Raw genomic sequence first — 47,328 nt, 5'->3', positions numbered from 1 at the left:
TCTCCCTGGCGGTTGCCGCCGCCGGTTGGGTGGGTGTCAGTTCACCCGGAGATTACGCCGCCCTCGAATTTCCACCACCTCCGCGACACGACCGCGAGATCGTCGCCGACATCTTCGAGAACGTCGGCGGTGGTCTCGTCCTCGACCTCCGAGGCGGCCACGCTCGGTGCGGCGGAAATGATGGAGATCAGGGCCGCCGACCCGAAGCGTTCGCCGAACCGCGTGTCGACTAAGCCGGTGACGCCGGACCGACCGAGCTCGTCGCCGCCGAACGAGCTGATCCGGACGGTCTGATCCGCCGGCAGGACGATCCGGTCCCAGGCGATGGTGACGCGGCGCTGCGCGACCTCGACGCCGGAGCGGTATCGCCCGATCAGGCGGGATCCGCGTGGGATCAGCAGCCTCGTCCCATCATAGCTGTAGACGTCCTCGGAGACGATGGCACGGGTCTGGCCGGGCAGGGAACTGTCCAGCGCGGTCTCCATGATCGCCTGGATCATCGTGCCCTGAACGACGGTGTTCGAGGGGTTTGCGATGACCTCGGCCTGGGTGACCGCACTTGGCAATGCACCGTTCAGCACGAAATCCGTGACCTCCCCGAAGGCGCGGTCCGTGAGTTCGGTCTCGCCGGCATTGGCGCCCCCCGTACCGCCGAAGGCGATGAGTGGCGAGGCGATCCTGCGCTCCTGAAAGGCTCTTTCCTCTTCCGCCCGTCGCTGGAGCTCCGCCAGTCGCCGGGCTTCTTCCTCCTGGGCGCGTAGTTCGTCTTCCGATGGACCGAGCGGGGCCGGTGCCGGGGCGTTGGCGTCCAGCTGCGCCAGTTCCAGATCCATGCGCAGCTGTCGAAGTTCGCGGTCGCGGGCGGCCAACTCCTCCTGGAACCGCTGTTGCGCAGTCTCGGAGGCCGCCTGCAGTGCCGCGATCTGCGCGGCCAGACCGTCGATCGCTTCGGCGGCGGCCGTGTCTTCCTCGACAACGGAGTCCGGGGCGTTCCGCAACTCGTCGATCTGCGCCTGCAGGGCCTCCATCTGCGCCAGGAAGTCGGCGTTCGGTTCGGCCGGTTCGGGCTCAACGAGGACGATTTCAGGTTCCGGGGCCGGAGGAGGTACGAAGGGCTCAATCTCCCCGAAGCCGTCGCCCTCGGTCTGGAATTCGTCGGGAGTCGCCGTCGGCAGCGTGACTTCTTCTTCGTCCCCGGAAAACAGATAGAGGACCAAACCGCCAGCCAGGATGAGAGCCATCATCAGAAGCGCGAGGAGCGGGGAGCGGCGCTTCGCGGTCGCGCCCTGGCGCCGGTTGCCTTGCTCGAGAGCGGCCAAGCGTCGTTCGAGATCGGGGTTCGGATCGTCGCTCATGAGGTGCCTCCCTGAGGCGGGGCCGCCGAGACGCAGACGACCTCTTCGCCCAGCCGCAGCACCCACTGTCCGTTCACGCCGGAGACGCGGATGACACCGTCCTCGACGGCGCCTGTGTTCACCGTGCGCTCGCGACCCCCCGCGTAGCGGAAGATGGCCGGTATGGGAGCGTTCCTGGGGAAGGCGAAATAGGTGAAGGTCCCATCGTCCCAGACGCGCGTGGGTGTGAACTCGGTCCGCGCGCTGGCTCCGTAGTTGGTGTTCGGCGCGGCCTGCGCGATGGCATTTGCCGGGCGGCGGTTGTCGCCCGGGTATCGGAACTGCACGACGTAGAAGGTCGGGCTCGAGACCTCCTGAACGTTGAAATAGTAGCTTCGCCTGTTGGTGTAGACCGTCACGTTGGTGTGGACGCCACGGGCGAGGGGTTTGATGGCGAAGGCCCGGCCGCCGGGGACGCCATCGATCTCGAAGCCCACGGTGTCGCCGGCGATGATCGACCGGATGCTCTCGCCTTCGCCAAATTCCACCGTCGTGACATGGGTAAGCGAAACGTTGAGACGGAAGACCTGGCCGTCCTGATACGTGGCGATGCGAACGCGCTGATCGTTCGGTCCGCTGCGCGGGATCGACTCCGCTGGCGCTGCGCCAGGCGTTAGGCAAAAGCAGACGAGAACGAGGCAAACGAAGCGCAACATCAGTTCTCCAATCTGTCCGAACGGATAGAATATTCGACGACGGTAAAGCCGAAGGGGTTGGTCCAGACCTCGTCGATGGTGCGCCGCGTCTCGGGGCGGAACTCGAAGAGGAGGGTCGCGGTGAAGAGACCCGCCTGAACGCCGTTGATCGAGGTCAGGCGTTTCCGAAGGCGGACAGTGGCCCGGTTGTTGCCGATCCGGTTGATGCTGAGGATCTCGACCTCGAGCCGGGCGTTCGGCCCGTAGACGGTGGGCGGGTAGTCGGCGTTCGCGGAGTTCCAGATCTGGCGCAGCGAGGCTTGGGCCGCACCGTCCGAGCGGCGAAGGACGCTTCGGATCCGCACGTCATTGTCGAGCTGGTTATAGACCTCGCGGTCGGTCACATAGCGGAAGACCTCCGCCTCGATGATCGCCTGGTTCTCCGTGACAGTCGTGGCGCCGACCGAGGCTTCGGGCAGGGCAAAGCCTGTTTCGGGATCGTAGGGCACCACCACCGGAGGGGGATCTACATCGAGAATGGCAACGGCCGCGGCGCTGAGACAGCCCAGAACGCCGAAGATCAGGCCAAGGAGCCCGAGGCGCTGCCAGAGCCGTTCCCGTCGCAGCGCGCCGTAGACGAGTTCCTCCTCGATGATGGCCGTCTCTTCGTCCAAATCCGCACGTCCCTATTCCGGCCGGAGTTCAGGGAGCGTGAAGTCCATGAACCGTTGTTCCTCGGCGATGGTGGCCGCGTCGATGACGCCGCCGGTGCCGTCGCCCACGGTCTGCACCGCCTCGAGCTGCCACATGGCGACAAGCGCGATGGCCAGCTCCGCCGTCACGCGCGTGTTGAGATCGACGCTCTCCTTCAGCTCGTCCATGTCGTCGATGAGACCGACGAGCCTTTCGACGCGTTCGAGCGACTGACCCGCGTCGTCGTAGCTGTTCTGGGCCGCGGCCGAGACGAGTGCTCCCGTCGTGGCCTGCGTCGCCACGCGCTCCGCGCCCGGATTGCCGCTTCGGGCCATTTCCGAGAGCGTATCCTCGTCGAAGCCGAGATCGGCGAGCACCCGGTCCATCTGGGTCTCGATCTCGCTGGCGCCGGAGCCTGTGAGCCCGGAGAAATCCCCCCTCTTGATCGCGTCGATGGTCGCGAGGATGTCGCCAAATTCCTGGTCGAGAAGCCCGTTCAGTTCCTCTTCCATCCGGGTCTGGATGATCTCCGGCAGTTCGGCCAGGCGCGTCAGTGCTTCATAGGTCCGCTGCAACTCCGCGAGCTGGTCCGTGAGTGTGGTTAGTTGCTCGCGGAGTTGCACCAGTTGCTCGTTCTGCAGAATCTCGTCTTCGATCATCTGCCGGAGCTGCTCGATGTTCTGGGCAATGTTCTGGGTATCGACGACGGGCACGCCCTGGGCCCGTGCGGAGGTTCCGGACAGAATTGGAGCTACCAGCGCAAGCGCGCCGACAAGGGCGGCAGATCGCATCCATCGCGCGGAGACATATGTGCGGGGCATCAGTGCAAATCCTCCATCGTGAAGTCCATGAACTCGTTCTCGGCCATGCGGGCGGCGGCCTGGGCGAGCTGGGCGGCGGTCAGGGGTCGAGTGCGGGCTGCCTGCAGGCGGATGCGTGCGGCCATGAGGCGGACAAGCTCGGCGCGGGCATAGGTATTGAGCGCGATGCTCTCCTGGATGTCCTCGGTCTCACCGATCCGGTGGACGATATCCTGGATGCGCAGGGCCGCCTGGCGGATCGCGGCCGGGGAAGAACTGCCGTAGAAGGCGGCCCCGAACCCCGCGAACGACAGGTTGGAATTGGCCAGAAGCGCCGGATCGATCGTGCCGAGCGCGTCGATCCCGCCGATCCGCGCGAGGTAGAGATTGTAGCGTTCGGGGATGGCCTGGACGTAGATCTGCGTCTCAGTGAAGGGTGGCACGCCGCCATATTCGAAGACGCGGCCCGGGCCGGCGTTGTAGGCGGCGAGCGCGTTGATGATATTGCCGTCAAATGTGTCGAGCTGGGCCGCGAGATAGCGTGCGCCGCCTTCGACCTGGAGATAGGGGCTGTCGTAATATTCCGGGTTGATGCCGAGATCGCTGGCCGTGTCCGGCATGATCTGGGTGAGCCCGAAAGCGCCCACGGTAGAGCGCGCGCCGATGGAGAAGCGACTCTCCTGCCAGATCAGCGCCTGAAGGAGGGCACGCCATTGCACGACGGAGAGACCCGCACGCCCGACCCCGGGTCGCCCATGGGTTTCCTGGGCGACCCGGATGATCAGTTGCTCGATATTCTCTGCCGCATCCCCGAACATCCCCGCGCCACCCGGGTTGGGATCGACATCGCCCGATCCGTAAACGGCCGCCGCGGACCGGTTCGGATCGCCGCTGCCGGCTTCGAGCGCGGAGACCATGTCGGTCAGGCCCTGACCGCCGAAGCTCGTCTGCGCATCGAGGATGCTTTGGAGCGTGGCGAGTTGCTCGCGTTCGATCTCAGCCAGCAACTCGCGAACCGACAGTTTGTCACGCTGGACGGCAAGGTCATCCTCGCGGTCGTCTGTCTCGATGATGTCGCGGGTCGTCAGGCCGCTGTCATTGACCGGCACCCCCTGGGCGGCAACGGGCCCCGCCGCCATACCGAGGCAAAGGAGGAAACCGAGCCTACTCATGGACCTCATCCACGAAGTCAGGCGCACCACCGAGGGGTTCATAGGTGCAATCCTGTGAGGGCGGGCCGCGCGACACGAAATTGAAGCAATTGGCTCGCGGTTCGCGGTATTGCTCGCAGCCCGCCACGGACCCGGCAACGAGCAATAGGATGAACAAACGGGTCATGTCAGCCTCCAGAAATCCGGCCGGTCGCGGTAATCGGTACCGACGAGCGCCTCGCCCTTCTCCATCCCGCCAAGGATGGTGAGATAGGGTCCGAGAGCGGAGAGATCGGCGTCGACCACGACGGAGCCGGTATCGTCGCGGATGAGCGCCAGGCGGCTGTCGCTGCCGGTGTTGAGGAGGACGTCGAGCTCTTTCTCGGAGAGGTTCAGCATCGCGTAGTCGGAGGCGTGGGCCCGGATGTTCGGGAGCAGGATCTGCGTCGGCACCGCTTCGACGATGGTCTTGCCGGTCCGGGTGCGCTCGAGCTGGCTCGCGTATTGCGTCATCATCACCGCGACGGTGTTCTGCTTCCGGGCGGTCACCAGCCAGTTCGAGAGCCGTTCCGCGAAATACGCGTTGTCGAGCGCCTTCCAGGCCTCGTCGATCACGATGATCGTCTGGCGGCGATCCTCGATCTCCCGCTCGATCCGGCGGAAAAGATAGGACAGCACCGCCATGCGCTCCTTCTCGCTCTCGCTGTCGAGGATCCCGGTCAGGTCGAAGCCCACGACATCGCCCTCGAGCGAGAAGGTGTCCTCGAGGCTCTGCCCGAAGATCCAGCCGTAGCGGCCGTCCCCGGTCCATTCGAGCAGCCGCTGGTGCAGATCGCCATCGTCGTCGGTCGACACGAACAGCGAGGCGAAGTCGGTCCAGTTCCGAAGCTCCGGGCTGGCCGCACTCGCGTTCTGCCGTACCACCTCCTGGATACGGTTGGTCTGGGCCGGGGTGAGGGGTTTGTCGGGACGGTGGAGGAGCGAGCCCAGCCAGTCCGAGAGCCAGGCCGTGCCCCGGTTGTCGGTCTCGGTCCAGAGCGGGTTCAGGCCTGTCGCCTGTCCGGCCTTGATCGAGGCATAGCGTCCGCCATTGGCGCGCACCGCCATCTCCATCCCGAGCCGGTAATCGAACACGAAGATGCGCGCGCCCACGCGTCGCGCCTGGGTCATCAGGAAGGCCGAGAGCACCGACTTGCCGGATCCGGGGCGGCCGAGGATCAGGGTGTGCCCGCTCGTGGGCTCCTTCTCGGGCGATCCCTGCTCGTGGTAGGAGAACCGATAGGCGCTCTGCTCCGGGGTCGGGAAGAGCGTGATCTCCTGGCCCCAGGGCAGCCGATGTTTCTCCTTGCCGAGCTGGGTGCGGTGGAGCGCCGCGAAATCCGCGAAGTTGCGGTTGGTCACCGCGCTTGCGCGGACCCGCTTCGGCTGATTGCCAGGGTGCTGGCTGAAATAGTGGGTCTTCGCGGCGATCCGCTCGCCGATCATCTTCACGCCTTCGGCCGCGGCAGCGTTGACGATCTCCGCCCCGAGCGTCTCCAACTCATCGAGACTGTCGCAGAAGACGGTGACGACCATGTGGTGTTCGCCGAAACTTTGTCGTTTCGCCTCGAGATCGTCATGGGCGATATCGAGGGCTTCGAGGAGCGAGAGAGCAGCGTCCCGGGAGGCCTGCATCTGGCGTTTCTGGCGCTTGATCCGGCCCGCCATCAGGTTCGAATTGATCGGCGTGAAGGAATGGGTGACGAGCATATCGACCGGTAGGTTCAACATATCGAACATGGTGCAGGTGGTGGCCTCGGAATATTCCCCGATGGTGAAGCACTTGCCGAACCGGCGACCGGCGACGCCGTCCGACAGCTCGAAATGATCTTCGAGAAACGTCACCCGGGTGTTGGCGACGTTATAGGCGAGAAACCCGAAGCGGTTCGCCGGATAGAGCGGCAGTTCGCGGCCGGTGTTGAGCGCGCCGAGGAAGCCCACGAGTTCGCCGGAGGCCGCCGAAAGCAGGCGCGGCTTGAGCTCGGCGAGGCCCGACAGGAAGACGCCGACGGCCTCCTTCAGCCGCCGAAGCCGTTTCCGGGTCTGCTCCTGCAGGCGGTCCGGCGCGCTCCGGTTCAGGAACTCCGCGAAACTCCTGGGGGGTGGGCGATGGATGACGGTCAGGGTGAGTGTCTTGTCGCGCAGCCCGGCCGACCCCAGTTTTTCCCGCCACTCTTTATCCACGGCCGCGGCGAAGCCGTCGCCCCGGACCGGCAGCAGATCCGGCGTGATCGCCTTCGAGACCTTGTGCACGTAGTAGCTGTATTCGGGTCCGAGCTGCGCGATGATCCGGGCGAAGAGGGCCGTGACCTTGTCGAGGTGGGCGTCGTCCGTGGTATAGCTGTTGACGCCGCCGAGCCGGACGCATTGGAAGAGCTCGTTGACCCTCGTCCTGACCGTGTGATCATCGACCAGACTGACATAGGGCAGCATATGGGCGAAGTGCTTTTCGCGGGCATACCAGTCCGGCATGAGGGTGCGGGGATCGATGGCCTCGTCCAGGGCTTCATTATGGCGCATAGCTGTCGCCCCCGTGGATGCTCCGGTTTCGCGTCGGCGGGGTTTCCTGCAGCGCCGTCATCATCACGTCGATGAAGCGCGGGTCCCAATCCGCCGCCTTCCAGAGGATCGGGTAGAGGATCGCCGCCACGCCGAGCACCGCGAGGTGCTGCATCCAAACGAAGAGCAGCACCGAACCGAAGAGCCAGACCATGGCATACATGATCGGCAGGCCGAGGAGCTTCGGCGGGCGAACGAGGCCTAAGAATAGCGGCGATCTCTCTGCCAATGTGGTCTCCCTTCACGACCCACCGAAGACGGCGGCAACGATCGTCGGCGCGGCGGCCACCCCGGCGATGCCGACGAGCACCCAGAGCGCCTGGCGCAGGTCGATGATGTTGAAGAACCAGCTCAGGAAGACGCCGAGCACGGCGAGCGTGGCAATCACGACCCCGAGCGGACCGGTCAGAGCGTCCACGATCCCCTGCAGCAGGCTCTGGATCGGCGAGAGGTCGATGCTTTGCGCGAGAGCCGGTTCGGCCAAAAGGACGAACATGGAGATCAGCGCGATCAGGAGATGTGGTGTTAGCTTCATTGGGTCGCTCCTTCCAGCCGGTTGACGACGGCCAGCACCCGCTGGACGTGGGTTCTGGTTTCGGCAAATGGGGGGATGCCGGAATGCGCGCGAACCGCATCGGGCCCGGCGTTGTAGGCGGCCAGCGCGAGGCGAACGTCGCCGAACTCGGCCAGCATCATCGCGAGATATCGGGCAGAGCCGTCGAGATTTTGGCGCCAGTCGGCAGGGTCTACTCCCAGGATCCGGGCGGTGTCCGGCATGAGTTGCCCCAGTCCGATCGCCCCTTTGTGTGAGGTAGCTCTTGGATCGTAGCCGCTCTCGACCTCGATATTGGCCCGATAGAGTCTCAGCCAGTCGGTGACCGTGATATCGGCGGCACGAAGTCCGCGGTGGCTCGCGTAGCGGAGCCCCGTCTCTTCGATCGCTGCGAGGATATCGGGATGCGGTGCCCGGACGGTTGGTGCGATTGCGGCAACACGCAGCACATCGGTGTCTTCGGATTCCTCGCCGAAGATCTGAAGCTCGGCTGCCGCAGAGCCCTGACCGATGCCGTCATTGTAGTTGCGCGCGAATCGCTCCTGCGCACGGCTCGGCTTCAGCGAGCCGTCACTTTCCATCACCAGCACCATTTGGGCCGATGCGGGGAATGTCAGGAAGAACAGGAGAAGGGCACTAAGGCCGGCGCGCAGCGATCTCCTCGCTGGAGAGCTTGTGCACCGTCCGCTTGCCTTCCTCGAGCGGAATGTCCGCGTGGGAGAACCCGAGCCCCTGGAGCAAAGAGATGATTCCTGTGACGGTCTTGATCTCTCGGATCTTGATGTCGTTGCGCGAGGTTCGTGTCCGTGCCGTGACCAGGAGCTTTTCCACACCGTCGTCGCTGACGGCGCGCAGAATCCAGACGCCGTGCCAGTTGGGACCCTTCTTGAAGGCGTCCTCCTTGCAGACAACTTCGACGCGATAGCCGCTGGCGACCAGATCGCGGAATCTGGGTTCGGTGACCACATTCGGTGCTTCTTTTTCTAGGTCCATCACCCGGATCACGTTCTCCCATAAGGTGAATGACCGGGCCAAGGATGTTGAAGCCCAGACATACAATGATATAGCTTTGACGCACAAGGTATATTATTGGTGCGACAGGCGGATTCTCGCTCGCGCAATGGATAGACCGACCGCATGCTATTGATCAAGAAATATGGGGGTTTGGGTAACCTCCGGTTGTGGCGATCCTGCGCATCGCAGGCTATACTTATGCTCCTCCTATCCACCGGAAACGCCTCGTCCGAAACCTGTCTGGCCCCGATTCGTCCCTATGTGCCGGCCGACGCCCGGGCCGCGCGGGACTATGCCGATCTCATCCGGCGCGACTTCGAGCTCTACATCCGCGACATCCAGAGCTACTTCCGCTGCCTCGAGGCCGAGCGGGCGCGGGCTTTCGAGGAAGCGCGAGAGGTGAGCGAGGAATATGGGCGCTTTCTGATGGTCATCGATCGTTAATGCCTGACATCGCACAAGGGGCGGCCATACGTCGCCGGGGATGACGAAGCCATACGAAAGACCATGTTTGACCACAGAATCCATAATATGCCCGCAATATCCATTTTTTAGATAATCTACAAACTGGATTAGCCCGTTCACAAGAGGTTTGTGACGCGTGGCTAAGACGATCAGGAGTTCGGGACATGAGGCGCTGCGCGGCGCGCTGATCGCGGCGAGAAAGAATGCTGCGCTGACACAGGAGGAACTCGCCGGGAGGCTCAGATGTCATCAGTCCTTCGTCGCGCGGGTCGAGAGCGGGGAGCGCAGGATCGACGTCATCGAGCTAATCGTGCTGGCGCGAGCCCTGGAGGTGGATGCCAGCCAATTGTTTTCGGTTGCCGAGGGCGCGACGGAACCGGAACATCGAATCTGAAGGGTGAATATGGCGTCAGTCGACGGGACGCTGGCGCAGGGTTCGCGGCTCAAGTGTCCTTACGTTGCCATCATGGAAGACGAGGGTCATGCCGGGCCGGCGCTTTTCATCTTTTTACGCGACGTGTAGGCAATATGCGTCGCTCAATAGTTTACCTGTTCATAGCCGTAGTTGCCCTCGTAGTCGCGCCAATCGACGAACACCGACCGATGAAAAATGCCCGGGCAATGGTCGCCCCACCGTTCAAGGCCCACATGGGCGTCCGGCAGGGCCGCCAGCGACGTCGGGGTCCAGGCGAAATCGCCCTGAACCCCGTAGGTTCCGAGACGCACCGAGGCCGTTCGATTGCAATCCCCATCCCGGCCGGATTCATGCTGTCGGGCGTATCGAACGTCATAGACCCGGATCGAACGTACGAAATTGAATTCGGGGCCGCTGATATCGATGTCTGCACGGCCCTGTGCCAGGCGCAGCGCGAACCCGTTCGACAGTCTAGCTTCTCGATCCGGGATCAGAGAAAGCACCGCTGGAGTTGCGTCAGTCTCGGTTCGAGGCCGGCTTACAGGACGGCTTTGGGGCGGGGGGGCGGCGTCAAACAGGATGTCGTAGAGGCGACCGCGGTAGTCCCCGTCGTCAATGGGATCGTACGAAGCGCCCATCGGGCAACGCCAGATCTGTAGCGGCGGTTCAACGGGCCAGGGTGTGATCCGCCGGATGAACTCTGCGCGCGCCCGCGTACAGGGCACGGATGCCGGCCATCCGCCGGACAGACACAGCAGGATCGCGCAATCGATCGGGTAGGATTGTGCTGAGGCGTGGTTCGCTTCGCCCAGGATCGGGAGGGCGCCGATGGCGGATGCGACAATGAAGCGTGAGGTCGAACGAAGCATGGGCGGGATCCATCAGCATGGAGGTTTCGCGCATTATCCATCAATAGTATATTAATGTCACGTTAAATATATCAATGGCTGATCGGGCCTGGCGTCCGACACCCATTCAAGCTACTTCGAAGCTCCACCTGCAATGAGCCTATCAAGGAGCGCCGTGATCTCGTCAGTGGTCACGGATTTGGCCCTTTCTAGAACTTCCGTGTCCAGCGGCGGTTCTATGCGCTCCGGCGCCAGATCGCGTCGCAGCCAAAGGATGCCAAGCTCAAGCGTGTTCCAGAGATAGATCCAGCCGACCGTCAGGTTCGCCGCGCCACCAACCAACCGGGCAATTGCCGTGCCTTCGTCCCTTCTGGTGTTCATCGCGACCTGCCTTTCTGCCCGCGCTTGCGCTGGTGACCCGATGTTTTCGGGTCAATGTCGCGCTCGGTGTTTGGCTGGGCTCCCAATGCCTCATTGAAAAGAGTGGCGGCACCGGAGGATCCGGCGCCGCCAGTTGGTCGCCCACAGGGAGGTAAAAGGGCGAATGATATTGTGGTTACAGATCCTTAGTAAGAGTCGTATAATTTGGATTATGGTAAATATTGTCTTACTGGCCTTTCTTGTTTTGAATTCGGTAATGGTGTTCATTGGGCAAGTTAGAATATCCTGACCTGGGTGCCGACCTCCGCGAGATCGAACAACTCCGCAATATGTTCGTTGTACAAGCCGATGCAGCCGTTGGAAGACTGCCGTCCGATCTTGCGGGTGTCACCGGTTCCATGGACGCGGTAATACTGCCATGACAGATAAAGCGCATGTGTGCCCAGAGGGTTATCCGGCCCGGGCGGCCAGTAATCAGGCCATTCAGGGTTGCGCTCTTTCATCGATGGTGTCGGTCTCCAACTTGGTCCTTCCACCTTGCGAACAACTTTCGTGTAACCTCGTCGCGTTAATTCTTCCGAAGCAGGTACGCTCGACGGGTAGAGTTTGTACACGCTCTCGTCTTCGGACCAGTATTGCACCGCCCTAGAGTCAATATCGCAGAGGATCGCCCCATGTGTGAGGTCCTCAAAATGGTCTTGCCATGGCTGGGTACGGAAGGCGGAAACATTTCGTCGGACAGCTGCTATCGCTGGCTCATTGAAAGATTGCGCGTTCACCAAAGAAGGAAGACTAATAGCAACAGCGTAGGCTGACGATAGAAACTGCCTACGATTCTGCATGATGCTGCTCTCACTTGCCTCAGGTTTTTTTCACTTTGCAACCTCCAGCAGCTAGAGGGTCAATCTTGCCGTGCATGACGTTTTTGTGAAGTGCCTAAGTGAAAACGGCGTGTAGCTCTCTGTAACACTTCTAGCCCCGCACTGTTCTGATCTTCTCGCTACGTCTCTACGGCGCATGGCGTCAATTTTCAGATTTTCGAGCAGAGTAGACTGCCCTTCGTAGTCTTCATATCTCCTGAGATCGAGAACTATGCCGGGTTAGCCTGTCTCTTGCAGGCGCTCATGAAGCGGAGAGTGCATCCGTTTCAGGTGGCTTTCGCTGAGCTTGCCTTCGCTGGTAAGCCCAATCAGGTCGTCATGATTCAGTGTCTCAGTGAAGATGATTGTCCCTACCATTCGTCCGGGTTGCCGTGACCGTAAAGATTGGCGTTCTCGTGCGCGCGGGCTTCGTGCTCGAATTCCAGGGTCGAATGTCCGATGCTGAAATCTTCCTTCAGGCGATCCTTGATCGCGGCCTTGATCTCTTCGATCTGGTTCCAGCCGTCCGCGGTCAATACGACGTGGCAGTCCAGCGCGGCATTGTGCTCCTGCATTTGCCACAGATGCACGTGATGAAGGTCCGAGACGCCATCGACGCTCCGGACTGCTGCGCAGACGGCCTGGTTGTCGATGTCCGGTGGGCTGCCGAGCATCAGCGTTCGGATCGGGCCGCCGATCTCCGTGAAAGCCAGATAGAGGATATAGAGCGCAATGCCGATGGTGATGGCCGGATCGACCCACCGCATGTCGTAGAGAATGATCAGCGAGCCGCCCACAATCACCGCAACGGAAGCAAGTGCGTCAGAGAGGTTGTGCAGGAAGAGCGCGCGGATGTTTACGCTGCCTTTCTGCATCGAGTAGGTCAGCAGCGCTGTCAGGGTGTCGACAACCAGTGCGACCCCGCCCAAGATTACGACCGTCCAACCCTGCACTTCGGGCGGGTCGATCATGCGCATGACGCCCTCGTAGATCAGGTAGAACCCGATCAAAATCAGCGTCGTGTAGTTGATCAGAGCGGCCACGATTTCAACCCGGCCATAACCGAATGTCATGCGCTCGTCGGCCGGTCGCCGCGCGATCTTGCGCGCGGCGAAGGCGATGACCAGCGACGCCATGTCCGAGAAATTGTGCAGCGCGTCCGCGATGAGCGCGAGGCTGCCTGAAAGTATGCCGCCAACGATCTGCGCGACGGTCAGAAGCCCGTTCGCCCAGATCGCAATTGATACTCGTCGATCGCCGGAGTCGGGGTCGATATGGGCGTGGCCGTGATCATGCGGCACGGTTCGTCCCCTCGTGGCGATGGTTCGGCTGGGCGAAACCGGGAAGTCGAGGCAGGTGTCCTCGCCGGATTGCACGCACCCGCCTGTTCATCCAGTGGCGGATGAGGTGGCGATAGAGCCAGTCGCGCAGAATTCCGAAGTTTTGACGATGCTTTAAGTAGAAGTCGTCCGGCGTATCGAAGGTTCCGAAGTCGTTGGCGATGCCGGTCTTCTGAATGTAGGTATCGCGGCCGGTCCACTCGACCGGCGGGGCGCTCAGGCAGCCGGTGCCCGCTCCGTATCCGCAAAGGCTCTCGGTCTCGCTGAACTCGCGTTGTAACGATGCGAGGAAAGGCGCGTCCAGTATGAAGCCTTCCAGGTTGACCCATCCGCTCTCGGTTTCGACTTCGACCCAGGAATGAAGGATCTCATTCGGGGCGACAGGATAGACGACCTCCGGCACGACCCCGCGCTGGAGCGCCTTGTGGATGGTGAAACCATGCAGCCTGCAGCGGACCCCGAGCGCGCGGAGCAACGCCATGAGAAGGGTGCCCTTCGTGTTGCACTGGCCGTATCCGTCGACAAGCACTTCGGGCGCAGGAATGTCGTCAGAGCGATTGTAACCGAAAGCGATCTCGTTTCGGACGAAGTCATAAGCGGCACCGATCCGGTCATGCTCGCCATGAGCTCGCCAACCACGGTCCGCTACAAGGTCCGCAATAGGGGCGGCTTCAAAATCCAGCAGCCGTGTGGCTTTAAGCAAGGGGTCAATGGCGGGCAAGATGCATCTCCTCGAATCTTTCGAGGGTCTACATAGAGGCTCCAGCGACTGTAGCTTCAAGCCTGTTCTTCAAGAACTGCGGGGGGCGGCGAGAATGACCGTCGCCCCAGCCAGACAGATGACCGCTCCAATTAGATCCCATCTGTCTGGTCTTTCACCCTCCGCCCACCACATCCACCCAATCGACGCCACGATGTAAATGCCGCCATATGCGGCAAAGACTCTGCCGGCAGCGGTCGCCTCAACCTGCGAAAGCAACCAGCCGAACACGGCAAGCGAGAAAAGTCCGGGCACCAGCCAGAGTGGCGATGCGCCAAGACGCCACCACGCCCAAAATGCGAAGCAACCAGCGATCTCGGCCAACGCTGCGAGCGGAAAGGCAATTGCGGCACTCATGCGCCGATGTCGTCGTGCTCGGTCAGGCATTCCGAATGGTCCCGCAGGACCTCGAGCACTCGGCAATCCGCGGTTCGCCCACCGCTGCACTCGTGGACCATGCGCTTTAGCTCGGTGCGAAGCGCTTTCAGGCGCGCCATGCGTTGCTCGACCTGGCGGAGTTGCCGGCGGGCGATCGCATCTGCCTCGTCGCAGGACTTTTCCGGATGGTCGCTGAGATCGAGGAGCTCCCGGATCGCATCGAGCGAGAAGCCGAGTTGCCGAGAATGACGGATGAATGATAGCCGATCGAGTTCGGCATCCTCGTATCGGCGTTGCCCACCCTCCGTCCGGCCCGGTTCAGGCATGAGCCCGATCTGCTCGTAGTACCGGATGGTTTGCACCTTGGTGCCGGTCTTCTTCGCCAGACTGCCAATCGTCAGCATATGTTTCCCTCAGAGAACCTACAGACCTTGTAGGTTTGGTGGGTTGATAGCGCAAGTCCAAGACTCACAGACGCGTGACCTCCCGCCGCAGCCGGACAATCAGGCTTGAATCTACAGTAGCTAGAGGATGTAAACGCCGAAACAATCAAGAATCAATGACAGGCAGTCCGGATTGTCCCTCGCATCGGTAAGAAAAGTTCTCTGGGTATTGGTGGGCATTGCAGCTCTCGCGCTCGGGTGGCTTCTGCTCTGGTCCGACTATCGCGCCGACAGCGCGCGATCAGAGGCAGATCCGGCTTTCGTCGCGGAGTTCGAACTGACCGATCATCAGGGCATGGTACGCACCGAAGACGATTTCGCGGGGCGCTGGATGCTGATCTTCTTCGGCTTCACCAACTGTCCCGACGTCTGCCCCACCACCCTGTCGGAGGTCGCGGCCGTCATGGCGGGACTGGGCGCTGACGCTGCCAAGGTGCAACCGATATTCATCACGATCGATCCCGAACGCGACACGCCCACGGCGCTTGCGGACTACGTTCCCCTGTTCGATGCCGGCATCATCGGACTGACCGGCACACCGGAGCAGATTGCCCAGACTTCGGAAACTTTTCCGATCTTCTTCGAACGCATCGAAGAAGCCTCTGCGCCCGACGGTTACACGATGGGGCACACGTCGCATCTGTTCCTTTTCGATCCAGACACAGGCTTCGCCGAGTCCTGGCCCTACGGCACGCCCGCCGAAGAGATCCTCGCTGATCTGAGAGAGAGGATCTGACCGACATGACCCGAATATCCGGAGAAACGGCACTGGGACTGGCATGGGTGATTGCTCTCACGGCATCGCTAGCCGTGCTCTTCATCGGCGAGGTGCTGGGGCAGACGCCCTGCCTGCTCTGCTGGTTCCAGCGGGCCTTCATGTTCCCGCTGGCCATCATTCTCGGGCTCGGCCTTTGGTGGCGCGACCCGCTCGCGGGCCGTTACGGGATCGCGCTTGCGCTCGGTGGCGGCGCTGTCGCGCTCTGGCACATGGGTCTTTACGTTGGCCTGATCCCCGAGCGCATCCAGCCCTGCACGGCCGCTGGTCCCTCCTGCACTGACGACAACCAGTTGGTCTTCGGCATTCCTATCCCGTTGATGGCGCTTGCCGCTTTCGCCCTGATCGGCGCGCTGTCGGCACTCTCTCTGAAGGAAACACGAACATGAACAGACGCGGCCTGATCCTCTCCGTTCTCGCCCTCGGCGTCGCCGGTTTCGGCGGCGCAACGTGGTACGCAACACGCCCCAGTCCCGTGGCGGAGGCCGAGCCTGTGGCTCCGGAACTGGCGGAGGCTTTGATCCGGTCCTATTCGCCTGTTCTCGGTCCCGAAGGCGCGCCCGTCACCATCGTCGAGTTCTTCGACCCGGCCTGTGAGGCCTGCCGCGCCTTCTATCCTGTGGTCGAAGCCATAATGGCCGAGCATGGCGATGCCGTGCGCGTGGTGATCCGCTATACGCCGTTCCACGGCGCGGCGTCCGAGGAAGCGATCCGCGTGCTCGAGGCCGCGCGCATGCAGGGCGTCTTTGAGCCGGTTCTCGAAGTGGTATTGCGGGAACAGCCAAGATGGGCGTCGCACGGAGCACCCGAGCCGGGACTGATCCTGGAGATCGCCGCAACGGCGGGCCTCGATACGGAAGCCGCCCGCACGCAGATGCTTGCGCCGGACGTGGTGGCGATCCTGAACCAGGACCGCGCCGATGTCGAGACTGTGGGCGTCCGCCAGACGCCTACGTTCTTCGTGAACGGCAAGCCGCTCGACCCGTTCGGCGAAGCCGAACTGCGAAGTCTGGTGGCGGCTGAAGTTGCAGCGGCGCGAAGCTGAACCAACAGATGGGAAGAGCAGGATGAGGACCTTCATTATTACCGGCGCGATGACAGCGCTTTTGTCGTCGGCGGGGGCTTTGACGCCGGCGCTGGCAGGATCTGAGGACGTGGTCGTCGAAGGCGCTTGGTCCCGCGCGTCCATCGGCATGAACCGCCCCGGCGCCGCCTACATGACGATCCGCAATACCGGCGATACACCGGTGACGCTGATCGGCCTTACAACACCGCTCGCGATGATGCCCGAAATACACGAGTCCAAGACCAATGCCGATGGCGTGAGTTCCATGGCTCCGGCCGACGAGATCACCATCGCGCCGGGCGAAAGCGTGTCGCTCGAGCCGGGCGGTCTGCACGCGATGCTGATGCAGTTGCAGACACCGATGACGGAAGGAGAATCCTATCCGCTGACGCTGCTCTTTGACGACGGGGGCGAAGTGACGGTCGAGGTGCCGATCCTTGGCATCGCCGCGCGTGGTCCGAACGACTGATGCGGCGAAGGACGATCCTTGGGTACGGCGCAGCGGGTGCCGGGGCGCTACTCTTCGCGCTCTTTGTCGGTTGGTGGCAAGTGGACGGGCCTGGTTCGCCCGAACCGGAGGGCCAGCGGCCACTGGCTCTGTCCGCCATGGACTTCAGCCTGACGGATCACGAGGGAAACGAAGTCGGGCCGGAAACGCTGATTGGGCGCCCTGCGATGGTGTTCTTCGGCTTTACCTACTGTCCGGACGTCTGCCCGACCACGCTCTCGGACATTTCGGGATGGCTCGACGACTTGGGCGACGAGGCAGATGAGATGTCCGTGGTTTTTATCTCGGTGGATCCCGAGCGCGACACCGTCGATGCGATGTCGGAGTATGTCAGCTATTTCCATCCGGCGATCCGCGGCTGGACCGGCAAAGATGAGGAAATCGCGAAAGCCGTGCGCGGATTCCGCGCGAGCTACGAGCGGGTGCCGACCGAGGGTGGCGGTTATACGATGAACCACACCGCCAGCGTTTTCCTTTTCGACGCTGCAGGGCGGTTCGTCACCATGATCGACTATCACGAGCCAAGGGAATTCGCGGTGCCGAAGATTCGCCGCGCACTCGAAGAAGAAACTGAGGGGGCAACATGAGGATCAGAGCAATCGCGGCAGGTTTCGGAACTGTTGCCGCTCTATCGGGTGGTGGTCTTGCTATTTCGGGGATTTGGTCGAAGGATCCCGTCCCTCCAGGTCTCGCCGCAGCAAGCATGTGGACACCGGACGGTCTCCAGCCTCCCCCGTTTGTGGTCTCCGAACCGCCGCGAATTGCGCAGGCAGAAGCCGAGCCCACGACGTTTCCTAGCCCCATGCCTCTTTTGCAGATATCGGTCGCTGATACTTCCTTGCCCACGATCGAACCTCCCCTTTCCACTTGGTCGCGCGAAATAGAAGGCGGTGAAACGCTCGACACAGTTCTCGCGGAGGCCGGTCTCTCGGCGACCGACCGTGCGGAAGTCGCCCTCGCCCTTGGCGCGGAGTATGATTTGAGGCGGCTGCGGCCAGGACATTCCGTCACCGTCGTATCGACGATGGACAACAGCCCGCGCAGGGTCGCGCTCGCCATAGATGACGGTGTGCGCATCGAGGTGATCTTCGGCGATGAACTTGCCACGCAGATCGTCACCCCGAAGTCTGAGACGGTGACGCTTGCCGGGGAAGCAGTGATCGAAAGCTCGCTTTTCGCTGCGCTCGATGAGGCCGATATCCCGGCACGGTTCGCGGTGGACCTGGCGCAGATGCTCGGCGGAACGGTGGATTTTCGCCGTGAGATGACAGGCGGCGAAACGCTTCGGCTTCTCTGGCGCGAGGCGCGTGTCGGAGACGACAGGATCGGCCAGCCTGACCTTGCCTTCGCCGCGCTGGATGTCGGCGGCGCGCTCTACGAGGTTGTTTGGCCGGACAGCGGCAGCGGACAGGCGACGATCTTCGTCGACGGCGAAGTGCTCCGCGTCTTCGCGCAGCCCGTCGAAGGCGCACGCCTGAGCTCTGTTTTCGGCCGCCGCACGCATCCAGTCTATGGGAACGTGCGAATGCACACCGGCGTCGATTTCGCTGCGGCGCGTGGGACGCCGGTTCAGGCCACGGCACCCGGGCGCGTCAGCTTCATCGGTTGGCGGAACGGGTACGGCCGCGTGGTCGAAATCTCGCACGGCTCCGACACCATGACGCGCTACGCGCATCTGAGCGCCGTGCCGGATGGCCTTGTGCAAGGCCAGCGCGTGGCTGCCGGAGACCTGATCGGCCGTGTGGGCGCCACCGGCACCGCGACCGGTCCGAACCTGCACTACGAGGTCCTGGTGGACGGTCGGCCGACCGATCCTCTCTCCGAAGAGCGGCTCGCCAAAGCTGCCGAGCGCGAAGCGGATGACTCTGCCGCGCGGTCGATGCTCGCCGAAGCCCGCGCGCTTCTCGCTGAAAGTCTCGACCGCGAGATTGCCCTGACTGCAACTGAAAGGCTCTGACCCATGAAACGTCTGACACAAGCCCTGACCTTCGCCATCGCACTCTTTCCGGCGGCGCAGGCCCTCGCGGAGGCAACTGCCATCGATGTCCGGAAGACCAATGGATGCGGCTGCTGCCTGTCCTGGATGAACCATCTCCAGGAGAACGGTTTCGCACCGACGGGTCAGGACATGTTCGGCGGCCTTCTCGTGCGCTTCAAGCTCGACAAAGGGGTGCCGCAGCGAATGGTCTCCTGCCACACGGCGCTCGTCGACGGCTACGTGATCGAGGGCCACGTTCCGGCCGCTGACATCCGCCGGCTTCTAGACGAGCGGCCCGACGCGGTCGGTCTCGCGGTTCCGGGCATGCCCTACGGTTCGCCCGGCATGGGGCCCGAGGAAGACCGCGAAGCCTACGACGTCTTTCTGATTCTGAACGACGGCTCAACCGAAGTCTATTCGAGCTACCCGGAAGGGTAAGACACCTGACGAATGGATCAGTTGTCCCCGATCATGCTCGGCTTTCTCGGAAGCCTGGCCGCCGGCACATTGACAGCCGTCGGGGCAGTCCCCGTGCTGTTCGGGCGGATCCCCTCACGCGCCACACGCGACCTGTCGCTCGGCTTTGCGGCCGGCGTGATGCTTGCAGCTTCGTTCTTCTCGCTGATCATCCCCGCGCTGGACGCGGCCGAACCGCGGTTCGACAACGGGGCAGCGCCCGCGGCCATCGTCTGCATCGCAATCCTTCTGGGCATGGCTGCCGTTGCCCTGATGAACGAGAAGCTGCCGCACGAACACTTCAGAACCGGCCGCGAAGGTCCGGACGCCGCATCGCTCCGGCGGGTCTGGCTCTTCATCATCGCAATCACGATCCACAACTTTCCCGAGGGTCTCGCGGTCGGGGTCGGGTTCGGTTCCGGTGGCATGGAAGGTGGCCTTCCACTCGCCATCGGTATCGGCTTGCAGAATGCGCCCGAGGGTCTGGCGGTGGCGGTGTCGCTCATGGGTGAAGGATACGCGAAACTGCGCGCCTGGGGCATTGCGGCCCTCACCGGCATGGTCGAACCGATCGGCGGGTTGCTCGGGGCGGGTATCATCACGCTGTCGGAGCCGCTGCTGCCCTGGGGGCTGGCTTTCGCCGCCGGCGCGATGCTCTATGTCATCAGCCACGAAATCATCCCCGAGACCCACCGCAGCGGACATCAGAACAAGGCGACGCTCGGACTCTCGGTTGGCCTTACCCTGATGCTGTTTCTCGATGTCTGGCTGGGGTGAGAAAATGTTGTCAGCCGAAAGACCGCCGGTGATCGGCATGTTGGCTGCCGTCGCGGCTTTCGCGATCGATCAGGTCACAAAGGCCATCGTCGTCACGAATGCGAGCGTCCTGAGCGCTGGTGTTCCCGTGTTCACCGGATTCAATCTCACGTTCTATCGGAACGATGGCGTGACCTTCGGGCTTTTGGGCGGCGCGCCGTGGTGGAGCCTCGTGGTGCTCGCTCTTGCCGTGTGCGCTTGGCTCGTGACCATGATGCTGCGCACCCGGGACGGCATCGAGGCGGTTGCCTACGGGGCGATCATCGGCGGCGCCTTAGGCAACGTCCTGGACCGCCTCAGGTTCCGGGCCGTAACCGATTTCCTCGATTTCTACGCTGGCGCCGCGCACTGGCCAGCCTTCAACATGGCTGACGTCTTCGTGGTCGGCGGCGTCGGATTGCTTCTTATCGCGCCGATGATCACACGACGGCCCAGGTGCGGTCCATGACGCTGTTTTGGACGCCGTCCCGGGAACGGGTGATTTCCCTGCCATCGCGCATGATGGCGGCCATTGCAGCCGGTGGCGTTGCCGTTCTGACCCTACCTCCGTTCTCGATCCTCCCGCTTGTCCCCGTTGCCTACGCCACCCTCCTTGTCCTCCTCCGGCATCTCCCGGTCGCCAAGGCAGCACTTGTCGGCTGGGCGTTCGGTCTCGGGCAGTTCGGTTTCGGGCTCTCGTGGATCGCGGAGAGTTTTTACGTGGATGCCGAGCGGTTCGGTGCAATGGCGATACCCGCCGTCGCGGGACTGTCCGCCGGACTGGCCATGTTTCCGGCCGTAGCGGCAGCGCTCTTCGCCGGCGTCGCACGACGCCGTGCGATCGGAGGCGTAACGGCCTGTCTCGTGTTCGCGACCTGCTGGACGGCGGCAGAGTGGCTACGAGGGCATGTGCTCACGGGCTTCCCCTGGAACCTCGCCGGCTATGCCCTCGTCGACTACGCGGCCTTGCGGCAACCGGCCGCGTGGGTCGGAAGCTTTGGGTTGAGCTTTCTCGTAATTCTCGTCGGCACTCTTCCGGCGCAGGCCCTTTTGGCGGAGGTGCGCCCGCGCTGGAGCATCAGCCTGCTCGGCGTTGGGATCGTTGTGGCGACCTGGTCCGCCGGCGTGGCGCGGCTCCAGCTCGAGCCGTCAAGCCCGCCGGGGCTCGATTTGAGGATCGTTCAGGGCAACGTTCCCCAGCAGGAAAAGTGGGCGCCCGAAAACCGGGAGGCGACGCTCACGCGCTATCTGGACCTCTCGACTCTTCCCGGCCCCGTCGACATCCTGCTCTGGCCCGAAACCGCCTTCCCGGGCTTTCTCGATGAGGACGTCGAGGCGCGTTCGCGCATCGCCGCTGCCCTGCCGGATGGAAGCCTGCTCCTGACAGGCGTACCCGATCGCGTCTCGACAGAAGAAGGCACGCGCTACTTTAATACCGTCCAAACCTTTGACCAGACCGGCGTGATCCTGACCGGGTACGCGAAGCACCGTCTCGTTCCCTTCGGCGAGTATGTACCGTTCAAAGGCTGGCTGCCGATCGAACGCATGACGGAGGGTCTGGGGGACTTCACTGCCGGACCGGGGCCGCGCACGCTGGCATTTCCGGGGGTGCCGCTGGTTGCCGTCGCCATCTGCTACGAGATCATCTTTCCGGGCCATGTCGTTGACGGCCTGTTCCGGCCGGACTGGATCTTCAACGCAACCAACGATGCCTGGTTCGGAACCAGCATCGGGCCGGAGCAGCACCTCGCCTCTGCACGCATGCGCGCCGTCGAGGAAGGGCTTCCCGTCGTGCGGGCCGCGAATACCGGAATCTCCGCGATCATCGACGCAAACGGTGACTTGGTCGCGCGGCTCGGCACCGGAGAAACCGGTGTCATTGATGCGGCTCTTCCCTTCACTTATCCGCCAACGCTTTATGCACGCTTCGGCGACCGGACGCTGCTGGCTCTCATCTTCGTAACCTGGGCCGTAGGACTGGCTGCGGGTCTTGGCGGCACACACCGGCACAACAAGAAAACAAGAACGGAGGCGAAGTCATGCTGGTAATCGCGGGCATTGTCGCGGGTGCGATCTGGGGTGGATATCTGGCGCGACGCCGAAAAGGAAACCGGCTGGATATCCTCCAGTATGCGGCGAGTTCGGCCATCGCCTTCGGTCTTCTCACCTATTTCGTCTCGGTGGTCCTCTTGCGCATCTTTTCATGAAATGGGTTTGGAAACGGCACCGACTTGCGACGTCTTTTCAAAATATTGCTGTACGGGTTTCTGGCGATCTGCATCACGGCGTCGGTTGGTTCCGGGTTGATCTATTTTCTTCTGAGCGCATCCATTCCCGACTACAACGAGGACTTCACGATCGCAGGCTTAGGTGGACCGGTCGATATTCTGCGAGATTCCTCGGCAATCCCGCACATTACCGCGAGTTCCGCCGCGGATGTCTATTTCGCGATCGGATTCGTTCATGCCCAAGACAGGCTCGGTCAGCTGTTAAGGGCAAGGCGAATGGCCGACGCTTCTTGGCCATCCGATGAGACATTGTCCGTTGCGCCAGCGGTCTCAGATGCGCTCGCGTCCTATGCCGCTGGCGTCAATGCGTGGCTCGAGCTTGTGTCGGAAGGAGGGCGTGGCAGAGGCTCGCCGGAGCTGCTGATCGCAGACGAACGGTCGATCGACGCCTGGACACCCGGCGATAGCCTGAGGATTGCCCGGTCTTTCCTGAGTGGCCTGCGACCGGGGAGCGCACGGAAAGGAATGCCGAGCATATCAAGTGCAATTATACCGGCCGATCGCCCACGAGTGCTCGAACTGTTTGCCACTGATCCGCAGCAGCGCCTCAATGCATGGGCGATGGACGGTGAGCGAACCGCTACCGGGACGCCAATTCTCGCCGCCGATATCAGCGGTTCCCTTTCGCTGCCCTCGGAATGGTATCTCGCCGATCTTCAATTTTCGACAGGGCCGGTCATAGGGGCCACAATGCCGGGCGTGCCTTTCGTTATTGTCGGTCGCAACGTGCGCGTCGCCTGGGCCTTCCGGTCACTTCCCGTGCCAGACGAGGAGGCGCCAGGGGGGGCATCACCCATGCAGACGGCAGGTTTCCTGACGATGCTCGAGCTGTTCGCGCGTTCAGCCGACGCGACCGATGTCATTGGAGTTGCCGAAGAGATGTTGCCGAAGCGCATGGAGGCATTGGCCATTGACCGAGAGACCGTTGCCAGATGGCCAAAAGAGGAAGCCGTACGAGCGTTGTCATTTCGCGACATTCGACTGGCGGAGCTTGAAGCGCGGCAATCGATCTTCTCGACAGAAGGTGCCATCGGTGTTCAAAGGGACACCGTAAGTACCGTGGCGCGAACCCTCCTGCCCCTGATGGCGAAGGAGCTTTGGTTCGTTCAGTCCAGAGACAACATCGAAGGCACCGATGCGGACGACCTTCGTCGTGAACTACTGGACAGGCTTGCGTCGTGGAATGGCGATATGGATCGCTATTCACCGGAACCTCTGCTGTTCTGGACCTGGGTCCGGGCTTTGCAGCAGCGCATTTTGAAAGACGAATTTCCGGCAGCGCAGCAACTCTGGTCCCGTCCGAACCCGGACTTTCTTTATGCCGTACTCAGCGATCGTCGCGGCAGCGCGATCTGGTGCGACATCCGGCCATCATCACCTCGCGAGACTTGCGAGGAGCAGGTTCGCGTGGCCCTGGATGATGCCCTTGGCTGGCTGGTTGATCGATACGGGCGCGATCCCTCGACCTGGAGCTGGGGCGAAGAGCATAATTTGGACATGCAGTGGTTGCCGATCAGTTCGCGTGGGTTACTGACCGACCTGCTGTCCCTTCAAGCGCCGATTTCAGGCGATCCCTTTACGCAATTCTCGACGTCATTTGGTTTCGAAGAAGACGGTCCATTTCTTGTGAATGCCGGAAGCAATTTTCAGGCGGTCATGTCGATATCGGAAGAAGCGGGATCATACTACATCGCGCCCGCCGGACAGTCGGGACATCCGCTATCTCGGTTCTACGACAATCTCTTTCTTTCGTGGATACAAGGCGAATACCTGGCCATGTCGACCGATCTGTCATTGGCCCGTGGCGGCGCTTCCGGGTTCTCGCGACTCACACCGGCTACCTCGGTCAGTCCTCGGATGAGCGAGGGCCAGAGCGAATGATCACGAACCTCTTCCTTCTTTACGACCCTTTCGGCGATGCGCTGTCACCGGTGTCGCTCATTGTTGTCGGCCTTACAGCATGGCTGTTTCTGCGTGGGCTCAAAATACACGCTCGCTGTCTCGGAAGGGTTTCTGGCTGGCGTCGAACCGTCTTCTTTGTCGGCCTCGCGGCCGTCCTCGTCGCGACGAATGGGCCGCTCCCGCCATTGGGGCACAGTCTGTTTTCGGTACACCAGGCCGAGCATCTTCTTCTGCGACTGGCAGGACCCCTTCTCATCGCGGTTTCTCAGCCCTGGCTTGTCCTTCAAGCCGGATTGAAAAGGGAATGGCGCCGACGCCTTGCCCTGATTGGACGCGCGCGCATCCCGCGATTCTTGGCGCTTCCTGCATCTGCCACCTCCCTGTTGATTGGCGCGCTTTTCGTCTGGCAAATCCCGGTGATCTACGCCCTTGCACAACGTATTGCGGCGGTTGAGGCGCTGGCACATCTGTCAATGGCGCTAGCGGGGCTTTGGTACTTTGCTATGCTGTTCGATCCGCGTGATCCGCCTGAAGGAGCGCGGCGCGGTGCTCGACTGATGTCAGGGTTCGTGGTGATCGTTTCCAACATCTTTCTGGGCTCCCTGACAACGCTCAAAGAGGTGCCTCTCTATGGATCAGAAATCATCGCAGCCAACGGTGGTCGACTTCGCGCCCTGGCTGACGAAACAATCGGCGGCTACGTAATCTGGGTCCCGTCGTCGATGGTTCTCATCGTGGCAATCATCCTGGTGCTGAACGGCTGGAACGCGGCGGAGGAACGGCGTTGGACTTCCCGCTACGAACACATGCGCAAATCGAATGCGGCGGCGCTCGAGTTTCCGGAAACCGCGGAGGAACTGCGTCTGAAAGTGGAGAAGCCGAACCGGGACATGGGCCGTACCCTCGCCCTCGGCGCATTCGCCATGTTCATGATTGTCATGATTACCGTCGTGACCATCATCTATGCGCTCTGAACATTGGATCGGGCGCCGAAATTGGACACTGGCATTCGATGAAGCGATGGACTGGCTGAAGGGAAATAGCGCGCATTTCGCTAAGTTAGTGCGACTATCTCTTCTTTGAAGGCCTTGGGGCCAGGGTCTTCCATCGGAGGCACTTCCGACGTGTTGCATTCGGGCGATGGCAAGTTGCTCCAATGTTGCAATTTGAAGGCGCAGCCCCGGACACGTCGCGACGCAGGTAGTGCTTTACGCTTGAATGGGGGCTAACCGCCGCTTTAGGCGTTCCGCAACGCACGCTCAAATGCGTTCAAGGTGTTTTCGCTCACATGGTGCTCGATTCCTTCCGCATCGCGTTCCGCGGTCTCCTCATCGATCCCAAGGCTTAGAAGGAACGCGACTACAATCCGGTGCCGGCGCCGACACTTCTCGGCCAATGCCTGCCCTTCATCGGTTAGGAACACCGCTCGATAGCGTTCTCGGCGAACGAGGCCCGCACTCCTTAGCCGTGAAATGTTCTTCGTGACCGTCGGTGGCTTCACACCGAGACGCTCGGCAATATCGACCGGCCGGGCCTCTCCGCGGGTCTCGATCAGCTCCGCGATCAATTCCACGTAGTCCTCTGCCATCTCGCTTTCATGCGCTTGCCGCACGATCGCAAAGCCTTCCGCCTGCGCCTCCGGCGCGCGTTCCACAGGTTCAAAGATCTCGCGTACTTGTGATTGCGGCTTGGTCATTTCGCAAGTCTGCCCTGAGACACAAGGATTGACAACTTGTTTGCTTCGGGTAGATAAATTAGCCATGGCTAACTTTTGTAGTGGAGGTCATGGTGATCCGGAGGCTGCTTGGGTTCGTGATTTTCTCTTTGACCGGCGCGATGGTCTCGTTCGGGCCGGCCATCGCGACACCTGCGAAAGAAGCCCCATGGCTTCCGGACGCGGCAGCCTATCGACTGACGTTGTTTCTCGGAAATCTGGATCCGCTACCTTGGGACGACGTCGAAGCCGCCTGGTCAGAACCTTACCGCAACTCGGAGTTTTCCGCGGACGCGCTGACCTGGTTGGGTGAGAAAAGCGACATCGAAGACGGGCCTCTACTGGATGCAATGGCGCGACGGGATCGGCAGTCCCTCTTCGCCGCCGCGACGAGGTTGATCGCTCTCAGGATCGAGGAAGAGCTGGGCCGCGCACTGGACGTCGACGACCCGGCAAGTGCGCAGCAAGCCGTGAGAACCGCGCGCGAGCTCTACCGCGCCTTCGCTGACGGCGTTGCAGCCGCCGATCCTGAGGCATCACGCCGGATCGGCCGTGCCTGGCTGGAACTTAACAGTAGCACAGGGTCCGCCGGTGTTCTCGGAGCAGGCACCACACCACCAGACCGCGAAACGATGGTCACGGCACGAGCGGTGATCTCTGACTATCTCGTGGAGAACTATCTTGTGGACGACTTCGCTCCGAGGCAGCAGCTCAGCCCGCTGCCTGAGACGGCTTTGCTCAGCGGACGCGACATCGAGGTGCCACCGAGCCTCCCGCCGGGGTCCGACATCTTCGACCAGGATCCCCTGCCCCTGCTCGTCCTCAATTTCGAGGCGCAGGGCATCGATGAAACCGACCTGCCGCTTGTCGCTTACGGCGACATGCTGTTCGACAGCGCGCAGATCTTCGGCAGCCCGGCGCGCGACCTCGGGATCGCCTGTTCGACCTGTCACAATCGCTCGGACGTGAACCAGCGTCTGTTCATTCCTGGCACCAGCCATCAGCCCGGCGCAATCGACGTGGACGGCGCGTTCTTCAACCCGATCTTCAACGACCTGCGCGACGATCCCCTGGACATCCCGAGCTTGCGCGGCCTGCGTTTCACCGGGCCGTACGGACGCGACGGTCGGTTTGCATCGCTTCGCGACTTCACCCGGAACGTGATCGTCAACGAATTCGGCGGCGCCGAACCCACGCCCTTCATGCTCGACGCGCTCCTGGCCTATATGCTGGAGTTCGACTTCCTGCCGAATTCGATGCTGGCTGCGGATGGCTGGCTGACAGACGCGGCACCGGAGGCCGCGCGGCGCGGCGAAGAGATTTTCAATCGGCCATTGGCGGGACTCGGCGACCGCTCCTGCGCCAGCTGTCACGTGCCGGACGGTAACTTCCTCGACCGTCAGTCGCATGACATCGGGTCCGCCAGTCCGGCCTACGAGGGTGCGCGGGCGAGCGCATTCGACACGCCGACCTTGCTTGGGACGGCCTACACCGCGCCATACTTCCATGACGGATCGCTGCCGACCCTCGCTGCTGTCGTGGACTGGTTCGACGAGACGAAATCGCTCGATCTCACTGATGCCGAGCGCTCGGACCTTACCGCATACCTCGAAGCGGTGGGCTCGGCTGATGAGCCTTATGAGATTTTCGATGCAGAGAACACGTCCTTCCGCCTCGCCTTCTCTGAATTGACGACCTTCGCTTCGACACTCGATACGCTGCTGCCCCGGCGGGACGCAGAGCACATCCTGCTCCTGACCGATACGGTCGCGGCGGACCTCTCGGCCGATGCCGGCACGATGTCCAACCTTGCCGGTCGGCCCGAGATTTATGCACTTGCCGAACGATTGGCCCAGGTCGGTGCCGCCGTGCGCGCCGGAGACTGGGAGACGGCAGAGGCACACTGGGCCGCGTTCAGGGATGCGGCCGCCGCAATCGAAGAAAGGGCGTTCTGATGTCGATCCGTCTGAGCCGTAGAAAGACGCTGATCCTGTCCGCCGCGGGCGCCGTGTCCTTGGGAACACGGCTTGCAGCACAGCAAGAAGGCTTGCGCCTCGCCTTCATTCCCCAGGAAAACCCCGAAAAACTGCTCGGCGACATCGCGGCCATCACCGAGTGGCTGGCGGATCAGATCGGCGTACCGGTCGAGGGTTTCGTCACCATCGACCATGCCGCGGCCGTCGAAGCGCTGCGGAACGGTGACGCCGACATCTCCTTCATGGGCGCGCTCCCCTTCATGCTGGCCGAGGCCGAGATCGGCGCGGTGCCGCTGCTGTCCGACGTCTATCGCGGCGCGCCGAGTTACACCGGCCGGATCTTTGTGCGCAGAGACAGCGGGATCGAAACGCTTGCGGATCTCCGGGGCAAGGACATCGCCTTCGCGGACCCGATCTCGGAATCGGGCTTTCTCTATCCTCTGGCCGAGTTCGTCGAGGCCGGATTGGTTGCCGGGCCCGGCGAGGCGGACGCCTTTTTCGGTCGCATCTTCTTCGCGGGCGGATATCAGCAGGCGATGCAGGCGATGGCCGAGGGCCTTGTCGATGCCGCCGGGGCGAGCCAGTACGCCGACCTCCTTCTCACCCCGCAGCAGCAGGCCGAAATCATCTGGATCGCCGAGAGCGAACCAATTCCCAGCCACGTGGTGATCGCGCGACCGGGACTGGACGCAGATCTCCGGTCGCGGTTCGTCGATGCGATGATGCGCCTCAACGAAGCCAGCAACCGCGACCTGCTGCGCTACCTCTACGGACCCGACGGCTATGTCCGAGCGGACCCCGCTGCCTATGACGGGGTGCGCGACATGGCCCGCCGCTACGGGCTCCTCGAGTGAGCGCCGCGGCGCAAATAGGTGATCTGAGCTTTGTCCATCCGGGCGCCGGGCTACCGGCATTGGACCATGTGTCGCTCATGGTGCCTGCAGGCGAAAGCACCGCGCTGCTCGGACCCTCGGGCGCAGGGAAAACGACGCTACTGGCCTTGCTCGACGGGCGGCTTCGTGGCTGGCGCGGTCGGGTCTCGGTCCTGGGCGCGCCGCTCGACCCCGATCATCCACCGCCGCGCGCTGGCCGGCCTGAAATCGGCTTTATCTTTCAGGAATTCGCGCTGGTCGAACGCTCGTCAGTGCTGCGAAACGTTCTGAACGGGCGCCTTGGCCGCATGTCGCCCTTGCGCGCGGCCCTCGGATCTCCCTTGCCACGCGACCTGGATGTGGCGCGCGCCGCACTCGCTGATTGCGGCATCGCCGATCTGGCCGAGCGTAGGGTCGACAGCCTCAGCGGTGGGCAGCGGCAGCGTGTGGCCATCGCCCGATGCCTCGCCCAGGAGCCGCGCCTTATCCTTGCCGACGAGCCCGTCAGCAATCTCGATCCCGCCCGCGCCGCGGAAATCCTGACGCTACTGACCGGTGCTGCGCGCGCGCGTGGCGCGACCGTGCTGTTCTCCTCGCACCAGCCCGACCTCGCGCGGCGTTTCGCCGATCGTATCGTGGGCATGCGCGATGGGCGGATCGCCTTCGACGTGGCGGTCGGTGACCTGAGCGATGTCGCGACCGCGGACCTCTATCGCGAGACGGGGGCCCTGCCGGACATCGGACTGCGGGCGGTGACCTGATGCGGTCGCGCGGGTTTGGCGGTTTCGCGGCCGGGGCTTTGGTCGCGGGTGCGATTCTCTGGTCATTTGCCACGACCGATGTCGAGTTGTCGCGCCTCCAGTCCGCCGGACCCCGGATCGCGGATTTCCTCGGCCGGATGGTTCCGCCCGATCCGACCGTGATGAACGAGATTTTGAAGGGCAGCGCGGAAACGCTACGCATAGCGATCCTGGGGTCTCTGGGCGCGGTCTTGCTGTCGGTCCCCCTCGGGATATTTGCGTCCGAGACGATGGCGTCGCCGGCGCTCTACCGACCCGTCAGGACGCTCCTCGCTTTCATCCGTGCCATCCCGCTGATCCTGGTGGCGATGCTCATGGTGGGTGCGGTGGGCCTGGGTCCCCTCCCCGGCATCATCGCGGTCGCCTTCCATGCCACCGGCATGCTCGCGAAGTTCTACGCCGAAGCGATCGACGGCGTCTCCCGCGCGCCGATTGCCGCGCTGGAAAGCGCCGGTGCCGGGCCGCTGGCGCGGCTCCGCTACGCGATCTGGCCGCAGATGGCGCCGGTCGTCGCCCGCGACACCATCTTCCGGTTCGAACTGAACCTGCGCGAGTCGCTGATCCTGGGTATCGTCGGCGCGGGCGGTATCGGGTTCTACATCCAGACCTATGTGCGCTCGTTCCAGTACGACAAGGCAGCAAGCGTCACACTGGCCGTGATCGCGATGGTGATCGCGATCGAGGCCATCAACGTGGCTCTTCGCCGCCGGTTTGCCTGAAGCGATCGACCGACACGCAGACGCCTCTCGGCCCATCAGGCGTAGATGTCTATCGGTGTCCCGTCCCGAACCATGGCGTAGATTTCCTCGATCTCGGGATCCGAGACCGAGATGCATCCCGCCGTCCAGTCGCGGACACTCGTGGGGTCGATCCCCCGCCGAGGTCCGCCGTGAATGAAGATGTCCTTGCCGGGGGAACGCCCTTGGGACTCAGCGAAAGCGATGTCGGCCTCGTTCGGGTAGGAGATACCGACGGACAGATGGAAGAGGCTGTCGGGGTTCCGCCGGTCGATCACGTAGGAGCCCTCCGGTGTGCGGCCGTCGCCCTCGAACTGTTTGTGACCGACAGGCGCAAAGCCCAGCCCGATCGGATAGGTCCGCAAGACGCGATCGGCGCCGTCGAGAACCAGCAGGCGCTGCGCCTTGTAGAGGCGCAGCCGGGTGACCTCGGGTCCGCTGTAGGTTCGGAACTTGCTGGCGCAACCGGATAGAAAAGCGACAAGCCCACCGAACAAGACGACGCGGCGCGGAATATGGATCTTCATCACTGCTCTATGCCTCGTGAGCGAGGTCTCGTATGGGGCAAAAGCTACCCTGCGGCTCGTCGCGGTTCAATGCCCGTGTGCAAGCGCGCCGCTTGCCATCTGCGCACCAATATGTTCACCGCCGGATGGCGGCGCATCTGCCTTGTGGCCGTTGAGCAGGCGCAACGCATTGGCGACAACGAGAAGCGAGACGCCGACATCCGCCGCGATCGCGCCCCACATCGACGCCATCCCGAATGCCGTCGCGACGACGAAGACGGCTTTTGTCGCCAGAGAAACGCCGATGTTCTGGCGGATGATCGACATGGCGCGGCGTGAATGTCCCATGAGCCAAGGCACCTTGCCGATGTCGTCCGTCATAAGGGCGATGTCCGCTGTCTCGATGGCCGCGTCGGACCCGACGGCGCCCATGGCGATGGCGTAGTGCGCGCGCGCCATGGCCGGGGCATCATTCACCCCGTCGCCAATCATCGCGACCATGTCGTGGCTTTCGACCAGTTCCTCGATGGCCGTCACCTTGTCCTCGGGCAAGAGTTCGGCACGCACCTCGTCGATGCCGACCTCCGCCGCAACGGCGCGCGCGGTACGTTCATTGTCGCCGGTCAGCATGACGATGGTCTTCACGCCCTGCGCATGTAGTCGCGCGACGACACCCTTGGCGTCCGGGCGGATCCGGTCGCGCAGTTCCAGAATCCCGGTCACGCCGGTCTCGTCACCGACGGCCACAAGCGTGCTGCCGGCCCCCTCGATCCGGTCACGGAGGTCCACCGGAATGGCGCTACCGAACCCTTTCTCCTCGGCGAACCGGTCGGAGCCAAGCCAGACCTCTCGGCCCCCTGCCCTTCCTTCCAGCCCCCGTCCCGGCACGGTGCGTGTATCCTCGGCCGCTGAGACCGCGATGCCGTCTGCCTCGGCCCGCGCAAGTATGGCACGCGCCAGCGGATGCGATGACCGCGCTTCGAGTGCGCCCGCCAGCGTCATAAGATCGCGCGCCGAGGCCACGCCCAGCGGATGCACGGCGGCCACCTCAGGCTCACCCATGGTGATTGTACCGGTCTTGTCCATCGCCAGTGCCGTCGTCCGGCCCGGGGCTTCGACATAGGCTCCGCCCTTGATGAGAACCCCCGCCCGCGCCGAGGCCGTAAGCGCAGCCACGATGGAGACCGGGGTTGAGATGACCAGAGCACAGGGACAGGCGATCACGAGAAGAACCAGCGCGTTGTAGACCCAGTAGTCCCAGGCTCCACCGAGGACGAGCGGCGGCACCAGCGCAATGGCGATCGCCAGCGCCATGACGATGGGCGTATAGATGCGCGCGAACTTCGCGACCCACTGCTCAACGGGCGCCCGGCGGGCGTGAGCGTCCCCTACCATGCGGATGATCTTGGCGAGCACCGTGTCTGAGGCCGCCCTGGTCGCGCGCACCGTCAGCGTCCCTTCGCCGTTGATCGTTCCCGCGTAGACTTCGTCGCCTGGCTCCTTTGGCACCAGCGCGCTTTCGCCGGTGATTGGCGCCTGATCGACGGCCCCTGCCCCATCTACAACTTCACCATCCAGCGGGATGCGGTCGCCGCCGCGCACCACGAACCGTGCATTGATGGCAACAGCGGAAGCCGGCACGTCTGCTTCAGAACCGTCATCATAGAGAACCCTTGCCGTCGGCGGCGCCAGGTCAAGCAACGCTGAAACCGCGTTCCGCGCGCGCCCGACGCTCCAGCTTTCGAGGTAGAGCGACAGCGAGAAGAAGAAGGCCACCGTCGCCGCCTCGAAGAACTCGCCGAGGCCGATGGCCCCCGCCACCGCGACCACCATGAGAAGATTCATGTCGGGCGACAGACGCCGCGCGGAGGACCAAGCCTTCGGGGCCACGAGCCAGACACCGAACAGGATCGCGACGGCGAAGAGCACCGCCTCCGCCAGCGGCATCGGCGCTTCGCCGTGACCCGCAAACAGCCCGAGGGCACCGCCCATGCCTGTCTCGACGATGTGCCAGAGAAAGCCGGCCGCCCAGAAGCCGCCGCTCAGCGCCGTGAACAGCCGCTGCCGGGCGAGATGGGCCGCCTGATCTTCCGATGCGGTTCCTGCATCCCAGGGCTTCGCACTCATGCCGGTGGTCGCAACCAGTTGCGCCACCTCGTCGTCAGTTAAACGGTCCGCGCTGTCCAGAATGGTCATCCGCCCGTTGATGACGTCGAAAGCCAGATGCTCTGCACCGCCGACCTTCGTTCCGACGACTTTATTCAGGATCGCCACTTCTTCGGCGCAGTCGAGACCGGAAACCTGAAAGCTTCGCCCGACCGATGGCGCAGGCGCCGCTGGAGCGATGTCGGCGCAGTTTCCACCGCCTCCGCAGCGGCTATCGTTGCGACCTTCATCGTGATCGTGATCGTGATCGTGGGCATGGGCGGAAGAAGACATTGGCGCACCTTGTGATTCGGGCCGACGGTATTGACATAGCTCCTACAGCGACTAGAGCTTCAAGGGGTTAGACGTCCTTGACATGGGGTGGCCGGATAAGCGATCCGGGCTGGAACGGACTCCTTCGTAGTCCCTTCGAGACAGCAGGCTGTCCGATCGCGAATGGCAAATGAGGCAGATATGCGCAAGACAACAGTTTTTACTTTGTTTACAACAATTTCCCTTGCCGGATGCGCAATGCCAGTTGCCGATCGCGACAGGTACGAGGTCGGAAATGTGCCCGATCAGGTGGTGGCGATGGCAGCGCCAGGCCAGGACCTGTCTTCGGCCCGTTTGGTGCCCGAGGATGGATGCTATTGGTATACGCACAGTGGTCCGGTCGAGACGACTTTGGTTCCGCTTCGCGCCGTCGGCGGCAGACCCATCTGCACTGCGCGGGAGTCTTGAAAGCCGCATAGGGCGTGAGACGTTCGTGTCTGTCGAAGGTCTACCAAGTCACCCTTGCGCGACTACGCTCTCCTCAGCCGAATACAGGTACGCCGTCGCTCCGATCCTCACTCTCGGGTAAAGGTCGTTGATATGAGCCATGACCATCCTGACGCAGCCTGAACTCGCCCGGCCACCGATGCTCCTCGGGTATGGCGTTCCGTGGATGCGCAGATATGTGTCCCGTTCGCCAACGAAGAGATAGAGCGCCCGCGATCCAAGTGCATTGGTCGGACCAGGCTCCATCCCGTCGGCGAACTCGGCATATTCCGGGTTTCGCTCGATCATGTTCCGCGTCGGCGTCCAGTGCGGCCACTCGACCTTGCGTCGGATCGTGTAAGTCCCCGGCTCATACAGATCACCTTGAGCGATCGCCACGCCATAACGCATCGCGGTACCGCCTTCCTCGATATGGTACAGGTAACGTGCGACTGCATCGACATGGATGTCTCCCGGGATTAGTCCCGCATTTGCGGCAACGCGTTGCGGAAGAAAGCGCGGATGCAGATCCCACGGGTTCGTTGTCGCCGGGTCGTACCCGACCGGTGTGACCTCTGCATCCCACGCGGCCTTTTGGGTCGCCGTCGGGTATGTGTCTGCAAAAGACACGCTTGGAAGCGACATCGACATCAACGCCGATGTTGTTTGAATGAAGTGTCGTCTTGTCAGCATCGATGGAATGTATCTCTCTGCACCAGGTCTTATTCTTTCGCAGTAGTGTGTATGCAACCTCTAGCGGCTGGAGGGTCAAGGGAAGTTTTTGAGCCCTAAAATCGTTCCAAACAGTACTCGATCGCGAGATCGACAATTGGACACATGCTGCACATGACGCGGAGCAAGTCACTGAAATGGCGTCTGGATGCGCTAGCATCCATCTTCGGGCAGCTCGTCCAGCTGATGAGATTCGATTGCCGCCGCGAGCATGGCCGCTTCTTCGGCTTTGGGGTCGTAACGTTCATCTTCATTCCAGGGATCCGGGACCACAACGCCGGCATCGATCAAAGCCATCGCCAGATGAGGTTTGATGTCGCCATCGACATTCAGACGTACCATCTTGGGCTTGTCTCGTTCGAAAATCAGCTTTGCGACGTTCACCAGATCCGCTGGCTGGTCGAGGGTGTACTCCCCGTGCAAGGCACCATTGACCTCAATGGCGAGTTTCCGGTTTGCGAAGGGGCCGCTTTCACGAATGACGATCTCGGACATGCATGTTCTCCGTTAGGCCGACGCGAGCCGGTCCGGTTGGTTTGCCATCAGCGATTCCCGGAGCATCCGGTGCTGGTTCTGATCGGCGGCAGGTTCAGGGTGCCAGGCGCCGCCTTCTGCTCACATGCACAACTTCAGGATACGAAAGCAGGTTGAAGGTATCAGGATTACTGTCCAACGGCAGCACAGATGATTGGACCTGAAGCCCGAGCACTAGTTGCCGACGGCGTCGAGCTTGGCCGTGACGCGAAATCTGATCGCGACCAACGATGCGAGGTAGGCAGCTTCGTCGTGGGCTCCCCTGCCCTACCTTACCCTTCCCCGCGTGCGTGGCAAGGTGTTCAGCGGTGACTCAAGTGTGCCTCAGAGACGCCTTGCAACTTCCAGAATCAGTCGACCGAGCACTGAGAAATTTTCGGTGCGAATCTGGATTCTCGAACGAAGGTCTGTCGCGTATGCGAACAAGATGACAGGGCGTGGCAACCAGCCAAACTGACTGAAGCGACCATGCTACGCCGTTGCGTTGACTGTGGCTTCAGTCACAGGAAAGCAGCGGTGCAGACGTGTCACGTGTGGATCTCGGCCATCTTTTGACAGCCGTGCAGAAATGGATAAGTGCTGTTAAAACAATTGGATATGGATGATGCCGGACTGGCGGCTCATCGCGCGCGTTTACTTTGGTTAGCCGGCGCTGACTAGATATACAGGTGACTTTCCAGAAGATCACCAGCACTTGGGGTAGCGACTAGGAGGGTGCGTCGCAACCGATCGACAGTGCCGGCGAGCGAAAATCGTTGTTTAGACCCGCATTTCCATGTAGATGACAGTTTAACGAGCGAATTCGCTGAAAAAGCGATATTTAGAGGGCGGGCAGATGCGAGAGAGGCCATTCGAGGCTGACACGAAGGATCAATCCTTCGATGAGATCATTCTACAGCAAGGCGAATTGATCTCTGATCGCCTCAATATGTTGCGACAGGAGCAGTATCCCCCGGACGCTCAAAAAGGTCTACGGCAATTTTCTATGGCGGAAGTTGCCTACTACCTTGGGGTAACTCAGTCTACGATCAAAAAGCTTCATCTCGAAGGCAAGGGACCAGATCCTGAAACGTCGTCGTCCGGGCGACGTAGCTACTCGGCCGAGCAGATGCTCGAACTCCGAGCCTACCTTGACAAGCACGGTCGACCCGGAAAGCGGAGATACGTCCCCTATCGACAGGATGGCGAAGACATGCATGTAGTGTCTGTCGTCAACTTCAAGGGTGGGTCCGGAAAGACAACAACCGCGGCTCATCTGGCACAGCATTTGGCACTTAAAGGGCACCGTGTTCTCGCGATTGACCTTGATCCGCAGGCATCCCTGACGGCACTACATGGGATACAGCCGGAACTCGATGACGTTCCCTCGCTGTATGAAACTTTGCGCTACGACGAGCATCGCAAAGCGATCCAGGATGTGATCCGGCCGACGAACTTTCCCAATCTGGATATCGTGCCGGCAAGCCTGGAGCTCCAAGAGTACGAATACGACACACCAGTTGCCCTGACGAGCACTGACCCACACGAAGGCCGGACGTTCTTTACGAGGATATCCCGCGCCCTCGATGAGGTTGATGACCGTTACGATGTCGTTGTGATCGATTGCCCGCCACAGCTGGGCTATCTAACATTGACCGCCTTAACCGCGTCGTCGTCGGTTATCGTCACGGTGCATCCTCAGATGCTGGACGTCATGTCGATGAGCCAGTTTCTTCTCATGCTCGGCGGCATCATGAAGACGATACGCGATGCCGGGGCCAACATGCGGCTGAAGTGGTTTCGTTACCTAGTCACGCGGTTCGAGCCCACAGACGGTCCCCAAAAGCAGATGGTTGGATTTCTCCAAGCGATGTTTCCCAACCAGATGCTTACGGCCCCTGTTCTCAAGTCTACCGCGATTTCCGACGCCGGGATTACGAAGCAGACGCTGTACGAAGTCGAGAGGTCCCAGTTTGTCCGCACCACCTATGACCGCGCGATCGCTTCGTTGAACGAAGTTAACGACGAGATTTCGGAGTTGATCCACAGGGCTTGGGGGCGCGAATGACGGTATTTTTGACAGCCGTGCAGACCTATGGGTTTGACAGCCGTGCAACCGCCCCTGCCCCGGATACTGCCACGGCAAGCCTTGCTGAAACGGAGATGGTTTGATGGCACGAAAAGACCTCCTGAAAAGCGTCATGGTTGGATCATCGGACCAGTCGAACGACTCGGGCCGCTCTGACTACGCGATGCGGGGCGCGTCGAAGTCGATGAAGGTCTCCATCGACAGTCTCGCCGAGAATTCGAAGCGACTCCTTGAGGGCGAAACCATTGTTGAAATCGACCCTGAGCTGATTGACGTATCCTTCGTCTCCGATCGTCTCAGTGACGACGACGACGCATTCAACGAGCTAATGGCGTCGATCGCGGCAGGGCGGCAAGATACACCCGTACTGCTACGTCCGCATCCAAAACTGGATAGTCGTTATATGATCGTGTTTGGCCACCGGCGCGTTCGCGTGGCCTTGGCGCTTGGTCGGAAAGTGCGCGCTGTAGTCAAGCCGATGGACGATGTGGCGCATGTTCTAGCCCAAGGACAAGAAAACACTGCACGCGCAGATCTCTCGTTCATCGAGAAAGCGCTTTTTGCCAAGAGCCTGTTGGACATGGGCCAGGCCAAAGATGTGATCCAATCGGCGCTAACCATCGATGGGACCTTGCTCTCCCGCATGCTGTCCGTTGCTCAGACTGTGCCGCGGTCGGTCATCGAGCGGATCGGGCCGGCAAAGCAGATCGGTCGCGATCGCTGGGAGGATTTCAAGAAACTTGCGAGCGAACCCGCAAACGAAAAACTTCTTGAGACCGCCATCGCCGACGGCGGTTTTCAGGACTTGGATAGCGATTCAAGGTTCGAGTTGTTGCACAGCAAACTATCCGAAGCAGGTAGAGCGCCCAAACGCAAGAGCGCGCGCTCCATACCGCAGAAACGTACGTGGACTGCTGGAAAAGGCCGCATCAAGGGCGTCATCGGTCGGTCCGGAAAAGCATACAACATCTCGCTGACGGCTCAGGACTCGGCTGAGTTCGGAGACTTTCTCTCCGGCCAGCTGGACAAGCTCTACGGCGATTTTCTGGCGAAAAAAGAGGAGCAGTCGGACCAATGATCTAGGCAAAAGAAAAGCCCCCAAGCAGCGTGGCCTGAGAGCTAATCTGAAAAGTTTGGTCGCTTAGAAGATATCTCTCCCGCGAATCACTGTCAACGATGAACGCTTCCGAGCGAACGGCTTTCTTTTGCCTCCACAAAACCGGAGGTGAGATACAGGCATGAAACATACAGGTTGGCGCAAGCCGACACCGGGTCTTGGCGTAGCGGAGCAGCTCGCCCAAGCCGGTGAACGGGTAGCTGTACCCAAATCAACAGCATTCGTGGCAATCAAACGAGTGGGAGCACACATCGGTCTGAAAGCCGGCGACCTCCTGCTGCTCGACACACTCGGGGCGTTCACCCAGGCCCAGGACTGGGAGGAGGGAAGGCGGCCGATCGTCTGGGCCTCGAACGCCTATCTGATGGGACAGACGGGCTTCTCGCTTTCGGCGCTCAAGCGCCACGCACGGCGCCTGGCCGAGGCGGGGGTCATTTCCTTCAAGGACAGCTCCAATGGCAAACGCTGGGGCCACAGAAACGAGGCAGGCCACATCATCGAGGCCTATGGCTTCGATCTGTCGCCGCTTTCGGCCCGCGCAGAGGAGTTCGAGCAGCTGCATATCGAGATCCAGGCCGAACGCGCCCTCTGTCAGCGCCTGAAGCGCCAGATCACGGTCTCACGACGTATGATCCGGGCGCGGATCGAGGCGGCCGTCAGCGGCGCTCTGAAGGGCCCTTGGGCGCAGCTCACGACCCTGTTCGAGGATCTCCTGGCGAGGCTTCCACGGCGACACACGGCGTCAGAGACGCTTGAGAGGCTCATGGACTGGTTCCGGGAGCTGCAGGAGCGTGTCGAGGCAGCCTATCTCAATGCCGTCCGAGCGGATGGGGTTGTGGAAAACATGCCGGAAACCATCGAACAAGTATCCGAGAAGATTCAAGAAATGAACCCCAGGGAGGTCATTTCTGACCCTCATATACAAATTACAAACCAACCTGATCCTGTAACCTGTAATCGCTCAGAAACTGAGCACGCGGCCGGCGTTGCGCCAAATGCCCCACCGGAAGAGCGGGTGGATAGGGAGCTGGAAGACTGGGTTGCGGAAGCCCGCAAGAAACGCGGGGCGGCGCTGGATCTGCCGACGGTGATGCAGGCCTGTCCGGAATTCGCGTCCTGGGCGCGCACTATGGGCGGATACCTGAAGGATTGGGGCGATCTGCACCGGGTTGCGGGGCAACTCAGGCCGATGATCGGGGTCTCCGAACACGCCTGGAGCCTGGCACAGGACCGTCTCGGGCCCCAGATCGCCACCGCGGCGCTGGTTCTGACCTTCGACAAGCATGCCAAGGGCGAAGTGGCATCGCCGGGCGGCTATCTCCGCGGCATGATCGAGAAGGCCGGGGCAGGGGAGCTGCATCTCGAGCGCAGCTTCTACGGCCGGTTGAGCGGGCAGGCGGCGTGACCGTGGACTTACAGCCCTGCGGCCCTGGTCAGGTTGACGCGGAACCGGTCGCGCCGGCGCTGGTAGCGGCGGGTCATCTCTGCCGAGGCATGCCCGAGCTGCTTCTGGACATGAGCTTCCGGGACCTCAGCGGAACTGGCAAGACCGGCGCGCAAGGAATGCCCGGAAAACAAGGCAAGCTGGTCTTTTTCCGGGAGGTCGGATCGGATGCCGGCGTTCAGAACGGTGTCCTTGATCAGCCGCGCAACATGCTTGTCGGAGAGCCGGGTGTCGAGGGCGCGCGTGCCGTCCCGCGATGTGCGCAGGAAGACCGGGCCGAAGTCGATCCGGGCGAAGTGCAGCCATTGCTCGAGGGCGTGAACTGGGCAGGTCCCCTCGCTGGATCCCCGGCCAATCTCCACCTCGCGCCAGCCGGTCTTGGCGTTGAGCGTGAGGACCGCGCCGTCCTTGAGGGTCTCGATCCAGCCGCGGCTATCGGGCGTGTCGTCCTTGCCGTGATCGAGGCTAACGATTTCGGAGCGCCTGAGCCCGCCGGCATAGCCAATCAGCAGGATTGCCCGGTCGCGCAGGCCCCGCAGGTCGTGGGGCAGGGTGGCCACCATGGCGAGGATGTCCTCGGGGAGAATGGCCTCCTTCTGGACCGGCGGGCGCGCATGCCGGCGTTTGATCCCCGCCAGCACCGTGGCAATGTGGCGATCCTTGCGATCGAGCGGAAAGCCACGCTGCGCGTAATTCCAGACAAGCCCGGAGAGGCGGCGCTCGATCGTCGAGACCGAAAGGGCAGGGGAGGGGCCTGTCGGCGCCGCGACGTCGGCGAGGTAGAGCCCGATCATCTCGGGCGAGGGGGGCAGGGGGTATGTTCCCTTCAGGCGGCACCAGCGCGCGAAGTGCTTCCAGTCGGCCGCGTAGGCTTTGTTCGTATTCTCGGCTGTCGCGGCCCTGGCGTAGTCGCGAGCGGTATCGACCAGCCGGTCAAGCGTGCCGGACCCCGCCACATGGGCGGGCAGGGCGATCGAGGCGTCGTCGGGAGCGTCTCTCTCGTCGCGCTCGTCATCGATCGGGGCGTCCTGGGGCTCTGAGCTCGATTTCTCCGCGTTTTGGGGTTGGTTATCAGATGGTTTGTTCATGTTCCTGAGCATATCTTTTCATGTCCGATAATGCAAACTTATTGGACATGAGTGAGAGCGGCAGGGTGGGGCGGTTTACACACTATTTGGTAGCAGAAAGCGCCGCCATGGGATAGTCTTGTGTCATGACATACCAGCCTGCAGCTATCCGGAACGACTTACCCATCCTACCGAAACTGCCGGGCTGGGTCACCTCGGGGAGTGCCGAAACCCTTGAAACTGTGGCCTTTCGGTCCGGTACGGCTCTCACGGTGCTCGACCAGCTGGTCGGAGATGCCAGGTATGGCGTGCCAGTGAAACTGCTTGCCAATCGGCTGGCGCTGACTGCAGCCACGGCGACCTCGAAACTGGAAGGGCGGCTGGCGCGGGAGGCCGACATTCGCGACGCCTTTCATCTAACGCCGCCAGGCGAGGCACGCGGACCGGATGGCGATCTGCTTGCCTTCTGGCGCGAGGCCGTGCGCGTAAGGACAGGTAGTGCTGACGAGATCGCTGGCCTGATTGGCGCGGGCTTCGCCGGGGAGGTGGGCGTCTGGATCGACGCGGGGTTGGAGAGTGCTCGAACCCGCGGGCCATTGGCGAGCTGCAGCGCCGTCCTGCGCGCCGTGCTCGAGACTGACGACCGAGCAGAACGGGTCGCCTGCCTTCTCTCGGACCTGGTCCTGGCGCGCGCGCTGAACTGGAAGATGGTGCTGCCCGTTTCTGCGCAGCGGCTGACAAAGGCGATGCTGCGGGACCTGACCATAGAAGGACAAAGGGCCGAGCTAACAGCCCAAGTGCGCATCCTCGAGTCCGTCCAAGAGACGATCCGGTTGGCGCGAGACCTTGCGCGGCGCGCCGAAGCGCTTCGAAGCGTTGCCCCGAGGCTGCGAGCAAAAGGATCGGACGCAGCGGTTGATCTGTTCATGACAGAAAATTCCGTGGCGCCTGCATCGATGCTGTCGCCGCGCGTTCGCGGGACATCTATTGCGATGACCGACCGGGCCGCGCGGCGGTTCTGCGACCGGCTGGTTGAGTTGGGTGTGGCACGAGAGCTTACTGGACGGTCGACGTTCCGACTGTATGGGATCGTGCAATGACCGTCGCAGCCAGGAAACGGAGGCTGGCAGATGAGAGCGACGCAACCTTTGACAGGGAGCTCGACGACCTGCCGCAGGAGCTGCGCTGGCGCGAATGGATGGGGCGGATTGAGGCGGTGCTCTTCGCTAGCGCCTCACCGGTCGGCCGTGAAGACCTGGCGCGTGTCGTGGGGCAGGGTGCCCCGGTCGAGATGCTGATCGAGGACATCCAGGCCGAGGTGACGGGTCGGCCTTACGAACTGGTCCAAGTGGCCGACGGCTGGATGTTCCGCACCAAGACTCAGTTCGCCGACGCGATCAAGGCCGCTGCCGATCTGGGAGAGCAATCGCTTGGATTTACCGAGATGGAGATGGGGGTGCTCTGCGCGATCGCCTATCATCAGCCGATCGATCGGGCGGGGCTCGCCAGCATCTTTGGCAAGGAGGTCAGCCGCGATCTGCTAGCCCGACTGCGCTACAAGGATCTGATCGCCAGCGGACCGCGCTCGCCGCGGCCGGGCGCGCCGCATACCTTCGTGACGACGGAGACGTTTCTGGTGACGTTTGATCTACAAAGCTTGCGGGATTTGCCAGACATCGAGATCACATCTGACTTTCAACACGCAGGCGGTTCACCTTCCCAAACTCAGGACAAGACCAGGTGAGTGATACAGTTTTTTGGTCATGGCAGAACGACCTGCCCGCAAGCATCAATCGGCAGTTTCTACGCAATGCGCTCGAGGTCGCGGTCGATAGGGTGAGCGATCTGCTCGATGTCGAGGATGCACCACGGATCAACTTGGATCATGACACTAGGTCCACTCCGGGTATGGCTGACATAAGCCAGACGATCTTCGAAAAGATCACTGACTGCACTGTCATGGTTGCGGACGTCACACCGATCGCGACGGCAGAGAGCGGGAAGGCCCTACCCAATCCGAACGTGATGGTCGAGCTCGGCTTCGCCCTTAAGGCTTTGGGTTTTGGCAGAATAATCGCCGTTTTGAATACTGCGGGCGGGATTTCGGTGGAAGATCTGCCATTCGATATACGACATCGGCGGATTTTGACATATGAACTGGAAGAGGGTGCTAGCAATGCAAGCCGCCGCGATGTCAGGAGGGCCCTTACCGACGAACTGACTGCCGCCATCCGGACGAACGTGGAAGGTGTTCGCGGTGAACGACGCGCCGCTGTTCCGATCAAGGGAGTCTCCAGTGACCCGCAATCACCCGGGCTTTGGCAATCCGATTGGCCAGTACTTCACGAAGACACTTTTGATGAAGATCTTAGAGTTCGTCCCCATCAGCTTTCACGAGCCTGGCTTCGTATCATTCCCGAGGGGTATCCAGACGGATTCCCGCCAATTGCGACAGTTGAACACTTACCAGACGGTGCGCGACTTTGGGCACCATACGCAGGTGCGGGTGGTGGGAATTTTGGAGTCTTCGAGCAGGGATTTATCAGCTATTGGCTCGCGGGTCGCGATGAGGACGGTACATGCCGAGCGCGTAACCTTGCGGCCTACATGGAGGAGACCGGAGAGGTTTGGATGTCCGACGGAACAGCCTTTGGGCAGGATCAGGGCAAGACTTACATCTCGTATGCGCGATTGCTTTCGAACTGGGCAAAAGGTTTGGAGAGTGGCTCAGCATGTCTTGATGCGCTCGGAGCCTCCGGCCGCCGACGCGTTATCTTGGGAATCGAAGGTATGAAGGGCGCGCTCTGGAGGGTTCAACAGGGATATAGGCCTATGAGGTCTCGTAAGGCGGGGATTCTATGTGATGAGACTCGTACCGATTGGACTTCAGATGACCGTATCGAATTCTTGCATGGTGCCTGGAATGAGCTTCTGGACGCATTCGGTCATCAGCTCGTGGATGCCGAAGAATTCAGGCGCTACCGCGAGGTCCGGCTGCGCAACTGAGAGTACATAACTCGCTCCCTGTCTCTCTGCGAGAATGTTTACGGGTAGGGACTCAGCCGAGGCGGATCGCTCCAGTGAGTTAGAGCATGGTGCCTTTCAGTCGGTCGGGGCTCCTCTTTCAGATGGTCGGCGTTGAAGTCTTCAACCGGTCGCCAACACGCTTTCAATTGGTCGAAGCTTGACTTTCAATCGGTCGGGCGCGTACTTTCAATCGGTCGAAGGGAGCCGTACGCCGATGTATCCAAGATTTGCCAAGGCCAGGGTGGAAGAGGCACTTTCGGACACCCGTGTGGTTCTCATATCGGGGCCGCGTCAGTCCGGCAAAACGACGCTTGCGACCGAAATCGCGTCGGACAAGATCCCGTTTCTGACATTGGACGATGCCAACGTCTTGCGGTCGGCGATCGATGATCCGGTCGGGTTCGTCCGCGGATTGGACCGCGCCGTCATTGATGAGGTCCAACGCGCGCCCGACCTTCTGCTGGCCATCAAAAACCTGGTCGATGACGACAAGACACCGGGCAGGTTCCTCCTGACGGGTTCGGCCAACCTGATGACCATACCAAAAGTGGCGGACTCTCTCGCGGGTCGTATGGAGGTCGTTCGGCTATTCCCACTATCGCAGGCGGAGATCTTTGGGACAAAAACGAGATTTATTGATCAGGCCTTTGCGGGACAAACGCCAAACACCGGTAACATGATTGTCGGGGACGACCTTATAGAAAACGTCCTTTCGGGCGGCTATCCCGAAGCCCTCGGTCGCGTTCGATGGTCGAGAAAGCAGGATTGGTATCACGGCTATCTCGACGCGATCGTCCAACGAGATGTCCGAGACGTCGCACAGATCGAACAACTTGCCATCATGCCAAGACTGATGTCGGCGCTCGCCGAGCACGCAGGGCAGTTGGTCAACTACACCGGGATCGGGGCAGGTCTCGACCTCAACCACGTCACTACGCAGAAATATGTGAGCGTCTTCGAGAGCCTCTATCTCGTTCACACGCTCCAGCCCTGGTTCACAAATCGCCTGAAACGTCTCACAAAGTCGCCGAAACTACACTTTCTCGATGCGGGACTCCTCGCCGCGATGCGGGATATCTCGCCGGACGTAGTCCGTAGGGACAAAACGAGTTTTGGCGCGATCCTGGAGACCTTCGTGTTCAGCGAGCTGCGAAAGATCGCCAGTTGGAGCGAGCAGAGATGCACGTTCTCTCATTTCCGGGACAAGGACAAAAACGAGGTCGACATCGTGTTGGAGAACCGTCGTGGCGAAGTGGTCGGTATCGAAGTGAAGTCATCCGCAACCGTTTCGGCGGCGGACTTTTCGGGAATGCGCAAACTGGCGGACGCTTGCGGCGCCAAGTTCGTCCAAGGCATGGTGCTCTATGATCACGATAAGGTAGTCCCATTCGGCGAAAACATGTTCGCGGCCCCGCTGTCATGTCTGTGGGGTAGCCAATGAACCTTGCAGAGGAACAATGCGTCGAGGATCTCGCGGACCTGCTCTACAACTTCTTACCGGGGAGCGGTAATTCCCGGACCGCATTCCCTTTGGCGGCAGCGAAGGTCCAATGCGAGGACTCCTGGGTCGGCGGTAGCAAGCGACCGGCGATCGTACAGCTGTTGTCGTCAACACTCGATCAGAGGAGGCACAAATTCAGCTCGCTGATGCTGTCGATCGTAAGGCAATCGATGACTTGGCGGAGAGGCAAGGGAGAGCCGCTCACCCGTGCAGAGGTGAGCGAGTTGAATGTGCTCCTCCTCCGTTTGTCACTTAAGGTTCCCGAGCTCAACGACCCCGCGTTCCTTGATTCCTTGCCAGGAGACTTGCCCGAGTCGGATGAGAGCCCGAAACCGAAGGCGGCCACGGTTTCGGACGAACTGGCCAAGACGTTATCAGACCGTCTGATCGGCCTCTTCGAACATGCCCCACAGCGTCGTGGGTATGAGTATGAACGATTTCTCACAGAGCTTTTTGCCGCATATGGGCTCACGCCGCGATCACCTTTCAAACTAACGGGCGAACAGATTGACGGAAGCTTCAAGCTGCACGGCGAGACGTATCTCGTCGAAGCCAAATGGCAAGCCGGTCTCACGGGGCAAGCCGAACTGTTGACATTTTCCGGCAAAGTCTCGGGCAAGGCGACGTGGACGCGCGGCCTCTTCATCAGTAATTCGGGGTTTTCAGAAGACGGCCTTAAGGCCTTCAAGACAGGTAGGCGAACGAACATAATTTGTGCCGATGGTTTAGACCTACACCAGGTCGTTCATAACCGTCTCTCATTGATCGATGTTCTTGACGAAAAGCTGCGCCGGGCGGCCGAGACCAACCAGGCATTCGTCCCCGTTCGGGATTTGCTGCCATGAGATATAGTAAAGCCAAGGGTCGCGAACAGATGCCGAGACTTAACGAGCCGCGCAAAGCGATAGCATTGAAAATACGACATTCTACGGAAAAGAACTTCCATGATCATACCTGACAATGAGACCGCCGTTGACATGATCTACTCCGAGGCCGTTTCGGCCACGGTCGCGAAAGTGATCAGAGACTCGGGGACCGAACCTCTCACGGTGGGTGTCCACGGGGATTGGGGCGCGGGAAAGTCGAGCGTGTTGCTCATGCTGGAGGAAGCGTTTTCGGAGGATGATCGGACATCAGTTGTTCGGTTTAACGGTTGGCTCTTCCAGGGCCTCGAAGACGCAAAGACCGTCATCATCGAAACGATTGTAGAACAATTGCTGCGGGATCGGGCGCTCACAACAAAGCTGAAGGACGCATCAAAGAAGCTCTTGAAGCGCGTCGACCTTATGAAGGTCGCATCCAAGGCCGGCGGCCTCGCCCTTACCGGTCTCACAGGTATCCCGTCGCCGGACATGCTCGGCGGACTTATGGAACAGGGCAAGAAACTCCTCGCCGACGGTTCCGAAATCACTGTCGGCGACGTGACAGGGTACGTCAAAAACGTCACGGATTGCCTCAACGACCCTGATGCCGAAACCCTACCGGCTGACCTGAGACCCGACTTCCCTCCAGCCTTTTGGAGAATCCGTCGGTTGATTTCTGGCCTCATGCGGCCCTGGTTTCCAGTCTCGATTTCATGGCAAATTCCTGCGGCGTGAGATTGCCGAGGGACGAGTGGGGTCTGTTGTGGTTGTAGTCCTCCTTCCATGCGATGATTGTCGCGCGGGCTTCGGCCAGCGACGTGAACAGGGTTTCGTTCAATAGCTCGTCCCGGAAGCTGCCGTTGAAACTCTCAACGAAGGCATTCTGCATGGGCTTTCCGGGCGCGATGTAGTGCCAATCGATCCGGGTCTCCTGGCACCATCTCAGAACAGCCATGCCGGTTAGTTCCGT

General features: G+C 61.6%; 53 protein-coding genes. 29 read left to right on the top strand and 24 right to left on the bottom strand.

The features are described 5' to 3' along the window. Positions 1 to 41 precede the first annotated feature (41 nt). From BMX96_RS18330 to BMX96_RS18285, 10 genes are all read right to left on the bottom strand, one after another. Positions 42 to 1,355: a TraB/TrbI/VirB10 family type IV secretion system protein gene (locus BMX96_RS18330; RefSeq protein WP_091846803.1), complete on the bottom strand. Its 1,314-nt coding sequence runs from the start codon at positions 1,353 to 1,355 to the stop codon at positions 42 to 44. Continuing rightward, positions 1,352 to 2,050 carry a TrbG/VirB9 family P-type conjugative transfer protein gene (locus tag BMX96_RS18325; RefSeq protein ID WP_091846802.1) on the bottom strand — a complete coding sequence of 233 codons (699 nt, stop codon included), beginning with the start codon at positions 2,048 to 2,050 and terminating at the stop codon, positions 1,352 to 1,354. The genes BMX96_RS18330 and BMX96_RS18325 overlap by 4 nt, the downstream gene beginning before the upstream one ends. Next, on the bottom strand, positions 2,050 to 2,703 hold the full coding sequence (locus tag BMX96_RS18320) for a VirB8 family type IV secretion system protein (RefSeq protein WP_091846801.1): 654 nt from the start codon (positions 2,701 to 2,703) through the stop codon (positions 2,050 to 2,052). The genes BMX96_RS18325 and BMX96_RS18320 overlap by 1 nt, the downstream gene beginning before the upstream one ends. Positions 2,704 to 2,715: 12 nt before the next feature. After that, positions 2,716 to 3,543, bottom strand: a complete 828-nt coding sequence (locus tag BMX96_RS18315; RefSeq protein ID WP_236737138.1) for a type IV secretion system protein — start codon at positions 3,541 to 3,543, stop codon at positions 2,716 to 2,718. Then, a complete protein-coding gene (locus BMX96_RS18310; RefSeq protein ID WP_236737140.1) occupies positions 3,543 to 4,661 on the bottom strand; it encodes a lytic transglycosylase domain-containing protein in 1,119 nt (372 codons plus the stop codon). The genes BMX96_RS18315 and BMX96_RS18310 overlap by 1 nt, the downstream gene beginning before the upstream one ends. Before the next feature lie 195 nt (positions 4,662 to 4,856). Beyond that, positions 4,857 to 7,232 carry a VirB4 family type IV secretion/conjugal transfer ATPase gene (locus BMX96_RS18305; RefSeq protein WP_091846800.1) on the bottom strand — a complete coding sequence of 792 codons (2,376 nt, stop codon included), beginning with the start codon at positions 7,230 to 7,232 and terminating at the stop codon, positions 4,857 to 4,859. Then, positions 7,222 to 7,500: a VirB3 family type IV secretion system protein gene (locus tag BMX96_RS18300; RefSeq protein WP_091846799.1), complete on the bottom strand. Its 279-nt coding sequence runs from the start codon at positions 7,498 to 7,500 to the stop codon at positions 7,222 to 7,224. The genes BMX96_RS18305 and BMX96_RS18300 overlap by 11 nt, the downstream gene beginning before the upstream one ends. Before the next feature lie 12 nt (positions 7,501 to 7,512). After that, positions 7,513 to 7,806: a TrbC/VirB2 family protein gene (locus BMX96_RS18295; protein WP_091846798.1), complete on the bottom strand. Its 294-nt coding sequence runs from the start codon at positions 7,804 to 7,806 to the stop codon at positions 7,513 to 7,515. Continuing rightward, positions 7,803 to 8,417 (bottom strand): lytic transglycosylase domain-containing protein, encoded by a 615-nt coding sequence (locus BMX96_RS18290; protein WP_091846797.1) that lies wholly within the window; start codon positions 8,415 to 8,417, stop codon positions 7,803 to 7,805. The genes BMX96_RS18295 and BMX96_RS18290 overlap by 4 nt, the downstream gene beginning before the upstream one ends. 43 nt (positions 8,418 to 8,460) lie before the next feature. Then, positions 8,461 to 8,817: a hypothetical protein gene (locus tag BMX96_RS18285; protein WP_091846796.1), complete on the bottom strand. Its 357-nt coding sequence runs from the start codon at positions 8,815 to 8,817 to the stop codon at positions 8,461 to 8,463. Between the two features lie 219 nt (positions 8,818 to 9,036). Between BMX96_RS18285 and BMX96_RS18280 the strand changes: the two genes are divergently transcribed. After that, positions 9,037 to 9,282: a hypothetical protein gene (locus tag BMX96_RS18280; protein ID WP_091846795.1), complete on the top strand. Its 246-nt coding sequence runs from the start codon at positions 9,037 to 9,039 to the stop codon at positions 9,280 to 9,282. A gap of 157 nt (positions 9,283 to 9,439) precedes the next feature. Further along, entirely contained in the window at positions 9,440 to 9,697 is a 258-nt protein-coding gene (locus tag BMX96_RS18275) for a helix-turn-helix domain-containing protein (protein WP_091846794.1), read from the top strand. A 143-nt stretch (positions 9,698 to 9,840) separates the two neighbouring features. Here BMX96_RS18275 and BMX96_RS18270 read toward each other — a convergent pair whose 3' ends face one another. The 7 genes from BMX96_RS18270 to BMX96_RS18235 all read right to left on the bottom strand — a co-directional run bounded on the left by BMX96_RS18270 (position 9,841) and on the right by BMX96_RS18235 (position 14,689). Beyond that, the gene (locus BMX96_RS18270; protein WP_236737137.1) at positions 9,841 to 10,587 is read right to left on the bottom strand and encodes a hypothetical protein; all 747 of its coding nucleotides are present in this window, start codon (positions 10,585 to 10,587) and stop codon (positions 9,841 to 9,843) included. A 111-nt stretch (positions 10,588 to 10,698) separates the two neighbouring features. After that, complete coding sequence (locus tag BMX96_RS18265; protein ID WP_091846793.1) at positions 10,699 to 10,947, bottom strand: hypothetical protein; 249 nt, start codon at positions 10,945 to 10,947, stop codon at positions 10,699 to 10,701. Between the two features lie 275 nt (positions 10,948 to 11,222). Next, on the bottom strand, positions 11,223 to 11,789 hold the full coding sequence (locus BMX96_RS18260; RefSeq protein ID WP_091846792.1) for a L,D-transpeptidase: 567 nt from the start codon (positions 11,787 to 11,789) through the stop codon (positions 11,223 to 11,225). A gap of 389 nt (positions 11,790 to 12,178) precedes the next feature. After that, positions 12,179 to 13,108 (bottom strand): cation diffusion facilitator family transporter, encoded by a 930-nt coding sequence (locus BMX96_RS18250; protein ID WP_091846791.1) that lies wholly within the window; start codon positions 13,106 to 13,108, stop codon positions 12,179 to 12,181. Further along, entirely contained in the window at positions 13,098 to 13,868 is a 771-nt protein-coding gene (locus tag BMX96_RS18245) for a transglutaminase-like domain-containing protein (RefSeq protein WP_091846790.1), read from the bottom strand. Before BMX96_RS18245 ends, BMX96_RS18250 begins: the two co-directional genes overlap by 11 nt. Before the next feature lie 69 nt (positions 13,869 to 13,937). Continuing rightward, the gene (locus BMX96_RS18240; protein ID WP_091846789.1) at positions 13,938 to 14,264 is read right to left on the bottom strand and encodes a YnfA family protein; all 327 of its coding nucleotides are present in this window, start codon (positions 14,262 to 14,264) and stop codon (positions 13,938 to 13,940) included. Continuing rightward, positions 14,261 to 14,689, bottom strand: coding sequence for a MerR family transcriptional regulator (locus BMX96_RS18235; RefSeq protein WP_091846788.1), 429 nt, complete (start codon positions 14,687 to 14,689; stop codon positions 14,261 to 14,263). Before BMX96_RS18235 ends, BMX96_RS18240 begins: the two co-directional genes overlap by 4 nt. A gap of 208 nt (positions 14,690 to 14,897) precedes the next feature. On the opposite strand from BMX96_RS18235, the gene BMX96_RS18230 reads away from it, so the two are divergent. From BMX96_RS18230 to BMX96_RS18170, 13 genes are all read left to right on the top strand, one after another. Further along, complete coding sequence (locus tag BMX96_RS18230; RefSeq protein WP_091846787.1) at positions 14,898 to 15,464, top strand: SCO family protein; 567 nt, start codon at positions 14,898 to 14,900, stop codon at positions 15,462 to 15,464. 5 nt (positions 15,465 to 15,469) lie between these two features. Continuing rightward, complete coding sequence (locus BMX96_RS18225) at positions 15,470 to 15,892, top strand: disulfide bond formation protein B (protein WP_088672127.1); 423 nt, start codon at positions 15,470 to 15,472, stop codon at positions 15,890 to 15,892. After that, entirely contained in the window at positions 15,889 to 16,548 is a 660-nt protein-coding gene (locus BMX96_RS18220) for a DsbA family protein (RefSeq protein WP_091846786.1), read from the top strand. Before BMX96_RS18225 ends, BMX96_RS18220 begins: the two co-directional genes overlap by 4 nt. 22 nt (positions 16,549 to 16,570) lie before the next feature. Next, positions 16,571 to 17,038 (top strand): copper chaperone PCu(A)C, encoded by a 468-nt coding sequence (locus BMX96_RS18215; protein WP_091846785.1) that lies wholly within the window; start codon positions 16,571 to 16,573, stop codon positions 17,036 to 17,038. Then, positions 17,038 to 17,664: an SCO family protein gene (locus tag BMX96_RS18210; RefSeq protein WP_091846784.1), complete on the top strand. Its 627-nt coding sequence runs from the start codon at positions 17,038 to 17,040 to the stop codon at positions 17,662 to 17,664. The genes BMX96_RS18215 and BMX96_RS18210 overlap by 1 nt, the downstream gene beginning before the upstream one ends. Before the next feature lie 215 nt (positions 17,665 to 17,879). Next, positions 17,880 to 19,034 carry a peptidoglycan DD-metalloendopeptidase family protein gene (locus BMX96_RS18205; protein ID WP_407944686.1) on the top strand — a complete coding sequence of 385 codons (1,155 nt, stop codon included), beginning with the start codon at positions 17,880 to 17,882 and terminating at the stop codon, positions 19,032 to 19,034. Between the two features lie 3 nt (positions 19,035 to 19,037). Beyond that, positions 19,038 to 19,493 carry a DUF411 domain-containing protein gene (locus tag BMX96_RS18200; protein WP_091846782.1) on the top strand — a complete coding sequence of 152 codons (456 nt, stop codon included), beginning with the start codon at positions 19,038 to 19,040 and terminating at the stop codon, positions 19,491 to 19,493. A gap of 12 nt (positions 19,494 to 19,505) precedes the next feature. After that, complete coding sequence (locus tag BMX96_RS18195; protein WP_091846781.1) at positions 19,506 to 20,288, top strand: ZIP family metal transporter; 783 nt, start codon at positions 19,506 to 19,508, stop codon at positions 20,286 to 20,288. Positions 20,289 to 20,292: 4 nt separating this feature from the next. Further along, positions 20,293 to 20,775 (top strand): signal peptidase II, encoded by a 483-nt coding sequence (gene lspA / locus BMX96_RS18190; protein ID WP_456238460.1) that lies wholly within the window; start codon positions 20,293 to 20,295, stop codon positions 20,773 to 20,775. After that, a complete protein-coding gene (gene lnt, locus BMX96_RS18185) occupies positions 20,772 to 22,355 on the top strand; it encodes an apolipoprotein N-acyltransferase (protein WP_236737136.1) in 1,584 nt (527 codons plus the stop codon). Before lspA ends, lnt begins: the two co-directional genes overlap by 4 nt. Further along, positions 22,346 to 22,513, top strand: coding sequence for a hypothetical protein (locus BMX96_RS19725; protein ID WP_091846779.1), 168 nt, complete (start codon positions 22,346 to 22,348; stop codon positions 22,511 to 22,513). Before lnt ends, BMX96_RS19725 begins: the two co-directional genes overlap by 10 nt. Positions 22,514 to 22,537: 24 nt before the next feature. After that, positions 22,538 to 24,475, top strand: coding sequence for a penicillin acylase family protein (locus tag BMX96_RS18175; RefSeq protein ID WP_091846778.1), 1,938 nt, complete (start codon positions 22,538 to 22,540; stop codon positions 24,473 to 24,475). Continuing rightward, positions 24,472 to 25,470 (top strand): cytochrome c oxidase assembly protein, encoded by a 999-nt coding sequence (locus BMX96_RS18170; protein WP_091846777.1) that lies wholly within the window; start codon positions 24,472 to 24,474, stop codon positions 25,468 to 25,470. Before BMX96_RS18175 ends, BMX96_RS18170 begins: the two co-directional genes overlap by 4 nt. Positions 25,471 to 25,733: 263 nt before the next feature. On the opposite strand, the gene mntR is transcribed toward BMX96_RS18170, so the two are convergent. Then, a complete protein-coding gene (gene mntR, locus BMX96_RS18165; protein WP_091846776.1) occupies positions 25,734 to 26,192 on the bottom strand; it encodes a manganese-binding transcriptional regulator MntR in 459 nt (152 codons plus the stop codon). Between the two features lie 89 nt (positions 26,193 to 26,281). Between mntR and BMX96_RS18160 the strand changes: the two genes are divergently transcribed. From BMX96_RS18160 to phnE, 4 genes are read left to right on the top strand one after another with little or no spacing between them, the layout of a single operon-like run. Beyond that, on the top strand, positions 26,282 to 28,165 hold the full coding sequence (locus BMX96_RS18160; RefSeq protein ID WP_236737139.1) for a cytochrome c peroxidase: 1,884 nt from the start codon (positions 26,282 to 26,284) through the stop codon (positions 28,163 to 28,165). Then, on the top strand, positions 28,165 to 29,040 hold the full coding sequence (locus BMX96_RS18155; RefSeq protein ID WP_091846775.1) for a phosphate/phosphite/phosphonate ABC transporter substrate-binding protein: 876 nt from the start codon (positions 28,165 to 28,167) through the stop codon (positions 29,038 to 29,040). The genes BMX96_RS18160 and BMX96_RS18155 overlap by 1 nt, the downstream gene beginning before the upstream one ends. Beyond that, positions 29,037 to 29,819 carry a phosphonate ABC transporter ATP-binding protein gene (locus BMX96_RS18150; RefSeq protein WP_091846774.1) on the top strand — a complete coding sequence of 261 codons (783 nt, stop codon included), beginning with the start codon at positions 29,037 to 29,039 and terminating at the stop codon, positions 29,817 to 29,819. Before BMX96_RS18155 ends, BMX96_RS18150 begins: the two co-directional genes overlap by 4 nt. After that, the gene (gene phnE, locus BMX96_RS18145; RefSeq protein ID WP_091846773.1) at positions 29,819 to 30,577 is read left to right on the top strand and encodes a phosphonate ABC transporter, permease protein PhnE; all 759 of its coding nucleotides are present in this window, start codon (positions 29,819 to 29,821) and stop codon (positions 30,575 to 30,577) included. The genes BMX96_RS18150 and phnE overlap by 1 nt, the downstream gene beginning before the upstream one ends. Positions 30,578 to 30,612: 35 nt before the next feature. Here the strand turns inward: phnE and BMX96_RS18140 are convergent, their stop codons facing one another. Both BMX96_RS18140 and BMX96_RS18135 read right to left on the bottom strand, forming a co-directional pair. Beyond that, a complete protein-coding gene (locus BMX96_RS18140) occupies positions 30,613 to 31,122 on the bottom strand; it encodes a L,D-transpeptidase family protein (RefSeq protein WP_091846772.1) in 510 nt (169 codons plus the stop codon). A 66-nt stretch (positions 31,123 to 31,188) separates the two neighbouring features. Then, positions 31,189 to 33,540: a heavy metal translocating P-type ATPase gene (locus tag BMX96_RS18135; protein ID WP_236737135.1), complete on the bottom strand. Its 2,352-nt coding sequence runs from the start codon at positions 33,538 to 33,540 to the stop codon at positions 31,189 to 31,191. Between the two features lie 180 nt (positions 33,541 to 33,720). Here BMX96_RS18135 and BMX96_RS19990 point away from each other — a divergent pair, with 180 nt between their 5' ends. Next, complete coding sequence (locus BMX96_RS19990) at positions 33,721 to 33,987, top strand: hypothetical protein (RefSeq protein ID WP_071675783.1); 267 nt, start codon at positions 33,721 to 33,723, stop codon at positions 33,985 to 33,987. Between the two features lie 48 nt (positions 33,988 to 34,035). Here the strand turns inward: BMX96_RS19990 and BMX96_RS18125 are convergent, their stop codons facing one another. After that, positions 34,036 to 34,698, bottom strand: a complete 663-nt coding sequence (locus tag BMX96_RS18125) for a L,D-transpeptidase (protein ID WP_091846770.1) — start codon at positions 34,696 to 34,698, stop codon at positions 34,036 to 34,038. 192 nt (positions 34,699 to 34,890) lie between these two features. Next, positions 34,891 to 35,232, bottom strand: coding sequence for a hypothetical protein (locus tag BMX96_RS18120; RefSeq protein ID WP_091846769.1), 342 nt, complete (start codon positions 35,230 to 35,232; stop codon positions 34,891 to 34,893). A gap of 874 nt (positions 35,233 to 36,106) precedes the next feature. Here BMX96_RS18120 and repA point away from each other — a divergent pair. From repA to repC, 3 genes are all read left to right on the top strand, one after another. Next, on the top strand, positions 36,107 to 37,318 hold the full coding sequence (repA, locus tag BMX96_RS18115) for a plasmid partitioning protein RepA (RefSeq protein WP_091846768.1): 1,212 nt from the start codon (positions 36,107 to 36,109) through the stop codon (positions 37,316 to 37,318). A 103-nt stretch (positions 37,319 to 37,421) separates the two neighbouring features. Continuing rightward, entirely contained in the window at positions 37,422 to 38,417 is a 996-nt protein-coding gene (gene repB, locus BMX96_RS18110) for a plasmid partitioning protein RepB (RefSeq protein WP_091846767.1), read from the top strand. Between the two features lie 160 nt (positions 38,418 to 38,577). Further along, positions 38,578 to 39,861 carry a plasmid replication protein RepC gene (repC, locus tag BMX96_RS18105; protein ID WP_091846766.1) on the top strand — a complete coding sequence of 428 codons (1,284 nt, stop codon included), beginning with the start codon at positions 38,578 to 38,580 and terminating at the stop codon, positions 39,859 to 39,861. An 8-nt stretch (positions 39,862 to 39,869) separates the two neighbouring features. Here the strand turns inward: repC and BMX96_RS18100 are convergent, their stop codons facing one another. After that, complete coding sequence (locus BMX96_RS18100; RefSeq protein WP_091846804.1) at positions 39,870 to 40,988, bottom strand: tyrosine-type recombinase/integrase; 1,119 nt, start codon at positions 40,986 to 40,988, stop codon at positions 39,870 to 39,872. 125 nt (positions 40,989 to 41,113) lie between these two features. Between BMX96_RS18100 and BMX96_RS18095 the strand changes: the two genes are divergently transcribed. The 6 genes from BMX96_RS18095 to BMX96_RS18075 all read left to right on the top strand — a co-directional run bounded on the left by BMX96_RS18095 (position 41,114) and on the right by BMX96_RS18075 (position 47,093). Beyond that, positions 41,114 to 42,067, top strand: a complete 954-nt coding sequence (locus BMX96_RS18095; RefSeq protein WP_091846765.1) for a DUF1403 family protein — start codon at positions 41,114 to 41,116, stop codon at positions 42,065 to 42,067. Next, positions 42,064 to 42,711, top strand: coding sequence for an SMC-Scp complex subunit ScpB (scpB, locus tag BMX96_RS18090; RefSeq protein WP_091846764.1), 648 nt, complete (start codon positions 42,064 to 42,066; stop codon positions 42,709 to 42,711). Before BMX96_RS18095 ends, scpB begins: the two co-directional genes overlap by 4 nt. After that, positions 42,708 to 43,973, top strand: coding sequence for a hypothetical protein (locus tag BMX96_RS19445; protein WP_139210146.1), 1,266 nt, complete (start codon positions 42,708 to 42,710; stop codon positions 43,971 to 43,973). The genes scpB and BMX96_RS19445 overlap by 4 nt, the downstream gene beginning before the upstream one ends. Before the next feature lie 262 nt (positions 43,974 to 44,235). Next, on the top strand, positions 44,236 to 45,435 hold the full coding sequence (locus tag BMX96_RS18085; protein WP_236737134.1) for an ATP-binding protein: 1,200 nt from the start codon (positions 44,236 to 44,238) through the stop codon (positions 45,433 to 45,435). Beyond that, positions 45,432 to 46,340: a restriction endonuclease gene (locus BMX96_RS18080; protein ID WP_091846762.1), complete on the top strand. Its 909-nt coding sequence runs from the start codon at positions 45,432 to 45,434 to the stop codon at positions 46,338 to 46,340. The genes BMX96_RS18085 and BMX96_RS18080 overlap by 4 nt, the downstream gene beginning before the upstream one ends. Before the next feature lie 99 nt (positions 46,341 to 46,439). Then, on the top strand, positions 46,440 to 47,093 hold the full coding sequence (locus tag BMX96_RS18075; protein WP_091846761.1) for a KAP family P-loop NTPase fold protein: 654 nt from the start codon (positions 46,440 to 46,442) through the stop codon (positions 47,091 to 47,093). Here the strand turns inward: BMX96_RS18075 and BMX96_RS18070 are convergent. Further along, a partial coding sequence (locus tag BMX96_RS18070; protein WP_214606873.1) for an integrase core domain-containing protein occupies positions 47,041 to 47,328 on the bottom strand: 288 nt, incomplete at its 5' end. The genes BMX96_RS18075 and BMX96_RS18070 overlap by 53 nt on opposite strands.

It is taken from the genome of Palleronia pelagia (genome assembly GCF_900110115.1).
Taxonomy (GTDB): domain Bacteria; phylum Pseudomonadota; class Alphaproteobacteria; order Rhodobacterales; family Rhodobacteraceae; genus Palleronia; species Palleronia pelagia.
The sequence above is the reverse complement of the archived record's forward strand: the minus strand, read 5'-3'. Positions and strand labels throughout refer to the sequence as shown.

What these genes read in the sequence shown, in the direction of transcription:
- BMX96_RS18220 (WP_091846786.1), top strand. Translation starts at nt 15,889, where the DNA reads ATGAACAGACGCGGCCTGATCCTCTCCGTTCTCGCCCTCGGCGTCGCC.
- BMX96_RS18135 (WP_236737135.1), bottom strand. Translation starts at nt 33,540, where the DNA reads ATGTCTTCTTCCGCCCATGCCCACGATCACGATCACGATCACGATGAA.
- BMX96_RS18290 (WP_091846797.1), bottom strand. Translation starts at nt 8,417, where the DNA reads ATGGTGCTGGTGATGGAAAGTGACGGCTCGCTGAAGCCGAGCCGTGCG.
- BMX96_RS18195 (WP_091846781.1), top strand. Translation starts at nt 19,506, where the DNA reads ATGGATCAGTTGTCCCCGATCATGCTCGGCTTTCTCGGAAGCCTGGCC.
- BMX96_RS19990 (WP_071675783.1), top strand. Translation starts at nt 33,721, where the DNA reads ATGCGCAAGACAACAGTTTTTACTTTGTTTACAACAATTTCCCTTGCC.
- BMX96_RS18100 (WP_091846804.1), bottom strand. Translation starts at nt 40,988, where the DNA reads ATGAACAAACCATCTGATAACCAACCCCAAAACGCGGAGAAATCGAGC.
- BMX96_RS18305 (WP_091846800.1), bottom strand. Translation starts at nt 7,232, where the DNA reads ATGCGCCATAATGAAGCCCTGGACGAGGCCATCGATCCCCGCACCCTC.
- BMX96_RS18310 (WP_236737140.1), bottom strand. Translation starts at nt 4,661, where the DNA reads ATGGCGGCGGGGCCCGTTGCCGCCCAGGGGGTGCCGGTCAATGACAGC.
- BMX96_RS19725 (WP_091846779.1), top strand. Translation starts at nt 22,346, where the DNA reads ATGCTGGTAATCGCGGGCATTGTCGCGGGTGCGATCTGGGGTGGATAT.
- phnE (WP_091846773.1), top strand. Translation starts at nt 29,819, where the DNA reads ATGCGGTCGCGCGGGTTTGGCGGTTTCGCGGCCGGGGCTTTGGTCGCG.
- BMX96_RS18280 (WP_091846795.1), top strand. Translation starts at nt 9,037, where the DNA reads ATGCTCCTCCTATCCACCGGAAACGCCTCGTCCGAAACCTGTCTGGCC.
- BMX96_RS18205 (WP_407944686.1), top strand. Translation starts at nt 17,880, where the DNA reads ATGCCTCTTTTGCAGATATCGGTCGCTGATACTTCCTTGCCCACGATC.
- BMX96_RS18265 (WP_091846793.1), bottom strand. Translation starts at nt 10,947, where the DNA reads ATGAACACCAGAAGGGACGAAGGCACGGCAATTGCCCGGTTGGTTGGT.
- BMX96_RS18285 (WP_091846796.1), bottom strand. Translation starts at nt 8,817, where the DNA reads ATGGACCTAGAAAAAGAAGCACCGAATGTGGTCACCGAACCCAGATTC.
- BMX96_RS18095 (WP_091846765.1), top strand. Translation starts at nt 41,114, where the DNA reads ATGACATACCAGCCTGCAGCTATCCGGAACGACTTACCCATCCTACCG.
- repB (WP_091846767.1), top strand. Translation starts at nt 37,422, where the DNA reads ATGGCACGAAAAGACCTCCTGAAAAGCGTCATGGTTGGATCATCGGAC.
- BMX96_RS18200 (WP_091846782.1), top strand. Translation starts at nt 19,038, where the DNA reads ATGAAACGTCTGACACAAGCCCTGACCTTCGCCATCGCACTCTTTCCG.
- BMX96_RS18325 (WP_091846802.1), bottom strand. Translation starts at nt 2,050, where the DNA reads ATGTTGCGCTTCGTTTGCCTCGTTCTCGTCTGCTTTTGCCTAACGCCT.
- BMX96_RS18240 (WP_091846789.1), bottom strand. Translation starts at nt 14,264, where the DNA reads ATGAGTGCCGCAATTGCCTTTCCGCTCGCAGCGTTGGCCGAGATCGCT.
- BMX96_RS18155 (WP_091846775.1), top strand. Translation starts at nt 28,165, where the DNA reads ATGTCGATCCGTCTGAGCCGTAGAAAGACGCTGATCCTGTCCGCCGCG.
- lnt (WP_236737136.1), top strand. Translation starts at nt 20,772, where the DNA reads ATGACGCTGTTTTGGACGCCGTCCCGGGAACGGGTGATTTCCCTGCCA.
- scpB (WP_091846764.1), top strand. Translation starts at nt 42,064, where the DNA reads ATGACCGTCGCAGCCAGGAAACGGAGGCTGGCAGATGAGAGCGACGCA.
- BMX96_RS18075 (WP_091846761.1), top strand. Translation starts at nt 46,440, where the DNA reads ATGATCATACCTGACAATGAGACCGCCGTTGACATGATCTACTCCGAG.
- BMX96_RS18215 (WP_091846785.1), top strand. Translation starts at nt 16,571, where the DNA reads ATGAGGACCTTCATTATTACCGGCGCGATGACAGCGCTTTTGTCGTCG.
- BMX96_RS18295 (WP_091846798.1), bottom strand. Translation starts at nt 7,806, where the DNA reads ATGAAGCTAACACCACATCTCCTGATCGCGCTGATCTCCATGTTCGTC.
- BMX96_RS18315 (WP_236737138.1), bottom strand. Translation starts at nt 3,543, where the DNA reads ATGCCCCGCACATATGTCTCCGCGCGATGGATGCGATCTGCCGCCCTT.
- BMX96_RS18330 (WP_091846803.1), bottom strand. Translation starts at nt 1,355, where the DNA reads ATGAGCGACGATCCGAACCCCGATCTCGAACGACGCTTGGCCGCTCTC.
- BMX96_RS18160 (WP_236737139.1), top strand. Translation starts at nt 26,282, where the DNA reads ATGGTGATCCGGAGGCTGCTTGGGTTCGTGATTTTCTCTTTGACCGGC.
- BMX96_RS18140 (WP_091846772.1), bottom strand. Translation starts at nt 31,122, where the DNA reads ATGAAGATCCATATTCCGCGCCGCGTCGTCTTGTTCGGTGGGCTTGTC.
- lspA (WP_456238460.1), top strand. Translation starts at nt 20,293, where the DNA reads ATGTTGTCAGCCGAAAGACCGCCGGTGATCGGCATGTTGGCTGCCGTC.
- BMX96_RS18080 (WP_091846762.1), top strand. Translation starts at nt 45,432, where the DNA reads ATGAACCTTGCAGAGGAACAATGCGTCGAGGATCTCGCGGACCTGCTC.
- BMX96_RS18125 (WP_091846770.1), bottom strand. Translation starts at nt 34,698, where the DNA reads ATGCTGACAAGACGACACTTCATTCAAACAACATCGGCGTTGATGTCG.
- BMX96_RS18170 (WP_091846777.1), top strand. Translation starts at nt 24,472, where the DNA reads ATGATCACGAACCTCTTCCTTCTTTACGACCCTTTCGGCGATGCGCTG.
- BMX96_RS18260 (WP_091846792.1), bottom strand. Translation starts at nt 11,789, where the DNA reads ATGCAGAATCGTAGGCAGTTTCTATCGTCAGCCTACGCTGTTGCTATT.
- BMX96_RS18210 (WP_091846784.1), top strand. Translation starts at nt 17,038, where the DNA reads ATGCGGCGAAGGACGATCCTTGGGTACGGCGCAGCGGGTGCCGGGGCG.
- BMX96_RS18270 (WP_236737137.1), bottom strand. Translation starts at nt 10,587, where the DNA reads ATGCTTCGTTCGACCTCACGCTTCATTGTCGCATCCGCCATCGGCGCC.
- BMX96_RS18235 (WP_091846788.1), bottom strand. Translation starts at nt 14,689, where the DNA reads ATGCTGACGATTGGCAGTCTGGCGAAGAAGACCGGCACCAAGGTGCAA.
- repA (WP_091846768.1), top strand. Translation starts at nt 36,107, where the DNA reads ATGCGAGAGAGGCCATTCGAGGCTGACACGAAGGATCAATCCTTCGAT.
- repC (WP_091846766.1), top strand. Translation starts at nt 38,578, where the DNA reads ATGAAACATACAGGTTGGCGCAAGCCGACACCGGGTCTTGGCGTAGCG.
- BMX96_RS18225 (WP_088672127.1), top strand. Translation starts at nt 15,470, where the DNA reads ATGACCCGAATATCCGGAGAAACGGCACTGGGACTGGCATGGGTGATT.
- mntR (WP_091846776.1), bottom strand. Translation starts at nt 26,192, where the DNA reads ATGACCAAGCCGCAATCACAAGTACGCGAGATCTTTGAACCTGTGGAA.
- BMX96_RS18120 (WP_091846769.1), bottom strand. Translation starts at nt 35,232, where the DNA reads ATGTCCGAGATCGTCATTCGTGAAAGCGGCCCCTTCGCAAACCGGAAA.